This is a genomic window from Pedobacter sp. (genome assembly GCF_965249885.1).
Classification (GTDB): Bacteria; Bacteroidota; Bacteroidia; order Sphingobacteriales; family Sphingobacteriaceae; genus Pedobacter.
In genome coordinates this window covers 3,114,258-3,171,928 of sequence record NZ_OZ252254.1, presented here as the reverse complement: position 1 = coordinate 3,171,928, position 57,671 = coordinate 3,114,258, and the positions used below count along the sequence as shown (strand labels likewise).

The following is a 57,671-nucleotide window of genomic DNA, read 5'->3' as shown; positions in this document are numbered from 1 at the left end:
TGCTGCCATTAATGTTAAAAATATCCGTCCTAATTACGTACAAACCTACTTTACACAGCTGTCCACTATCGTTCAACCCATCCCACATGATACTCCCTTGTGTTGACATGGTAATATTTCTCGCCAATTTACGTACCAATACGCCTTTATCTGTATAGATATTGATGGTGGCTAAATTACCACTGCCTTTAAAGCGATAGTCGATTTGCAATTGATCCTCAAAGCCATCATTATCTGGAGAGAAAGTTTTGTTAGCTAACGTAACTGCACTTTTAACACTTTCATCTTCACTTTGAGAGTTTTTATAGGTTGGCGTAGCAAAACCAGCTGAGGCAGCGGCCGACTGTAAATTGCCAGCATCGTTGGCGGGCTTTGCAAAAGAAACTCTTTCTAAAGAAACACCTTTCACCACTTTAAGTAATGCGTTATGCAGCTTTTCATTATAGGAAAGCGAGTCAATTGCGATATCGCCACTCCAAATGGCAGCCTTGCCACTTGAATTAGTGAAAGTTGGCATACTAGCAATTTGTATAATTTGGTTAGGATGGGGAGCGTTGTAATTTTGCTTCACTGCATCTGCGCTGGCAGTTATCACCCAATAAGTTTTAGGACGAATGAATGCCGAAGTAGAAGAAATGGTTCTTTTACTTGGGCCTGTACTACCAGAAGCAGCCGGATTAGAAATAGTAAGCTCCTTTAAATCCAATATTTTATTGGTAGCGTTGTATACTTCAACAAAATCTCCTCCGGTAACACGTTCATTAAACAGGATTTCACTAATTAAAATATCACCAGGCTTAATCGGATCGGTGATTAAAATGGTAGCTGTATTTGCAGCTGGATCAATTGGTACGCCATTACAGTTGGAAATTCCTGTAACAGTGAGCAAGCTTTCTATATTAGCAGCGATAGCCTGTGAGAAGGTTAATATCACGCTTTGATTTGCCGTACCATTTAAAGCCACTGAAGCGGGCCGCCCAATGCCGTTGTTGATATTATAATTATTTACGTTAGTTAACAAACTTTCGGCAATCGCCTTGTTAAAGTCTACTTGTATTTGTGTAGGCGACAAAATCGTAGCCGTAAGCAACTTAGGAGCAACGTTATCTACATATTGCGGGTCGTAAACAGAATTTTGAACTCCCGGAGTACCGTTATTGGCGCCAGTACTTGCTGTCCAGTTAAACGCACCACCGCACGGACTTGTTGGGTTGATGAGCTCTAAAGCATATCCTGTTCTTTTACCGTTATCTCTATACCATGCATCTGTATAAGAGACAAAATCAATTACTGTAGCTCCATCTGGTAAAAATAAGTTTAAGTCATCTTTATCATTATTTAAAGCTGGCCAAGGAGATATGCCCAAAGTTTTGCCATAAGGCTTGTAAAGATCAACATCGGCTATGGCGCAAACAATTCGATAGCTTTTCGGTGCCAACGTATCTGCTGCAAAAGTCGCTATCGAAGTTGAACCATCTTTATATTTCCAACCGGTGATGATGATGTAATTATCGGTGGTATTGTAAAGTTCAAAATACTCTTTACTTAACACAGCTGAACTGCTTGGCGCCGCCATAATTTCATTGAAAACAACATCGCCACGTTTAGCGATGTAAGATTTTACATGTATGAAAGTTCTGGTTCTAGCGGTGGTAATGCTATTTCCTTTAATATCCGCAACATTGTTCACGGTAACCGTGTATTGCCCAGAAGGCACATCGTTGGCATAAGTAAGCCTCACACTACTTCCAGTTAAAACTTCAACTAAGGTTGGACTGCCAATGCCGCTAATTGTGTAATTGCTATTTACTACTGCCGAAACCGCATCAATAGGTTCGTTAAATGTAAGCTCAAATGTTTTATCACTCAACGATTTGATGGCACTAATATTTGGCGGCGTGTTATCAACGTAACTTTCTATCTTAAAATCATCAAACTTAAACATGTTATACCTTGATGCGGTACTGTAACGGCAATACACCCCAAAATACGAGGTTGACGTATAAGTGTTGTCTACTACGGAGCCATCATGAGTAAAATTGGTGCCGCCAGTAAAATCGGTATAAATATCCCATCGGCCAGCCGCATTACGTTCAACACGCACTCTAACCGTTACCGAACCTGCGCTTGGTCGGGTTTTATCAGCTAAGGCTAAAATAGTGGTTGATGTACTTCCATTTTGTCTGACCAAGCTGAAATTCTCCGCACTTGTACTAGAACCTAGCTGTAAATAATAAGCTTGAATGCCAGCAGTGGCAGATAAATCCTGATTGTTAGAAACTAAATATATCCTTGGATAATTGGTGGTACTTGGGTCAAAAGCCAAATTGAGATAAAATTCCCAAGCAACATTACCAGCCAGGGCATTAGGCGTTGATAAGTACAAAGTACTAGTAGCTTGTGGACCGTTGGACGTTAGTGCAAGATCAGGCGTAATTTGAAATGATGTTGTTGTGCCTCCCCACGTTGGATTATTTGTAAAATCCCCATCAGCAAAATTATCATTTAACTGAGCAAAAGTAAGTTTAGTGCACAATAAGGTTAAAAAGAGTAAAGTTTTTCTCATATTTGGGGAATCAACAATTTTAAATCAATAAATATACACAAAAATTAAACAAGAAAAATGAAAGTTGCAGTTGTAGGTGCTACCGGCCTAGTAGGCACCGTAATGTTAAAAGTATTGGAAGAAAGAAATTTCCCTTTAACCGAATTGATCCCAGTGGCTTCTGAAAAGAGCGTTGGTAAGTTAATTAAGTTTAAGGGTAAGGAGTATCCAATTGTTAGCATGGACACTGCTATTGAAATGCGCCCCGAAATCGCGTTATTTTCAGCTGGTGGCGGCACTTCTTTAGAAAATGCACCACGTTTTGCAGCTGTTGGAACTACCGTAATTGATAACTCATCAGCTTGGAGAATGGACCCTGATAAAAAATTAGTGGTACCAGAAGTAAACGCTGTTGAACTAACTGCAGAAGATAAAATCATTGCGAATCCAAACTGTTCGACCATACAAATGGTAGTGGCGCTTAAACCGCTACACGACAAATATAAAATCAAACGTGTTGTTGTTTCTACTTACCAATCAGTAACTGGAACCGGAGTAAAAGCAGTTGATCAATTAATGAACGAGCGTAAAGGCATTGATGGTCCTAAAGCTTACCCCTACGAAATTGACTTGAACGTGTTGCCTCACATTGATGTTTTCCAAGACAATGGCTACACCAAAGAGGAAATGAAAATGATCAAAGAAACGAACAAAATCATGAGCGATGATAGCATTAAAGTTACCGCTACTACAGTTCGTATCCCAGTAATGGGTGGTCACTCTGAATCAGTAAACATCGAGTTTGAAAATGATTTTGATTTAGCTGAAGTTCGCAGCATTTTAGAGCAAGCGCCGGGAATTATTGTAGTAGATGATGTAGCAAATCTGAAATATCCAATGCCTAAAGATGCTCATGAAAAAGATGAGGTTTTTGTAGGACGTATCCGCAGAGATGAGTCATTAGACAATGCATTGAATATGTGGATAGTAGCAGATAACCTCCGCAAAGGTGCTGCCACCAACGCAGTACAAATTGCCGAATACTTAATGGAAAATAAGTTAGTTTAACTACTAATAATCTTAGAAAGTGATGTGAAAAACATCACTTTTTTTATGACTAAATTTTTCAAAGCTTTTAAAAAATATCCGTTTAGATAATGAAGAAACCTATTTTACTTGCCTTTTTCACCATGCTATTGTGCACTAAATTTATTTCCGCTCAGGATAGTTTGGTTACCGCAATGGCAAAACGCAGTCAGACGAGTTTAACAGTTTCTAACGGCGAATTGAAAGGCTTAGGTTGGGATAAAATTATTGAAAAAGCAAAGAAAAGTAATAACATATTGATTGGCGAAGAGCATTTCACCAACGAGATTCCATTCTTTGTTTCCAAATTAGCAGGACAGATTAAGTTTGACAATTTCTTCTGTGAGATTGACCCATATACGGCACACATTTTCGAGCAAAAGATAAAAACACTTTCGGCAGACGCATTAAATAAATATGCCGCTGATTATGGAAACACTTTTTCTTTCTACGCCTTTAAACCAGAATTTGATCTACTTAAACAGCTTGTCAACGGGAAAACTACCATTCGAGGTACAGATCAAATCTTATTAGTTGCTGATCGACTGATTTGTAACGAGCTCATGCAAACCACCAAAAACAATAAGGCAAGAGAAATATACAAAACTATCAGAGATCAATCTAAAGCACATTTTTCTGCTTTTCTAAAAGATCAGAAAAATCCATTTTATTTGCTAACTCCAGATTTTGACACTCAAATTAATGAACTCGCTAAATTAAAATTAAGTACTGAAGAAAACAAAATCATAGCGGCTTTAAAGCTCAGTGCCAAAATTTACAAATCTCAAAACCACCATCTACGTATACAGTTGATGAAAAATCAGTTAATGGCAGATTATGGCAATTGGGCAAAGCAGAAAAATCTCTATAAATACGGCGCTAACCACGTTGCCAAAGGCGAAAGCTTGTTAGAAATCTATGATATTGGCAATTTAGTTAACAATATTGAAGATAGCCAATTCAGTAGTTCATTGCATATCATTGTGCTTGGAAAGTCAGGATGGCAAGCTTCGCCATTTGAAGGGTATCCCGCATCTAAAATTGATGAAAATGAAGGTTCATTAAAATCATTAAAACCGTTCCTCCAATTGGTAAACGGAACAGAATGGCAATGCTTCGATATGGCACCAATTAGAAGAGCTATTGAAAACGGAAAAATAAAAGTAACAGATGTCAAGTTATCGCGTTTAATCAAAGGATTTGACTTCTTGGTAGTTATTCCTGAGGTTACTGCTAGTCAATTTCCGAAAATGTAAGTTTTATAAATTTTTGCCAGAAGAGACTTTTTAAGAATCCATAATATGTTAATCAAAAGAGCACTATACCTACTTCTATTTGCGCTACCTCAAATTTTAAATGCCCAAACAACCGCTCAAAAGCTGGAACGAGCTTATCAGGTTCTTAAAAAAGATGAGCAAGCAAAGTACGCCATTACCTCGCTTTGTGTATTAGATGCCAATACTGGAAAAGTCATTTTTGCCGACAATGAAAATATCGGCTTAGCTACAGCTTCCACGTTAAAAACCATTACATCAGCTACTGCTTTTTATACTTTAGGAAAAGATTTCCGCTACGAAACCAAGCTTTCCTACACAGGTAAAATTACTGCTGACGGTGTTTTGCAAGGCGATATCATCATTACCGGCTCGGGAGATCCAAGCTTGGCCTCGTGGCGTTACGAACAAACAAAAGAGAACAATATTTTAAGTCAATGGGTGGCCGCAATTAAAGCTGCTGGCATTAAAAAAATTGATGGCAGTGTAATTAGTGATGATAGTACGTTTGGCACTTCGACCATCCCGACAGGCTGGATTTGGCAAGACATTGGCAATTACTATGGAGCCGGTGCTGGATCAATTTGCTGGAGAGAAAACCAGTTTGATGTACAACTTAGGGCCGGAAACAGCACAGGAAGTGAAGTAGAAATTGTGAAAACTGTACCGAACATGCCTTATATCCAATTGGTTAATGAACTAAAAACTGGTGCTAGTGGAACCGGCGATAACGCTTATGCATTTCTAGCTCCTTACAGCAATGTAGGTTATCTGAGAGGGACTTGGGGAATGGGCATTAAGAAAAAAGGCATTTCGTTGGCTTTGCCAGATGCCGCTTTTGATGCTGCTTATCGTTTACAGGACACTTTAAAACGACTTAACATTGAATGTGCCAAACAGCCAAGCCCCGCTCGTTTACTTGCGCTGAGTAAGCAAAGTATTTCGCAGCAACAGCAGCCTTTACTTAGCGTTTTCTCGCCCACCTTAAGCGAATTGGTATACTGGTTTAATAAAAAAAGTATTAACCTATACGGCGAGCAACTGCTCAAAACCATGGCTTATAAACAAGGTAAAGAAGGCAGCACTGCAAATGGCGCCAAAACGGTCATTAACTTTTGGACGGGAAAAGGGGTTGATAAAAATGCCTTAAATATGATTGATGGTAGTGGTCTTTCGCCTGGAAATAGGGTGACTACCATGACCATGGCTTCGGTGTTATTTCAAGCGCAAAAGGAAGCTTGGTTTTCAGATTACATCAAGTCTTTTCCAGATTATAATGGCATGACTATCAAAAGTGGAAACATTAATGATATTACTGCTTACGCCGGGTATTACACCGATAAAAATAGAAATAAGTATGTTTTGGTAATCAACATTAACAACTATAGTGGCTCTGGAATCAGCAGAAAATTATTTCAGGTTTTGGATGCTTTGAAGTAGATATTTTACCACCTCAGACACCTAAGCAGAACTTAGTTTTGAGGGATTTAGGTTACCTAAGGAGCCTTAGTGGTTTATGAAAGCATCACGGATAGTTTACCACTTGAAACACGTGAGTGCAATTTAGTTGACCTTAGGTATCTACGCTGTCTCAGGTGCTTCATTAAAATATCACAATTGCAAAATATTTCTAATGTCTCTAAGTTTATCAATGTTTCTTCAACTGAAAGTTTTTAATATTTTTTAATAATCATTGCCTAAGCCACCCTTAATTGGTAAATTGCCATTTCACACAAAAAATATATAATGAAGTTATTTCTTTCGTCACTACTATTTGCTAGCTGCCTAACCGCTGCCGCACAAAGCACCGTTGTTGCTACAGATGGCATGGTATTTAACCAAACTGCTAATCATGCACATAGCGAAATGGCCATTATCCCCGAGCCGGTTACCGTAATCAAGCAAGAAGGTCATTTTATTCTCCCTCAAAATATTTTAATTCAAGCAACCAAACCAGCAGATTTAAAGCAGACAATTTCTTTTTTACAGGAGCGCTTGAGCGTACCCACTGGCTTTTTTGTGAGTTCAACAGCCACCACGTCGGCAAATGCCAATATCAAATTAGTTATTAACGATAGAAATGATGCTGTAATTGGTACAGAGGGTTACCATTTACAAGTTACGCCTCAGCAAATTGTAATTACGGCCAATAAACCAGCTGGTATTTTTTATGGCGTACAAACGCTGATGCAGTTATTGCCAAAAGAAATAGAAAGCAAGGAAGAGGTGAAGGAAGAAGTGAAATGGCAAGTACCTTGTGTAAGTATTACCGATTATCCGAGGTTAACTTGGAGAGGTTTAATGTTTGATGTAGCAAGGCATTTTTTCACCAAAGAAGAAGTAAAGCAATACATTGATGCCATGGTGCGCTATAAATACAATATTTTGCATTTGCACCTAACGGATGATGAGGGCTGGAGAATAGAAATCAAAGGCTATCCGAAATTAACAGAAGTTGGCGCTTGGAATGTTAAACGTGTGGGCAATTTTGGAACGTTTATTCCGCCTGCTGCCGACGAGCCACGCAACTACGGAGGGTTTTACACGCAAGCGGATTTGAAAGAATTAGTAGCTTATGCACAGGAACGTTTTGTTAACATTTTACCAGAGGTTGATGTACCAGGACATAGTTTAGCGGCAGTGGCTTCTTATCCGGAGCTTTCTTGCACACCTGAAGCCGTAAATTACAAAGTACGCAGTGGCGAACGCATTATGGATTGGAGCCGAGGCGCCCCTCCCCTAGCAATGGTAGACAATACCCTTTGTCCAGCTAACGAAAAGGTTTACGAATTTTTAGATACCGTGGTTGCTCAAGTAGCTAGTATTTTTCCGTTTGAATACATGCACATGGGGGGTGATGAAGCACCTCATAATTTCTGGGAGAAAACCCCACAAATTGCCGAACTCATGAAGCGTGAAAATTTAAAAACGATGGCGCAGGTACAAGGTTATTTTGAACGCCGCTTGGAGAAAATTGTAGCTAAGCATGGTAAACGTTTTATGGCGTGGGATGAAGTGTTAGAAGGTGGCGTTTCGCAAAGTACAGCGGTAATGAGTTGGCGAGATATGAAGTATGGTGTGCAAGCTGCAAAAAATAAACACGAGGTAGTAATGAGCCCTACGCAATATGCTTATTTGGATTACATGCAAGCCGATGAAATTACAGAACCTAAAGTGTACAAAGGTTTACGCTTGAGCAAAACTTATGAATTTGATCCTGTTCCTGACGGTGTGGATCCGAAATATATTAAAGGTGGTCAAGGTAATTTATGGACGGAACAAGTGTACAACATTCGTCAGGCCGAATACCAAACTTGGCCACGCGGATTTGCTATTGCTGAAAGTGTTTGGAGTCCAAAGGAAAAGAAAAACTGGAAAAACTTTTTTGCCCGCACCGAACAACATTTTGAACGCCTAAATATTGCTGAAACCAAATATGCACCAAGTGTTTATGATCCTATTTTTGCGGTAAAACGTACCGCTGATGGCAAGTTGTTGGTTACTTTAACTACCGAAGTGGACGGACTAGATATTTATTACAGTTTCGATAATTCCTTTCCAGATCATTTTTACCCGAAGTACAGCGAACCTTTGGTTGTTCCAATTGATGCCAACATGTTAAGGGTAATTACCTACCGCGATAAAAAGCCTATTGGCAGGATGATGAACATGCCGATAGAAGAACTGAACAAAAGAGCGCCGAAGAAGTAACAACCTAAGTTTAACTACGAAATACAATAACTATTTGCAGCAAAGCTCCTGAAATAAACTCAGGTTGTCAGCAATAAAAAACTCCGTAAGTTTTAAAACTTACGGAGTTTAACTAGCTCTGAAACTTAGTGCTACTATAAAGTATCTTTCTTCTTCTTGTTAAATAATCCCTTCAATTTATTACCAATTTCTTCCGTAGCTTTTTCAACAGCCTTTTTCTTGAGTGTATCTACCTTCTCTTTAGCTTTTGCTTCAAGTTCTGCCTTTTTCTCTTCCACTACTTGGGTAACGGCTGCTTTCGCTGCGTTACTGGCTGAGCCTTCCCCAGCGCCATATTTTAGTTTGATACTTGGCTTTAAGAACGTTCCCATCAAATCTGCATTAATTTTAATGGTTTCGCCAACTGAAACATTTGTACCAAGCTTACCATTCAAGTTCGCTAAGGCTGAGTTCGCTAGGTCGTTTGCTTTGGAACCCAACATTGCCCTTGGCACATTTAGTACCAAGTCGTAATCCATAGTTTGGTCAATACCGTTAGAACCTTGAACATTCATGGTAATTCCTTTCACTTTGATGTTGAACGGAGCTACTTTTAAACGGCCGTCTTCCACGCTGAACTTAGTTTTCAAGTCGTTCACTTCTACTTTCTTTAACTCGGCAACTCCCAAAGTATTAGCCAATTTATTTACCGGTTCAAAACCATCTACCACAGCTTGTATGATATTAGCTAAGCCCTCCGCATTCAATGACGAGTAAATTGGCATCATTTTATCATCCAAATCAGAGTTGAATTTCAAATTAGTAGAAAAGCTTCCTTTTGCATATTGCGCAATTGGAGTCAGTAATTTAACAGTATTGAATGCATTAAACGCTTGCTGAATATCCACCTTCTCCATTCCAAAATCAATAGCCACTTTTGGTCGTTTCGGATTAATTGTAGCATACGAACCATTCATTTTAATGGTTCCGCCCACCATATCTAAGCCCAAATTCTTAAAATAAACTGTTCTGTCTTTCACTTGCAAAGCACCTCTAGCATTGCTAATATCGTACTTATCGTATTTCACTTTGTTAGCTTTTAAAGCCATATTGAAATTGATATTGGCAGGAACTTCAACAACTGCCAAAGGAACTTCTTCTTTCGATTTACTTTCCTCCAAAGCCTTCGGACCCATCAGCTCATTAACATCGATGTAGTTAGAAGTCAAATTGAAATTACCTTCCAACAACTGATTTTTCTTGAACACGTAGTTCAAATAATTATTCACAGAACCATTTGCTTGAAAATCACTTCTGCCCAACTTGGCTGTTAAGTTGCTCAAAGTGATATTTTTAGGACTAAAGGTCATTTTTGCAGCAGGTATACTCACCGGCATCGGCACATTCTTTCCTGTGTATAGGAAGTTGCTAGCCTGCATCTGTCCCGAAGCTTTAAAATCTTGATATTGACCTTTATCAACTGACGACTTTCTTCCAGCCGCTGCTACATCAGCCTGAAGGTTTCCAGAAATAGTCATGCCTTCCAATGGGAAAATGGTAGTCAATTGTTTTAGATCTAAATTTCCTTTTAACGCCATGTCTATAAAAGGATCGCTCATAGGATTTTTAACCGACAAACGCCCATCCAACGGTGCTTGGCCAAACTCCAAATGAAACGCAGGAATATTCACCACGGTATGATCCAAAACCCCATCGGGATTAACTACATTGGCTTTTACTTGAATGTTATTGATGGCAGAAGGAAGTGAAGGATACTTGATTTTCCCATCCTTAATTGCTAAGTTCAAATTGAAAGTAGGAATCGAATTTTCGTTGTAAGTGCCCTTAACGACACCATCCACACCAAACTTTCCAGTAGCTTGCATATCCTTAAAATTTGCAGCATAAATAGCTGGAATTAAGGATAAAAAGTTCTTCAAATCCGATTGTTGCGCATCAAATTTCAAGTCCATTACCATATCCTTATCATTTGGCATTGCTAAATAACCCACGGCCGAAAGCACCAATTCATTCAATTTGATTTTATTTTCGCCAAAAGTGAATTTCATTTGCTTCATATCCATTTCCAACGGAAGATCTGCATCTAGCACTACGCCGTTTAAGTACGGAATGCCGCCATATTTTACCGTTAACTTCTCTATGTCAGATACAGTAGCCAACGTAAATACATCTTGTGTGAAGTTTCCTTTTCCGCTGTGATTTAAATTTTCGGCCTTCAAGTAAAAGTTTAGCGAAGCATCATCGTATGTGATATTGCCTTTCTCTATATCATATTTTTCCAACGCAGCTTTAAAACTTGAGCTCGCCGTATCAGCAGGTTTTGCAGTGCTGTCAGGCTTCATGATATCCCAATTCGCTTTTCCACTTTTAAGTACTTTAGCTAAAATGGTAGGCTCTTGCAGGCTTACTGCATTAATTTCGTAGGTTTCGCCCTTAATTACGCTCATTAAGTTAAGGTCTAATTGTAGCTGTTTGATATTTGCTAGGGTGTCGTTCGCGAAACTATCAATACCAACTACCGACAAATCATTAAGCCTAATTCCCATTTTGGGAAAAGAACGGATCAAGGTCAGGTCAAAAGCTTTGAAATCTACTTTAGCATTAACTTTTTGGTTAATAACCGATTTTACTTTGGCTACAATTTGATCTTTAAATAAGTAAGGGATCGCCGCTGCTGCTACCAGTAATACGGCAAAAACAATTGCGATGGTTAGAAGAATTTTTTTCATGGTGTGTAATTTATTTGGCAAAAGTATTAATTATTGTTGGTTTATGATTTAGTAAACCAGTTGATACATTGTTTAAAGATGAGAACGAATTATACCGCTCAAAATGATTTTATTGGCTATTTTTACGGTTTATAATATTAAATATGCGGAAAATTTTCTTCATTGCATTTATTGCCTTAGCATTAAACACTAGTGCGCAAACTCAAAAAGAGCAGTATTTTAAATTGACCAGAACTGGTTTTAATGAGAATAATGCCTTTGCTACTACTGCATTTGTGGAACAATTTTTTCGCTTACCTGGAAACAAAGGTTTTGATGCCAGTATCTATCGCGTTGAAGAAATCCTAAAGAAAGCTGGCTTCGTATTACAAAAAAACGATGAATTTGAGGCACCCCTAACCTATCGCATCGAAAAAAGAGCGATGAAACGTGAAGCGTGGGAACCAGTAGATGCCAACATCAGTATTGTAGGAGAAAATACACCGCTACAATCATTCAAAACCAACAGGAATATGATTCCAATCAACTGCGTATCTACCCCTGCTGAAGGCGTATCCGCAGAAGTGGTGTTTGTAAATAAAGCCACTAAGGAAGATTTGGAAGGAAAAGATTTGAAAGGAAAAATCATCTTCGGTGATATCGCAACACAACGTCTGATTAGTTTAGCGAGCAAATCGGGGGCTGTTGGTGCCTTGGGTTTTGCATTACCAGAATTTAATCAGCCAACAAAACATACTACCTCCATTCAATTTAGTCCGATGCAACCCAATGCAGGGGTTTGGGCTTTATTCCTATCCTACGCTTCCAAAGAGCGCCTAAAAGCAGCTTGTTTAAAAGGAAAAGTGGAGTTGAAAGTAAACATCACAACTAAAACTTATCCGAGTGAAGAGCTTACCATCATTGCTAATGTAAAAGGATCAGTGAAGCCAAACGAACGTTTTGTGTATAGCGCACACGTACAAGAGCCTGGCGCTAACGATAACGCCACAGGTGTAGGCACATTAGCAGAAATGGCCAGACTAACTGCCAAATTAGTGAAAGAGGACAAACTAAAACCACAGCGTAGCCTTACGTTTTTATGGGGCGATGAAATTACATCTACCCGTAGATATATTACGGAAGATGCCGATCGTGCTAAGGGAATTTTATGGGGCATGAGTTTGGATATGGTTGGTGAGGATACAGAAAAAACCGGTGGAACTTTCTTGCTGGAAAAAATGCCTGATCCATCAGCAATTTGGACCCGCGGTAATGATAAACATTCCGAGTGGGGAGCTGGAGAAGTGAAGGAAAAAGATTTATTCCCGCATTATTTTAACGATTTTGTATTTGACATCTGTAAAGAGCAGGGCAAGTTTGCCAACTGGACGGTAAAATTCAATCCATTTGAAGGTGGAAGTGACCACACACCGTTTTTACAAAACAAAATTCCAGGATTATTAATGTGGCATTTTACCGATGTTTTTTATCATACCGACAATGATCGACTGGACAAGGTATCTGCAAAAACCATGAAAAATGTTGGCGTAAGTGCACTAACTGTTGCTTACACCTTAATAACTGCAGATGAAAACACAGCTTCTGCTACCGTGAGCCAGGTAAAGGAAGATGCTTTGCAACGCTTAAAAACAGAATTTGAATTGAGTAAGGCAGCCATTGCTAACGGAAAATCTACAGACGAAGAAAAGCACATTATTGAAGTGTGGGGCAAGTGGTACGTTGATGCCTTGGCCACCATAGGAAATATGGCCGTAAAACCGCAAACTACACGTGTAGGATCAAGCATTAAAGTGGCTACTTTGGCAGTTGAAAAACAAACGCAAGATTACATCAATGCGCTTGGCAAGTAGGAAATTGTCTATCCTAAGTCAACATCAGTCAAAAGCTCAACTTCAGTTATTAAGTTAATTTACTTTTGTAAAAAATTAGATCATGTCAATTACCAACGAAATAGAAATGCTAGGAATGCAAAAAGTGAGTGATGCAGTGGCACACACGCTTAGGGAGATGAGAAACTTTGCAAAAGTTGGCATGAGCACTAAGGAATTAGATGATTTTGGTGGGGAGATTCTAAAACAACTTGGGGCTAAATCGGCTCCGTTTTTAACTTATGGCTTCCCTGGATACAGTTGTATTAGTGTAAATAACGAGTTTTGTCATGGTATCCCTTCTACTACACGTATTTTAAAAGAAGGTGATTTAATCAATATTGATGTTTCTGCTGAACTGGATGGTTTTTGGTCAGACAATGGTGGCTCTTTTATTTTGGGAGAAGATATTCAAGGGCATCAAAAGTTAATTGATGCCTCGAAAGAAATTTTACAAAAAGCCATCAGCAATATCAAAGGCGGTGTTAAAGTTGCAGATATTGGCCTCTTGATAGAAACAGAAGCGAAAAAACGAGGCTACAAAGTGATCAAAAATCTCACTGGTCACGGCGTTGGCCGCAGCTTACACGAAGAACCACATGAGATCGCTAATTATCGTGACCGTTTTAATTTCACCAGATTTAAGAAAAACTCAGTGGTAGCTATCGAAACTTTCATCTCTACTACATCAAATTATGCAGATACGTTAGAAGACGGTTGGACCATGGTTGGTGATAAAGGTGGTTTTATGGCACAGCATGAGCATACAATTGTGGTTACCGGCGGCCAGCCGGTTATTTTAACCGAAAGCAATGGTATTTGGGATTAGTTTTTAAGATATTTCCGTAAAGCAAACCAACCATCCACCCCCTTTCCTATGAAAACCTCTCGTCGCATTTGGAAGGGAATAGCAGCGATATATAATCTACCCCCCTTGAAAACCCCTCTCGCCACTTTTGGGAGAGAATAGCATGATGTTATAACCGATGACAACCACTGCCATTCCCATGAAAACCTCTCGCCCCGTTGGGGAGAGATGCCGAAGGCAGAGAGGGGCAAACTTCTATTAGCCTATTTTAATGGTCATTAAGTTGCATTAAGTCACCTAAACCCTCTCTGTCCTGCGGACATCTCTCCCTGATAGGGAGAGAATAGCAATGATGAATGGATAGATATGTCTAAAATATCTCCGTAAGGGAATTTTAGGGGCATTGCAAAACCAGCGCCCCATAATAAAACAGTAACACAACCAATCCACAACTCATCCCCATAACAACCTCTCGCCCCTTTTGGGGAGAGAATAGCATGATGTTATAACCGATGACAACCAATGCCATTCCCATGAAAACCTCTAGCCCCTTTGAGGAGAGATGCCGAAGGCAGAGAGGGGCAAACTTCTATTAGCCTTTTTTATGGTCATTAAGTTGCGTTAAGTCAACTAAACCCTCTCTGTCCTGTGGACATCTCTCCCTGTTAGGGAGAGAATAGCAACGATGAATGGAAGATATGTTTGGAATATCTCTGCAAGGAAATTCGGGGACATTGCAAAACATGTAGCCTATACAATAAAAGCAAACCAACCAATCCACAACAACCACAACCCCTTCCCATGAAAACCTCTCGCCCCTTTGGGGAGAGATGCCGAAGGCAGAGAGGGGGAACTTTTATCATCCTTTTGTAAACGCACAAAAAAATATTTGCAATTTAATCAATCGATTGATTAAATTTGTCCCATCAAAAAAACAAGATGGAAAAAACCGATAAAAAGACTGACATCCTCGTAGCTGCTGAAAAGCTTTTCTGCGAATATGGCTTCGAGGGTACATCTACACGCCAAATTGCAGCTGAATCTGGCGCTAACATGGCCATGATCAATTACTATTTCGGTAGTAAAATGGGCGTATTTAAAGAAATTTTGGAAGAAAGAGTGATGAGCTTTAAATCTCAGCTCAACCAAATTAAAGAGGAAAATATTCCTGCCAAAGAGAAACTAATAAAGGTAATTGAAAAATATGCTACCCGTATTTTAAGCAATGCCAACTTTCATAAAATGATGTATCGCGAACTATCGCTTTCATTACGTCCCGAGGTATTCGATCAAATTAAAGGTGCCATGGGACAAAACCTCATTGTGATAGAAAACATCATTAAAGAAGGCATCGAATCTGGAGATTTCAGGGAAGTAGATATCAGAATGACAATTGTTAGTGTGATGGGCACCATTTCTATGGTTACCACCTCTCCTAACAAAATTGCTCCAGATAGCACTTACGACCTGAACAAAGAAAAAGACAGGAAGATAATTACCGAAAGATTAGTTGCCCACCTGAAAGACATGATCCTAACGCATTTAACACCCAAAAAATGATACCAATAAATCCAACCAGTTATCAAAGGGATTTGAAAAAACTAACATTAATAAAGCTATTGTTGTTGGTTTTTCTTTTAGCCCCAGCGCTGCTGAAGGCGCAAAATGTAAAACAATTGAGCTTACAGGAAGCCATTGATTTAGGCATTGCCAACAGCAAAAATTTAAAACTCTCTCAACAAAAAATAGACGAAGCCGTTGCCCAATTAGCAGTAGTTAAAGACAATGCCTTACCTAGTGCATCAGCAAGTTTCATGTATAACCATGCTGAAATACCTACCAATACATTAAAAATTGGCGAAGGCAATCCTATTCGTGTGCCTAACAGGGCCGATGCATTTGTAGGAACAGCTGCCGTACAAGAGTTAGTTTACGGTGGTGGCAAGCTGAAATATGCACAAGAATCTACCAAGCTTTTAAAAGAAATTGCGCTTTTGGATGCCGACAAAAATAAAGAGGAAGTGAGTTATGCCGTTGTAAACAGCTATTTCTCTCTGTACAAATTGTTGCAAAGCAAAAAAGTAGTGGCACAAAATTTAAGCGCTATCGCGAAGCAGCTTAAACAAGCACAACGCTTTTATGAGCAAGGCTTGGTAACTAAAAATGATGTATTGAGGTTCCAATTGCAACAGGCCAACATATCCCTAACGGATATGGAAATTGAGAACAATAGGAAAATTATCAACTACAACCTTGATATCCTTTTAGGACTACCAGAAAACACTGCTATTGAATTGAAAGGTGCTGAAGACGCTTTGCCAAAATTATCATCATTTGATGCTTATTTGAACGCAGCGCTAACCAACCGACAAGAATTGCAACAGCTTAATTTGAGACATCAAACGGCGGATTACAATATCAAATCGATTAAGGCTAACACCAGACCAACAGTTGGCGTTGGAGCTAATTTATATTATGTAAACCCAAGTGGTAACTTTATTCCTAGCAACCAACAATTTGTAATGCCAATTACTTTGGGCGCTACTATTTCTTGGAACATCGGTTCGTTGTGGACCAATAAAAACAAGGTGGCGGAGGCTAAAGTACAACAATTGGAAATAGATACGCAGAAAGACATCTTCACCGACAATGTAAAAACCGAACTGAATAAAAATTATCAGACCTACCAACTAGCTATCCAAAAAATCGATGTATTGGAAACTTCAATAGCACAGGCTACTGAAAATGATAGATTGTTGGAGTCTAAATACCAAAACAACATCGCTTCTGCTATTGATAGAATTGACGCAGAAACCTTGCTATATCAAGCTAAAATTAATTTGGAGTTAGCTAAAGCTGATGCCAAACTAGCTTATTATACTTTATTAAAATCAACAGGAAAAATATCTCAAAATAACTAAGCATACCATGACACAGCCCAAAAAAAAGAAAAACAAAGTTATTCCGATTATTTTAGGAGTACTTTTAGTAATAGGAGCCATTTTTGGTTTCACACAATATAACTATTACAGCAAACACGTAGATACTGATGACGCTCAAATTGACGGCGATATCAGTCCCGTTATTGCAAGGGTTAGCGGCTACGTAAAGGACATCAACTTTGAAGAAAATGCTAAGGTTAACCAAGGTGAGGTACTAGTAACCTTAGATGACAGTGATTATAAAATTAAGCTAGAGCAAGCGCAGGCAGGTCAAGCAGGTGCAAATGCGAATGTAGGTGTAACACAAGCGCAAATAGCCGCGACTTCTGCTAACACAGCTACCGCAAAAGCTAATATTGAGGCTGCCAAAGTGAAATTAGATTTAGCGAAAAAAGATTACGAACGCTACGAAAACTTGGTGAAAGATGGTTCAATTACTAGACAAGCATTTGACCAGGCCAAAGCACAAAAAGAAACAGCGCAAGCAACTTACGACGTCGCCGTAGACCAATATAATGCTGCTGTAAAACAAGTGGGCACTACGCAATCGCAGCTAAATGTGAGTAGCAATGGCGTAACACAACGCCAAGCCGATGTAGATTTTGCGAAACTTCAGTTATCATACACTCAAATTAAGGCACCTACTACCGGTATTGTTGGCAAAAAGAGCCTACAAAAAGGTCAGTTGGTTCAGGCGGGTCAAACTTTATTCTCTATCGTAAATGAAAACAGCATTTACATTACAGCTAATTTTAAAGAAACTCAATTGGAGAAAATTAAAGCTGGACAAAAAGTGAAAATTGATGTAGATGCTTACCCAGATCAAGATATCGAGGGTGAAGTTTATACCTTCTCTCCTATCACAGGAGCAAAAGGATCATTACTTCCTCCAGATAACGCTACCGGTAATTTTGTGAAAGTAGTGCAACGTGTGCCAGTGAAAATAAAAATCGCTAGTAAAGACAAAGCAATATTAGAGAAATTACGACCAGGCATGAGCGTGAAAGTTTCTGTAGAAATATAAGGCCTACCTACCTTCCCAAATGGAAGTGACTTAAAGGTATAAACATTTACAATACGCTTCTCCGTCCTCACTTGTAGGGGTTGGAGAAGCTTCAAAATCAAAAAAATGGCCGAAGTAGGTTTAAAAAAATGGATCATTACGTTTACGGTAATCACAGCATCATTACTAGAGCTGATTGATACGACAATTGTAAACGTGGCGCTCCCACAAATACAGGGCAATCTTGGTGCTACGCTAGAAGATGTAGCATGGTTGTCTACCGGTTACGCTGTAGCCAACGTAATTATCTTACCCATGTCGGGCTGGTTAGGCAGCAGATTTGGTCGTAAAAATTACTTCTTATTTTCAATCATCTTATTTACAGTAGCGTCCTTTTTATGTGGTAACGCAACCTCGCTTTGGGAGCTAGTAGGTTTCCGTATTTTGCAGGGCTTGGCAGGCGGTGGTTTAATTTCAACTGCACAGGCAATTCTAATTGAAACTTGGCCACGTGAGGATGTGGGCATAGCTACTGCCTTATTCGGATTAGGTGCCGTTGTAGGCCCAACAGTGGGACCTACCATTGGTGGCTATATCCTAGAAATCACTAACTGGCCCTGGATTTTCTACGTGAATATTCCAGTAGGGATTTTAGCTGCCTATTGTACTTACACGTTTGTCAAGGAAACGCCTAAGGATGGCAAAGGTGCGCCAATTGATTGGTGGGGAATTGTTTTATTGGCCGTTGCCGTGGGCAGTTTACAAACAGTACTTGAAAAAGGCGAAAGCGAAGATTGGTTTTCTACCCCTTACATTACCGCATTAGCCGTAGCATCAGTTTTAGGTATTTTGTTGTTCATCTGGCGAGAACTAAGTACCGACCACCCCATCGTTAACTTTAAAATCATGAGACACAGAAGTTTCTCCATTGGTATGGTTACTTCATTTGTACTAGGTTTTGGTTTATACGGTTCGGTATTTGTGTTCCCTATCTTTTGCCAAAATTTACTCGGATTTTCTCCATTACAAACTGGCGAGCTTTTTATCGCGGGCGGTTTGTGTACCATTACCATGATGCCTTTCATCGGTATCATGCTGAAAAAAGGAGTTCCGGCGCAATTTATGGCAACCGGTGGGATGATTTTGTTCTTCGTTTTTTGTCACATGTTAAGTAAATCTACCTTATCATCAGGTACTGATCAGTTTTTCTGGCCTTTAGTGATTAGAGGTTTTGGTATGGCTTTGCTATTTGTACCACTTACTACTTTAGCCATACAAGACTTAAAAGGTGCTGAAATTGGTCAAGGTTCGGGACTTAACAACATGATGCGCCAATTAGGTGGCTCATTTGGTATTGCGGCTTTAACTACTTTAATCCACGTTAGACAAGGTTTTCACCGCAGTAACCTACTAGTTAATGTAAATGAACAAAATCCTGCCTTTACGGAAAGACTAAATGGCTTAATGCATACGTTTATGGCTAAAGGAGCATCTTTTATTGATGCCAAGTTAATGGCCATGAAAGCTATTGAAGGTGCAGTTGTAAAACAATCGTTGCTGCTTACTTACAGCGATGCTTATTGGGTGGCAGGAGCAGTTATGCTTTGCTCTATCCCTCTGTTATACTTGCAAAAATTCAAGAAAAACGTAAATGTACCGGTTGATGCTCATTAAGAAAATACTCCACACACAATAACGATAAGGCCGGCGGTTTAAACACTGCTGGCCTTTTTTGCGCTAATTATTCCTTAAAATTCGTTTATCTTCTAAGCACAGATTAATCAATTCATTATCTTCGCACTAAACAAAAAACATCGATGAATTTTCACACTCGCAAATGGATTAAACCGGAAGACTTGAACCCAAATGGTAGTCTTTTTGGAGGTAGTTTATTAAAATGGATTGACGAAGAAGCGGCAATTTACGCCATGTGCCAACTGGAAGCGCCAAAGGTAGTAACAAAGTTGATTTCCGAGATTAACTTTGTTTCATCAGGTAAACTAGGTGATATCGTGGAGATGGGAATGACGGCTTCGGAATTTGGTAGAACCTCCATTACTTTAAAATGTGAGGTAAGGAATAAAATCACTAAAAAAGCAATATTAACCATCGACAGAATGGTTTTCGTAAACGTGAATGATAACGGAGAACCAATTCCTCACGGTAAAACCAGAATGAGAAAGATTGATGAAAAACTGGAGAACTTGGGCTAGTTAAGCCTGTGTTTGCTTTATTTCTTCCAATAAATCTTTAGGGTCTAAATCAAATGAATTGATAGTAACCTTTGCTTGGGTGTAAAACTGGTTACGCTCCTCCAACTTACTGATAATGAAAGCAAGCAATTGCTCGTCATCCATTCCTTTTAACAATGGTCGTTTTTCGCGGTTGTGCAAACGCGACACCAACTGAGGCGGCGTCATTTCCAGATAAACCGTTACCCCGTTTTCATTCATCCACTGCATATTGTCGAAATAACATGGCAAACCACCGCCTGTAGCTACTACGCAAGTTTCAGGATAATCAAATGATTTCAGCACTTCATTCTCTAATTTACGGAAAGCAGGTTCTCCATTAGCAGTAAAATAATCGGCAATACTCATACCCTGTTGTTCCACAATTACAGCATCAATATCAATTACCGGACAAGCCAATAAGTTTGCTAACTGCTTTGCTTTGGTGCTTTTGCCGCAGCCCATAAATCCCACGAGAAAAATTTTCATTTAGCTGGTTGTTTAGTTATTTGGTTAATCGTTTGAATTGATTAATCGGTTAACTGTTATTGTTATGATGTTTATTTGTTCCTAGCTACCTTATTAAGGACAGCGTTCCTTAACGAGTTCAACTTATTCGCAATTTCATCCAATTTGAGACGAAAATACACATATTCTTCTGTAATAAATCTAAATCAAATGCAGCTATCAAATGGTTGACGGTTTCGATTGCACTTGAATACGACATCGTAATAAAATGCATCTTATCTTTAAGAACAATTCTGGCAGATCCCTCAGTCAGGCAGTCGCCAATATTTGCTGCAGAACGTTTAAGCTAATTTAACCCTAGGGTCTATCCAAGCGTACAATAAATCTACTAAGATATTTACCACCACAAAAACAAAAGCGATAAATAAAATAGATCCCATCACTACCGGAAAATCCGACATTTCCAACGCATGGACTGTTGTACGTCCCAAACCATTATAGCCAAAAATATATTCTACAAAAAATGAACCTGCCAGCAGAGAGGCAAACCAACCTGAAATAGCTGTAATTACTGGATTAAGCGCATTTTTCAGGGCATGTTTATAAATAATCGTTTTACGAGATAGCCCTTTAGCTTTAGCTGTGCGAATGTAATCTTGAGATAGTACATCCAACATTGCACTGCGGGTGAGCTGCACAATAATAGCCAACGGGCGCAAACCCAGCGTGATCATTGGCAGCCATAGATTCCGAAGCGTAATGATTTCGCCTTTAAATGGATCGTAACTATACAAACTACCGCTCATGTTCAAACCAGTATAATCCGCCAATACAAATCCAAATAACCAGGCGATAATAATACCGGCAAAAAATGCAGGAGCAGAAATCCCTAAAATGGCAAACATATTGGCAGCCTTATCAATCCAAGTGCCTTTGTAAACTGAGGAAAGGACTCCCAAAAACACGCCAATAATTGTGGCAAAAATCATCGCTGTTAAAGCCAAAACAAAAGTGTTAGGCACCGTTTCGGCTAGCACAGTAGTCACATCTCTTTTAGTTTGGTAAGACCTACGCAGATAAGGCATCTTTAGCACCCAAACGTCATCACCAGTGGCAAAAAGCTTGTTATAATGGTATTTGTCTTCATTCTCTTTGGTATTTTGATGAACGCTAATTGGCGATAAATCATTTACATACAAGAAAAACTGCACTGGCTTAGACTTATCCAAACCAAACTCCTTACGCACAGCTTCTAGCGATTGCACATCTGAGCGTTGTCCCATCGTCATACGGGCAGGATCACCAGGAAGGATATTAAATAACACAAAAACCACAGCAACTACACCTGCCATTACCGCCAGTCCGTACAATAGTTTTTTAAGTGCGTAGATAGCCATTATTTACCGAAATATTTTGCTGTAAGTTCATCAAATGAGGGCAAGCTGTGGTAATGCCATTTATTTACGATGGTACCATTTTTAAGCAATAACACACCCGGATTAGCTCTCACCATACTTTTTAAAGGTACAGCATCCGCATAAAAAACCTCCATAAAAAGTTTCATTCGTTTACTGAATTTCTCTGCATCCTGCGCCGAGTTTGAAGTAAGCAACACGGTACGGATGTTGAATTGCTCGGTAGCGTTTAGCGCCAAAGCATTCATTTTTGCTATAGCATCTTCATTAGTTTCATTTAAATTATAAGCTACGATCACCAAATTATAATAAGGATTTTCCACAATTTCTTTGGTGTAATCAGTACCTGAAGCATCTGTAATCAATAAATCTTTGATCTTAACTTCGTATCCTTTTTTTATTAGCTTACGCGATGGGGATCCGGTAACTTCCCAATTCTCGTCTTTCCAAACTTCTTTCGACATGTACTCTTTGTCGCTCATGGTTTTGGTTTCTCCCGTTTTCTTATTCTTCAAATCGTACATGATAAGATACTCATCTACCGGTGCTCCCTCTGGTATCTTCATATTTTCAGGAATATTTGAACCCACTTTATAAGGAAGAAAATCGATAATGGGCAAATAGTTGTAGGTAAACGTTCCAAATAGTAGAGATGCCGTAAAAACAGCGGCAAACAAAGCGCTCTGAACACCCGGCTTTTCAGTTACAGGCTTAATAAGATCTTTATTGATATAGATGAAAATGATGAGTATCAGCAACACAATGTCTTTACTGAACGATTGCCAAGGCGTAAGAGGAATGGCATCACCGAAACAACCGCAAGAAGTTACCACTTTAAAAGCCGCAGAAACAAAAGTTAAAAACGTAAAGAAAATAATAGTGGCTAGCAATCCTTTAACTACAAAATTGCGGAAAATCCCGAGTAGCAATAAGGCTCCGAAAACAATTTCTAACACACAAAGCAGCACAGCAATGCCCGTAGCCCAACCATTTAAAAAACTGAGGTGAAAAACTTCGAAATACTCTTGAAGTTTATACCCAAAACCAAGCGGGTCATTTGCTTTGATCAGTCCTGAAAAAATAAACAGGATGCCAACAAACCATTTTGAAAATTGAAAAAGCGCTTTTCTCATATTGTTAATTATAATAAAGTCTCTCCGACCAATGAATTGCTTGCGGCAACTCTACGTCAGAAAATTCAATGTGTATCACTCTTCTTTTTTGTCCGTTTGTAGTTCGGCTTGAGCTATGTAATATCAAAGGTTTCATTAGCATTACACCACCTTTTTCAACTTCGCATACCACCTCCTGCTCCTTATCCCAATCTATACTTTCTGGCCTATAAATCCCTTTAAGATGTGAATACGGTATTACTCTTAGAGCGCCATTATCGCTTGAGGTGTCATCGAGATGAATTCTTACGGTAAAATTTCTTTCAAGTAAAGCTAATGGTGGCTGCACCGAAAACTGCTTGTGCTTAACAGTCCATGGTCCAAAATCGTCAAGTTCAACTTTTTTATCTACCGAAATAGTTAAGTCTTGATGGTAGGCTACATACCAATTCGACTTTTCAGGCTTATCAAAATAAATACTTTTAATTACGAAGGCCTTTCCATTTCCTATCTCATCAACTAACTTCTTTAAATTAGCATTAAAAATAAGCTCTATTATTTCCGGGATTTCTTTTAAAAACTGCCTAATCGCAAATAAATCGTCAGATTTCCGGAATGTAGGCCTGTCGGTATTCGCTCTATTAATCAAGCTTAGTATTTGATTCAATTCCCGTTCATCATAAATACCATTTACTGAAGAAAAACCGCTTTCATTTAGCTCAGCAATTTTTACTGCAAAACTCTGTTTTTCAGTATGTATAGGACAGTTACCTTTCAATTTTTACTTTTGACTTTTTACTTTAAACTTCCTACCCAACTCCCAATTTTATCAAGGCAAATACCGCATAGTTCAACATATCTTGATAATTCGCTTTGATTCCTTCCGAAGCCAAAGTTTGCCCATCATTATCTTCAATTTGCTTCACTCTTAAAATTTTCATTAAAATCAGATCGGTTAATGAGCTTATGCGCATGTCACGCCAAGCCTCACCGTAGTCATGGTTTTTTGCCGACATTAAATCCTTTGTTTCCTGCACACGTTCATCATAATAAGCTTCTGTAACATCTACAGGCAATTCGTTGGGTTCGTTCTCATCTAACTCCAACTGTAAAATAGCCATCACACAATAATTAATAATTCCGGTATATTCCGAGGTAACATCCTCCCCTACTTTCGAAACTTTTTTCTCCTCTAAAGTTCTAATGCGCTGCGCTTTAATGAAAATTTGATCGGTGATAGATGAGGGACGTAAAATACGCCAAGCCGTACCGTAATCTTTTGTTTTCTTTATAAAAAGCGATTTGCAAACCGCTATGACCTGATCGTATTCTAAAGATGTATTTGCTGCCAAAACAATTAAAATATTTAATGTTTAGCCAATAATAGGCTATTTTTGTTTGATATAAACTGATGGCTAAAGATACATTTTTAAACCGAAAACATACGCTAAACTGCAAAGGCAAATTGATTGATCTCAGTGAGCCTGCAGTAATGGCTATACTTAATATCACCCCTGACTCGTTCTACGGTGCTAGTCGTGCCCAAAGCATTGAACAGGCATTACACAAGACAGAAATCTTCTTAAAACAAGGCGCTAAATTTATTGATGTTGGCGCCTATTCTTCTCGCCCTAGCGCTACCGATGTTAATGAAAACGAAGAAATAGAACGATTAATTCCTGTAGTTAGCGCCATTAGCAACACCTTTCCTGAAGCAATAATTTCAGTAGACACATTTAGGGCAAAAGTAGCAGAGGAAGGCATCAAAGCGGGTGCGCATATCGTTAACGACATTGCAGCTGGAAATTTAGATGAAAAAATGTTCGAAACGGTAGCTAAGCTGCAGGTTCCATACATCATGATGCACATGCAAGGCACGCCGCAAACCATGCAACAAAATCCAACTTATGAAAATGTGAGCAAAGAGGTTTTCGCCTACTTTAGCGAAAAAATAAACACCTTACAAAACTTAGGGGTGAAGGATATTGTGTTGGATCCCGGATTTGGTTTCGCAAAAACTTTGGAACACAACTACCAACTTTTAAAAGATTTGCAACTGCTCAGTTTTTTTGAACTGCCTATACTGGTTGGCGTTTCTAGAAAATCGATGATCACAAAGGCGCTCGATATCAAAACTGAAGATGCTTTAAATGGAACCACTGTACTTAATACTGCCGCCTTACTCAAAGGAGCGAATATTTTACGTGTCCACGATGTAAAGGAAGCGGTTGAATGTGTAAAGCTGGTTAGTCGGTTGGTTGGTTAGTTTTTTGGTTGTTTGGTTGTTTGGTTTTTTAGTTTTTTAGTTTGGTTAATTGGTTAACTGATTATTGATTTATTGGTTATTATTTATTTCACCCACCCCCTACTAACAACAATAACTTATCCCTAACTCCTAATCCCTAATCCCTGATACCTAACAACTAAAAAAATTACTATCTTGTACAGCAATGAAGATTGACTTTCTAAACATTACTTGGATAAATGCCATTGACATCGCTTTAGTAGCGATACTCATCTACTACATTTATAGCTTAATTCGTAATACACTTGCCGTAAATTTAGTGCTAGGCATGGTCATCATCGTGTTGGTGTACTATATTGTTAAAGGCTTGCACATGGAGCTTTTGGAAGCGATCATCAACAAATTCATGAGCATTGGCATATTGGCTTTGGTGATTATTTTCCAACCCGAAATCAGAAGGTTTTTATTACATCTGGGGAAATCCACCTTCCTACAAAAGAATAAAGCTTGGTGGGGCTATCTGTTCGGGAACAAAAGTGCAGAGCAAGACAATCTTTTACGTATTAAACCAATTATTGATGCCTGTAAAAGCATGAAAAAATCTCGTACTGGCGCCCTAATGGTTTTTGTTAAGTACTACGATGATGAATTTTTCACGAACAGCTGCGAAGTCATAGACAGTAAAATTTCAAAGCGATTACTGGAAAGTATCTTTCAAAAACACAGCCCTTTACACGATGGCGCAGTAGTGATCTCAGAAAATAAAATAAAAAGTGCCAGCTGTATCTTACCACTTACTGATAACAATAAACTTCCGGCTCAATTTGGTTTACGACACCGAGCTGGCATTGGCGTATCAGAAGCTACAGATGCCGTTGCAGTAATCATCTCTGAAGAAACTGGGGAAATTGCTTACGCCAAACAAGGTCGCGTACGTATGAACGTTTCTTTCGGCGAGTTGGAAAAGTTGTTGAACAAGGATTTTTAAGGACCTAAGTCCAATAAGGTTGTAAAGCTGGAATGAACTTTTCATCCCGAATTTACTTCGAAATCGTAATGTTTCAAAGTAAAAGGAATCTTATATCGGTTTAAGTTCTCATTTTTATGCGAAAACTTAAGATGAAAAAGAACTGCATAAACTTTGGCTTCAGAAACTTTTTCTTTCTAATCTGTGCCAAATTTCTATTTTTGGGCTGAGTTAAAATTTAACATAAAATATCCATGTATCCAAAGTACAAATAATGGCAACATGGCTATTCCAATGGCAATTAAAAATATCATTAACCACATATGAATAATTGGTTCAATAAAAATGGCATCCATTTAGCCATTCTAGCAGCTTTTGTTGTTATCTGTTTTGTTTATTTCAGTCCTGTTTTGCAAGGTAAAGCACCTGCACAAAGTGATGTGATACAGTCGAAAGCCATGCAAAAAGAGATCATGGAGTACAAGGAGAAGGATGGAAAAGGACCTCTTTGGACAAACCAAATGTTTGGCGGTATGCCAGCTTACCAAATTTGGGTGGAGTACGCCTACAACGGCGCCACTTACGGAATTGCTTTAATAACTAAAGCCTTACCCAATCCTGTAGGTACTGTATTATTGTTATTAGTTGGCGCATATTTCCTATTTATTACGCTAAAAGTTAACCCTTGGTTGGCCGCCGCAGGAGCCATTGCCTTTGCATTTACCACCTATAACTTTGTATTAATTGCAACAGGACATAGCAACAAAGCATTAGCTATTGGCTTTTTTGCACCAATTATTGCCAGTATTTTAATGACCTTGAGAGGTCGTTATCTGCTTGGAGCAAGCTTAACTGCACTTTTCCTAGCTTTAGAAATTAGAGCTAACCACGTTCAAATGACCTACTACTTGTTCCTTGCTTTGTTAATTTTAGTTGGGATAGAGTTGTATCAAGCGTATAAAAACAAAACCTTACCTGGCTTCGGAAAGTCAATTGGTTATTTAGCAGGTGCCGTATTGTTGGCAGTAACTATTAATGCTAGTTTGTTATGGACTACCTCTGAATATGCAGGCGAAACTAACCGCGGCAAATCAAACTTAACTGCTGATAACAGCAATAAAGAAAAAGCTGGAATGAGCAAAGATTATGCTTACGCTTGGAGTCAGGGCGTTGGCGAATCATTCACTTTTTTAATTCCAAATTTATATGGTGGTGCTACCGGAATAGATGAATTGGTAAAACCAGAAAGCCATTTATATAAAGCAGTATCCGAGAATTTCTCAGGTGGTGACCCTGCACAAACTACGCAGGTAATTCAGCAATTGGCAGGTAGCTTTAACATGCAAGAATATTGGGGCGAGAAACCAGGCACATCTGGTGGATATTATTTCGGAGCCATTGTTTGTTTCTTGTACATATTCGGCTTATTTATCGTTAAAAGCCGTTTAAAATGGTGGACTTTAGCGGTTACCGTTCTATTCATGTTGCTTTCGTTCGGTAAAAACTTCCCATTAATATCTGATTTATTTTACGATTACTTCCCTCTTTACAACAAGTTCAGGGCGGTTGAATCTATTTTAGCTGTAGTTGGGTTGATGGTTCCTCTGTTGGCGTTCTTGGCTTTAAAGGAAGCTCAGGAGAGCAAGCTAGAGCAAAAAGAATTGGTAAAAAAACTGACCATTTCTGCAGCCATTACTGGTGGCTTTGCGCTAATTGTTGCCATAATACCAACGCTGTTTTTCAGCTTTAAAACGAGCAATCATGCTGAAATAGTTCAGGCATTAACGCAAGCTTTACAAAATAATGCATCTGCTGCTCAAAAATTAACCAATGCCTTAATAGAAGATCGTGCTGCTATTGCCCGTGCAGATGCTTTCAGAGCATTCCTATTTATCGTGATTGGTTATGCAATTGTTTGGGCATTCATCACTAAAAAGTTAAATGCGCAACTGGCATTTGGCTTATTAGCGTTTGCCGTATTGCTTGACATGTGGCAGGTAGACCGTAAATATTTAAACAACAAAAACTTCGAAAGTAAATCTGCCTTAACTAATTATTTCCAACCTAGAGATGTAGATAATTTCATTGCTGGTGACAAGGATTATTTTAGGGTTTACGATCAATCAATCAACACATTTAGTGATGCAAGCACTTCTAACTTCCACAAAACTGTAGGTGGTTACCACGCAGCAAAATTGAAAAGATTTGATGAGCTGATCCAACATCAGTTTAGTAAAGCAGTAAATCAAGATGTACTAGATATGCTAAACACCAGATATTTCATTACTCAAGATCCTCAAAGTGGCTCGTACAAAATGAGCAGAAATGCGACAGCTTTGGGCAATGCTTGGATCGTGAAAGGTGTACAATTTGTTAAAAATTCAGATGAAGAGATGAGCGCAATCAGTAGTTTTGACCCTAAAAATGAAGCTATTGTTGACGAACGTTATAAATCTTTAATCAACGATAAAAATTTAGGTGCTGATCCTACGGCATTTATTAAGCTAGAGAAATATCATCCTGACCATATGGAATATAGCTATAGCGCACCACGTGATGTAGTTGCTGTATTCTCAGAAGTTTACTACGATAAAGGTTGGAACATGTACATTGATGGTGAGCAAAAACCTTATTTCCGTGCCGATTATATTTTACGTGCGGCCCAGCTTCCTGCTGGTAACCACAAAATAGAATTTAAGTTTGAGCCTAAATCTTATTACACAGGAGAGAAAATATCATTAGCTGGAACCGTATTATTATTGCTTTGCTTAGGTTTTGCTGGTTATAGCGAAACCAAAAAGAAAAAAGTAGCTTAAAATTTTGTGCCTAGCACTATCGGGATGTAGCGCAGTCCGGTAGCGTACTAGCATGGGGTGCTAGTGGTCGCTGGTTCGAATCCAGTCATCCCGACAAACAAAAGCCTTTAGTGTTAGCTAAAGGCTTTTGACGTTAATAACCTTTTGAACCCACTAAATTCTTAAGTAAATTGTACATTTAAGTAAATCATACTTTATGCAAATTAACCAAATTAGAAAAGACACTTTAGGTTGCCATGACAAGACTTTCTTAAACAGTGCTGGGGCATCTTTAATGCCAAAAAGCGTTGTCCAAAAACAAATGGAATACCTCAAATTAGAGGAAGAGTTTGGAGGATATCATGTAGCAAGTCAACAAGCTGCTGCTTTAAACGAGTTTTACATTGAGACCGCAAAGCTAATTAATTGTAAGCCACAAAATATAGCCTTTGCTACCAACGCCACCGATGCTTATGCAAAGGCATTATCCAGCATTCCGTTTAAACCCGGCGATAGCATTATTACTACTGATGACGATTACATTTCCAATCAGATTGCTTTCTTATCACTACAAAAAAGGTTAAATCTGAAAATTCATCGCATTAAAAAGTTAGCTAATCAAGACCTAGATTTAGACCATTTCCTACAACTAATTAAAAAGCATCAGCCTAAATTAGTGGCAGTAACACATATTCCTTCGAATTCAGGTTTAATCCAAAATGTGGAAGAAATTGGTAAAATCTGTAAGCAAAATGGAATTCTGTATTTAGTTGACGCTTGCCAGTCTGTTGGCCAATTGCTTGTTGACACCCAAAAAATTTCCTGCGACTTCCTAACGGCTACTGGCAGAAAATTTTTAAGAGGGCCACGAGGCACAGGATTTCTTTATGTTTCTGACAATGCCTTATCTAAAGGCTTAGCTCCATTGTTACTAGATATGAGTGGTGCCCGTTGGACAACACCAAACACCTATGAGTTGGGCGATGATGCGAAGCGCTTTGAAATCTGGGAAAGATCATGTGCGTCCGTTGTCGGTTTAACTGAAGCGATACGCTACGCAAATAGCATTGGAATGGGCAATATAGAAGCATACAACAGAAATCTGAGCTCCCAATTGCGGAACATGCTTCAGCAAAATAGTAATTTAGAAATACTCGATAAAGGCCATAATCTAGCAAGCATCGTCACTTTTCACCATCGCAATGTATCATTACAGGCATTGCAAGAAATGCTATCCAAAAATAACATTTACTATTCTGTAAGTTTTAAAGCGGGTGCATTAATAGATTTTGGCGAAAAAAATGTAGACTGGGCAATTAGGTTTTCACCGCACTATTTCAACACGCTTACGGAAATGGAAGTTGTCACTGACTTGTTGTCAGGAATTACTATTTAATTTAATCAAGATAAACACGATTTTATAAATTACTATTACACTTTCTAATCTTATTTTAATACTTCAATCATGTTTTTGTAAAATCAATTTTTTGTTAAAGCATATTGGCCTTAAGATTGTTAGCAATCATCAAACAGCATTTATCTTTGCAAACCATGATTGCGTTGTTTAAAAACAAGATTTCCATTTACCTCTTTAGCGCCTTGCTGTTTTTCAGCTTTGCGGTAAAAACTAGCGTTTGTTTAGGCAAACAATGGTCAGTTGTTTTTATAGATACCGACGATGAACATCCAAACGAAGAAGAAAATCAAGGTAAAAAAGATAATAAATCATTGAGGATGGTACGCAAGGCTTGGTACTTTCAATGGCCAGAGAACCATACTTATTTTACTAAGGAGCCAGCAACTTGGGAGGCACACAACAGCGTTTATTTACTTGCTATCATTTCCGAGCCGCTCATTCCCATTATTACGCAACCACCTGAGTTTGTAACATAATTAACGTTACAACAATATATCATTCCCATTATATCTACTTTATTTATAATCTTTTATGAAAAAGAAATATGCCGAATCGGCTTTAAAGCCTTGGCAGCGCCTAGTTGCGATATTGCATTTTGAGCGATCATCGATCAACTACATTTTATTTTACGCCATACTCATTGGTTTGCTAGGCTTATCGCTACCCCTTGGTACTACAGCCATATTTAACTTATTGAGTAACGGTTCTATGTACAGCTCCACCTATATTTTAATTGCGGTGGTACTTTTAGGTATTTTAATTGGTGGCTTACTTCTAATTGGTCAGCTCACTTTAGTGGAACTGGTAGAGCAAAAAATATTTGCACGCACATCCTTAGAGTTTGCTTATCGTTTACCACGCATTAAAAAATCTGAACTTGAGGGCGAACATCCACCCGAATTGGTCAATCGTTTTTTCGGTATACTTACCATTCAAAAAGGTTTAACTAAGCTGGTGGTTGAAATAGTTGCAGCGGCTGTATTAATTGTATTCAGCGCCATTTTGCTTTCTTTTTACCATCCGGTGTACATGGCTTTTGGTATTTTTATTATGATAGCCTTACCTTTTGTAGTAGCACTTTACTACAAGGAAGCTGTTAAAACAAGCTTAAAGGAATCTAGCCATAAATATCAAGTAGTCGCCTATTTGGAAGAAGTAGCAGGAAATCTGGACAGCTATCGTGGAAATGAGGCGAAGATGAAGGAAGCGATGGATATCACAGATGAAATTACTTCCAATTACCTTAAATCACGTACCAACCACTTTCGAATTTTACGCAAGTTTTTCGCCAGTTCCATCATCATCCGTACCATACTAATGGGCGCTTTGCTATTAATGGGTTCCTATTTTGTAATTGAAAGACAAATGACCTTCGGACAATTTGTTGCTGCTGAAGTAATTGTAGTGCAAATTAGTTATGCTGTAGAGAAAATTATGACCAGCATGAATACCATTTTTGACATGGTAACGGCTGCGGAGAAATTGGCTGTAGTAACGGATTTAGATTTAAACGAGGGAGAGGAGGCTAATCATGGCTAACTATACACCAGTAGATCATAAAAAAAATTGGGAGAACTTGGCAGAAAAGTCGCAAGCTTCCCTACTGCGAATAGATAAAATTTTATTGTTGCAACGCATCATACTTTTCATGTGTGTGCTGTTCGTCATCATCTTGTTTTTACCTTGGCGACAAACCATCCCAGGACGTGGTACTGTTACGGCGCTAACGCCCGAAGATAGACCGCAAACTATACAAAACCAAATTGGTGGACGTATCGAACGTTGGTACGTAAGTGAAGGCCAAGAGGTGAAAAAGGGAGATACCATTTTAACGATTTCTGAGATCAGTCAGTCGTATTTTGACCCTAATTTACCTGTTAGATTGCAGGAGCAATTGTCAGCCAAACAGGGCAGCGAAGAAGCTGCAAGACAAAAAATGCGTGCTACGCAAGCACAAATTGAAGCATTGAACCGAGGGGTAAAACTGCAGTTGGTTGCTGCCGAAAATAAAGTCAAACAAAGTATCAATCAGGTGAAGACAGATAGTGCCGACTTGGTAGCCGTAAAACAATTGTACGCCATCAGTTTGGCTAGGCTAGAGCGCTATGAGAAAGGTTTCAAAGATGGCTTGTTCTCTTTAACAGATATCGAAAGTAGAAGGTTAAGCGTACAAAACGACAACGCTAAGGTAATCTCCCAAGAAAATAAGTTAAATACATCCAGACAGGCTTTATTGAACGCCCGTATTGATTTGGACAATACCAGAGTGAAGTACCAAGAAAGCGTAGCAAAAGCACAATCGGATATGGGAACGGCCCTATCAGGACAGGCAACAGCACAAGGCGATATTGCCAAACTGCGCAATGAGATTGCCAATATCGATTTCAGGCGTGGTTTGTATGTGGTTAGAGCGCCTCAAAATGGTTACATCATCAAAACCTTAAAAGCCGGACTTGGCGAAACCATTAAAGATGGCGAATCAGTAGCTACACTTCAGCCTAAAAATCCACAGGTAGCTGCGGAAATTTATGTTAACGCCATGGATGTGCCATTAATTGAAGGCAACAACGGTGTCCGATTGCAATTTGAAGGTTGGCCGTCGGTACAGTTTTCAGGATGGCCATCAGTTGCGGTAGGTACTTTTGCCGGAAGCGTATTTTCTATCGATAAAATGGCAAGCCCCAACGGAACTTACCGCGTATTGGTGCGCCAAACATTACCCGTACCAAAAGCTGATGAACCTTGGCCAGTACAATTAAGGCAAGGTTCGGGTGTATATGGAAGGGTGATTTTAAACTCAGTGCCGGTTTGGTACGAGATATGGCGACAGCTGAATGGCTTCCCTCCTAGTCTAGAAAAAGAACCAAAAGGTGATGCAACACAGGCGAAATAGCGGAAGAGTTATGAGGTTATCATGGATAATGACGATGCTGTTGTGTTTCCAAATTGGTTATGCACAGCCAAAAGTAGATACGGCCAATGTTTTTTTACTAAAAGATTTACAGGAAATCGTTTTCCGTAACCACCCTGTGGTAAAACAAGCGGCGCTACTTAGCGAAACTGCTCGTGCCAACGTAATGCAATCACTAGGTTTTTTCGATCCTTCTTTAAAAGCGGGTTTCGACAGAAAAATGTTTGGAGAAAATGAATATTATAACCGCTGGACTAGTGAGCTAAAAGTGCCACTATGGTTAGCCGGCGCCGATTTAAAAGTAGGTTACGATAGAAACGTAGGTGAATTTACCAACCCCGAAACGCAAACTTCAACAGCTGGATTGGGCGCTGTTGGCATCAGTATTCCTTTAGGTCAGGGCTTGTTGATTGATTCAAGAAGAAATACCCTGAGGCAAGCAAAAGTAATGGTAAATTATGCGGAGGCAGAAAGAGTAAAACAAATTAACACCGTTTGGTACAATATTGCGAAAGATTATTGGAATTGGTATTTTACTTATCATCAATTTCAGTTGGTGAACGAAGGTTTAGATTTGGCCCAAAAAAGATTCAAGGCAATCAGTCAGCAGACTTCTTTGGGAGATAAGGCAAGTATTGATTCTGTAGAAGCTGCTATTACGGTACAAGATCGCCAAATACAATTCGAAAAAACCAAAATTGACCTGTTAAATGCCCGGTTAACACTATCTAACCATTTATGGGGAGATAATGCACAACCTTTGGAGCTACCCGCTACAGCAAAGCCGCCTCAGCGAATTGAAGTAGTAGAGCAGCCAAATCAGTTGGTACTTGATTCCCTACTTAATTTCGCAGAACAACAACACCCTGAAATCGTGAAATTGCGTACCAAAGGCAGTCAACTGGAGATAGAAAGACAGTATAGAAGTGAAATGCTAAAACCTAAACTGAACATTGGCGGTTCTTTGCTTACCAATAGGCGCTGGTTCAATAGCGATGTACCTTCTTACTACGATTTTAACTGGGGCAATTACAAAGTAGGTTTCGAATTTGCATTTCCATTATTTTTAAGGAAAGAACGAGGAAAGCTAAAAGAAGTGAAGCTAAAACAATTGGAAGTAGCTTATGATTTGCAGCAATCTAACCGAGAAATTAAAAATGCGGTAACGGCAAGTTATAATAGTTTAGCAGCCTACACCCAGCAGTTGGCTACGCAGGTGAAAAGCATTGCAAATCAAGAAATATTGCTCAAAGGAGAAACTTCTAAATTCAGCTTGGGGGAAAGTACCTTGTTTTTAATCAACGCTAGGGAAACCAAACTGATCGATATGAAAATTAAAAGGGAGGAAATGGTTTCATCTTACCAAAAAACTTTGGCAGAATTGTATTATAAAGCGGGAAGCAGATTATAAAAAAAGGACAATGCGTATGGCATTGTCCTTTTTTGCTTTTAATAGTTACTAGCAATATTGCTCAAAAGCACCAACTAGGTTTTCAGCAATCATTTGTGCCGGACGACCTTCGATTTGGTGACGCTCAATCATGTGTACCAATTTACCATCTTTGAACAAAGCCATAGCTGGCGAAGATGGTGGGAAAGGCATCATAAATGCTCTTGCTCTGTCAACAGCATCTTTTTCCATGCCTGCAAACACAGTTACCAATTTATCTGGATGTTTAGCGTTAGCAGCCGCTAGTTTTGCAGCTGGACGAGCATTGGCAGCAGCGCAACCGCAAACAGAATTAACTACCACAAAAACGGTTCCTTCGCTTTTGATTGCTTGATCAACCTCTTCGGCTGTTGTCAATTCTTCAAAACCAGCGTTGGTTAACTCGGCACGCATTGGCGCAACTAAATATTCTGGATACATATCTATTTTTTAAAAATCAAGGCACAAAAATAATGAATTTGTATAGTTTTTCAACTTTCCATCGTTCTAATAAGCAGTTTTAACAATACAATGATATTATCGCTATGCGTTATATATTACTGAAAATCATATATTTGTTTACCAACCAAACTAAAAATATAACCTATGTCTATGAAGAAGGATAAGACAACTATCGTCTTCCTTGATAAAAACCAACATTACGCCAAGCCGTTTCAGGTCAAAACATTTTATGTTAAGCATTGGAAAAAGTTTGTAACCGCACTTTTTTTAACACTTTGCGGCTTAATAGGTATCATTATGCATTTGGTAAAAGCTAAGGCTGAAATGCAATTATCTAACCAAAAGCTTGCGTTATTGCTTGAAAAACACCAGAACGAGGTGATCCAAATGGACACATCAGCTATTAAAAAGCACTACTTGGCTATTGATGAAAAACTGAAAACCATTAATAAATATCTGAAAGCTAGAGGCTTAAAACCTATGCCCGCAAACCAAGGTGGCACTGAAGATAATGAGTTAGGAAGCACCGAAGAAATAGGTACATTTTATGATGAATATTTGAACCGGATGATTAGACTAGTTGGCTTTACACCAATGGGTTACCCTCATAAAGGTCGCATCAGTTCCACTTACGGGCACAGAGAAAATCCTTTTACTGGTGAGAATATAGAAAGCCACAAAGGCCTGGATATCAAAGGAAATTATGGCGAAATTGTAAAAACTACCGCGAATGGTACCGTAAAATTTGCGAGCAGAAGAGGTGGTTACGGCAACTGTGTCATCATTAACCATGGCAATGGCTTTGAAACCTATTACGGACATTTGTCAAAAATTGTGGTGAGAGAAGGACAGAAAGTTAATGCCGGTCAAATTATTGGCAATATTGGCTCTACAGGGCGTTCAACCGGCCCACATTTACATTATGAAGTACATAGAAACGGAAAAATTGTCAACCCAAAAACTTACTTAAGCCTAGAATAACATGTTTAAAAAAAAGGAAACTAAATCTTTAAATCTCAACCAGCAAGAAATATCTACATTAATTGGTTATGGCTATGAAATTACTGGCGAAATCAATGGTACTTCCATTATCCGAATCGATGGAAAAGTAACCGGTAATGTAACAACGGAAGGCGGACTGATTTTAGGCGACAAAGGCATAATTACTGGCAATATCAAAACCAAATCGGCCATTATTTACGGCACGGTAACGGGTAATGTACAGGCAATGCAGCTAGAAATAAAAAAAACTGGCGTGGTAAATGGTGATATCAAAACGGAGACACTCGAGATTGAGTTAGGAGCGCAGTACAATGGCAAATTAGAGATGAAACAACTGATCAAAGCCGAGGATAAAGCATTAAAAGCAGTGTAAGTGAAAGAAGCCCCGAAAAAATCGAGGCTTCCAACAATATCTATGGGCTTAAATTAGCGATTTTGCATTTCCATAATTAAGTCCTTCATCGCCTCTTGATTTCTTAAAACATCAAATCCAAAGGTGACAATGATGATAACGCATGCAATTAGCGTGATAGCACTTAATACCAAACCAATAATGGCGCAAATCCTACCTGCTCTTAAGTTTTTGTAAGAACTTTCTGTATACATGCCTACGTTAGCTAGGTACAATCTTGTATCTTTATTTCCTAACACTATGGCAATGATTCCTAAAATCAAACTTATTATGCCATAGAAACAACAGCATGTTACTATGGATAAAATACCCATCACCAATACTGCAGTAGCATTAGGCAATGGCAATTGCATACCTTCGTAGCCAAAGTTCCCTCCTTTTGGCGGAAACGCATTACCTTCAAAAGGTTGCTTAGCAAACGGCTGTCCTTGATCTGGATTTTGTGGCACTTGGCCTTCTTGTTCTTCTGACATTTTAAATAATTTGTAGGTGATAAACTTTATAAATATAATTAATTATGATAATTGAGGAAACAAAAATGTACATTAGTTTGAGTACAAATGCACCATTTTTAAAGTCGAACTTTAGGTGAAGCAACATATAGACCAACAAAGCAATAAACGGCAAGGTAGCGGGATAAAACTTTAATGACTGCCCCAGGTTACCTTTAAGCAAAGCGATAAATGAACGCTGAAACCCACAGCCAGGACAATCCAACCCCGTCAAACTTTTAAACGGGCAGGTGAGCAGGTGCTTTTCCAACCAATGGATCATTCCACTGGCTTCCGTGAATATCAATAAAAACATTACGGTAAATATTCCTCTCATGAGGGCTAAAATATAAAATACTTGTCAATCGTGATGATATAAACGTCAATTTATTGGCGAAGAGCGATGATTTTGAAACTGTATCAAAAATCAATAGCTTTAGCATTAAAATTTTACACGTATGAAAAAAATCTTTTTAATCGCATTATCATTAATCACTTTACAAACTTGGGCACAAAAACCTGAAGACACTGAAGTTTATCAGCCCGTGCCACCAAAAGTGAATACAGCAAAACCATTTTCTGATGCACCTTCCGACGCCATCATCCTTTTCGATGGGAAAAATTTAGATCAGTGGGTATCTGTAAAGGACAAAACCAAACCCGCACAATGGACAGTTGCCAATGGCGCATTTACTGTTAAAAAAGGCACTGGAAATATCGAAACCAAAAAATCTTTTTTAAATTACCAACTGCATTTGGAGTGGAAAATTCCAGCAAACATTACGGGAAAAGGTCAAGCTAGAGGTAATAGCGGCTTGTTTTTGGCTTCAACCGGCGGCGGAGATGATGGCTACGAACTTCAAATTCTAGACAATTATAATAACGACACTTATGTTAACGGACAAGCGGGCAGTATCTACAAACAGTTTGTGCCATTGGCTAACGCCAATAAAAAACCTGGAGAGTGGCAAACTTACGATGTAATTTGGACTGCTCCTACTTTCAATACTGATGGATCTGTTAAAACTCCAGCAAGGGTAACCGTTTTATTTAATGGTGTTTTAGTACAAAACAATGCAGTGCTTACTGGCCCAACGCAGTACATTGGTGCCCCATCTTATAAAAAAGCTCATGGTGCTTGCCCTATTAAACTACAGGATCACGGTGACCCAAGTGAACCCATCAGCTTTAGGAATATTTGGATAAGAGAGCTATAAAGCTAAACCTGTGATTGGCTAATAGGAACTGTTAGCTTATTTTACCGACACATCCTTTAGAAAATCAACGATGGTTTGATTAAGTTGACGAGATTGCTCGAAAGGAACATAGTGCGTGGCATTAGGAATGATTTCAAGTTTCGCACCACTAATTTGTTCTGCGATAAATCGTGTATGCTCAGGCTTAATCACATCATCGCTACCAGCAATAACCAACACCGGATTTTGGATCAGTTTTAATTGCGCCGCTTTGATATTAGGGTGTTCCAGCATTAACCTAATTAGTCTACTATTTTTCTGGCTATCCGTTTCCAGTTGCTTTTTAAACACAGCAATCAAACTATCCTTTACTCCAGAAGGATTGAGATTTGCACCAATGGTTACTACTTTTTTCACCATCTCTGGATACATCAGATTAAAGCTCAAAGCGGTATTTCCACCATCGCTCCAACCTATAATGTTTACCTTTTTAAGTCCAAGTTCAGCAGTAACTCGGTATAAGTCTTTAGCAAATTCATCGTAACTGTATGGATCAGTAGAAAGGTCAGTACTCCTTCCCTGCCCCCTTGTATCTATTGCAATCACCTTGAAATGTTTGGCTAAACTCGGAATCTGCAGATAAAAATCAGCGATGCTACCATTATTACCATGAAGCAAAAGTAGCGGCTCGCCCTCACCATACTCCTCAGTATAAATCTTTGCATTTCCTACATCGATGAATTTACCCTTTTTATTCCGTCCATAGCCACTTTTTGCTGCAGCTTCCCTATGCTGATAAAAATCGACTAACATTTTCATTTCAGGTGTATTTTCAGTTTCTTTTTCCGTAGGAGTTTTCGGCTTTTTACCATCCTTACTATACTTTAATTCTAGGTTAGCGATAAAAGTTCCCGCGTAGCTCTCCCAAGTTCCCTGGCTTTGGTAACGGAATAGCAAATCTTTCGACAAGGTCTTTTTAGCAGAGATACCGAATATAAAATTGTTGGCACTATCAACCTGATGTGCTACTAATTGTAACGTTACTGCTACTTTAGTCAGTCCATTAAAGCTCAACAGATAAGGTGAAAGATCAATGTGTTGCCAGCCTGTAGTAGTAGCCCGATACGTAATGTTTTGACGGAGTAAACTAGTATCTGGCAGATTATTTTTTACGGCATACAAATTTAACTTTAAGGTGATAGCAGTAAATTTAGAACTGGGTATAATATAGAAATTATAGGCCTTCAGCACGCTTTGATCGTAAATTTCAAAGATATTACCCTGTTCTACGCTCGGGACATTCTGATCGAACATTTTTGAAAAAGTAATCATAGGACGAGATTGCTGTCCCACTGTTTTATCCTTAAGCTTAGTGCCTTTTATAACCAATTCGGGGATCTCAAAAATCTTCTCTTTAAGCGTTATAGCCTCACCGTCTTTAAGCATACTTATTTCTTTGGGAGATAGTTGCTTATCTACAAACCCTACCGCACTGAAAATTAAATTATGGCCACTCACACTGTCGGGAATAGAAAGTTTGAAACGACCATTTTCGTCGGCTACGGTAGCTACGTTTTTATTTCTAATTCCGATAGAGCAATAGGAAACGGGACGCTGTTGAGTATCTTTAACTACGCCACTTATGAGTTTTTGAGCGTTTACGTTAAAAACAGAGATTAACAAATTAGTAGTAAAAATTAGGCATTTAAGTTGAAGAATCGCATTTTTCATACTTGCAAGACGACACCGTTTCAAAAAAGGTTGCAAGAGCTTTTTTATCATAGACGATTTTTGATGGCGTTAACTTTAATGGTAATTCTTAAGACAGTTATTCGCACAGCCGCCGTTACTACCGAAATGACATACAAAAGCATATTTCTATTTTTATGTCTAGTAAATAAGAGGGCCGATTCATAGATAAACTCAATAAATCACCTAATTCATTAGCGATCTATACATCAACATATTAGCAAAAACCATCATAAATTTGTAAAGCAAAATATATTAAATTGTTATTGATAAAGGCATCACGTAACTTTGCAGTATAAATTTAAAACAAAAACAATATGTCATCAGTAGAGACAACTTACGTACCTTACAAAGTTAAGGACATTTCACTGGCGGAATGGGGCCGCAAAGAGATCGAATTAGCAGAGGCTGAAATGCCGGGCTTAATGTCATTAAGAAAAGAATTTGGTCCAACAAAACCCCTAAAAGGAGCTAGAATTGCAGGATGTTTGCACATGACTATCCAAACTGCAGTTTTAATCGAAACATTGGTAGAGCTTGGTGCTGAGGTTACTTGGTCATCATGCAACATCTTTTCTACTCAAGATCACGCTGCTGCTGCTATTGCTGCTGCTGGCATTCAGGTTTATGCTTGGAAAGGCTTAAACGAAGAAGAATTTGATTGGTGCATTGAGCAAACTTTACATTTTGGCCCTGACCAACAACCATTGAACATGATTTTAGACGATGGCGGCGATTTAACTAACATGGTATTTGATAAATATCCTGAGTTAATTGCTGGAATCAGAGGTTTATCTGAAGAAACCACCACAGGTGTACACCGTTTGTATGAGCGTATGAAAAACGGCACATTGCACTTACCTGCAATTAACGTTAACGACTCGGTTACTAAATCTAAATTTGATAATAAATACGGTTGCCGCGAATCATTAGTAGATGCGATCCGTCGTGCTACAGACGTAATGATGGCTGGTAAAGTAGCTGTTGTTGCTGGTTATGGTGATGTGGGTAAAGGTTCTGCTGCTTCATTAAGTTCACAAGGTGTACGTGTAATTGTAACTGAAATCGATCCAATTTGTGCTTTACAAGCTGCAATGGAAGGTTACGAAGTGAAAAAATTCGCTAATGCGGTTAAGGAAGCTGATATCGTAGTAACTACTACAGGTAACTGCGACATCGTTCGTGGCGAGCACTTTAAAAGCATGAAAGACAAAGCTATCGTTTGTAACATCGGTCACTTCGACAATGAAATTGATATGGCTTGGTTGAACCAAAATTATGGTCACACTAAAGTGGAGATTAAACCACAAGTTGATAAATATACGATCGATGGTAAAGATGTTATCGTTTTAGCGGAAGGTCGTTTAGTTAACTTAGGTTGTGCAACTGGTCACCCAAGTTTTGTAATGAGTAACTCGTTTACTAACCAAACTTTGGCACAATTAGAGCTTTGGACTAACGCTGCTGCTTACGAAAACAAGGTTTACGTTTTACCTAAACACTTGGACGAAAAAGTGGCTCGTTTACACTTAGAAAAAATTGGTGTTGAGTTGGATGTTTTGGATCCTCACCAAGCAGAATACATTGGTGTAGCTGTTGAAGGTCCGTTTAAACCAGAAGCCTACAGATACTAATTTAAGCTGAAAGCGAACAATTTAAGGCCCTAAAGGCATTTAGATTTTTTTTATAAATGAAAGGATGTACAAATTGTGCATCCTTTTTTTATTTTCTCACATTAACAACCGCTCAATTTCATCTTTTTAAAAATGATTATTTATTGACAAAATAATCATATCTTACAACCAAATTCTCTTAAGAAGAGAACAGCAACAAACTAAAACCACTATGCATTTCTTTGAGAGAGTTCTGCAGCCACCTACCTACGGCTGGAAAAACCAAGATGGAGATTTAATTAAACCAAGTCCTTCTCAGTTATTTAAAGAGTTTTTTACACGCCTTAACATTTTTCGCGATAGAAGAAATTGGTTGCCTTTTTTCAGTTGGCTCAAAATACTTTGCTTAATCCCGTTTTTCTTTATTTTTCTGACATACTATTTGGAATGGTGGACAGTATTGGCTGCATTCATTTACAGTATGATTGTGATGGGTACACACGGTACCATTTGGCACCATCGTTATTGCACACATGGCGCTTATACGTTTAGAAATAAATTTTGGCGATTTATTACGCAAAACCTTACCATTAATGTTATTCCAGAAGAAATTTATGTGGTTTCGCACCATGTTCATCATTCCCTTTCAGATAAGCCAGGCGATCCTTATAATGCGCAAGGTGGTTTTCTTTACTGTTTTCTGGCGGATGTAAATCATCAGCCTATCGCTAAAGATTTAAGCGAAGCAGAGTTTAAACGCGTACAACAATTGATGGAACACACCGGTGTTGCTTCCAACACGTATGCACAATATTTAAAATGGGGCTCTTATGTTAATCCGTGGAACGCAGTCGCATCATGGTTGTTCAACTGGGCATTTTGGTACACTGCTTTTTATCTAATTGGTGGCCATGCTTTGGCCTGTACGCTATTTGGCGCTGCCGGTTTTTGGGGTGTTGGCGTACGTACTTTTAATTACGAAGGCCATGGCAAAGGAGAAGATAAAAAGAAAGCTGGGACAGATTATAACTGGAAAGACAATTCGATTAACCAACTTTGGCCAGGCTTTGTAGCTGGCGAATGGCATAACAATCATCACCTATATCCTAAAAGTGCCCGCAGTGGATTTAAACCGCATCAAATTGATTTGGCTTGGTATTATATTAAAATGATGCACGTGTTTGGAGCGATAAAATCTTATAAATGCTTTAAAAAGCAATTTTACGCTTATCATTATTTACCGATGAAGGTCAAGCCTTAGTAACTTACAAAATACCTGTAGTTGCTATAGAGAATAAGGAACAACGTCATATAAAATCGGATTGCATTTAGGCATTCTAATCTTTTACGCATCTAAACCCTAAATTATTGGATGCGCTGTTGACCTCTCCTTTTCCCCTTGAGCCAGCTCTGTAACGGTTGCAATACTCATCGCTACATAAAAAAGAGCCGCCCCGCTGTACTCGCTTTACCAAACCCGGTTCCTGTGGATCGTAACTGTCAGCTGGTCCCTGCGGACTTTGTTGCGGACTGTTTTGGTAGTAATCTGGCCTATAAAAGTCATTGCACCATTCCCAAACATTGCCTTCCATATCATATAAGCCAAACGCATTTGCGGCGTAAGATTTCACCTTCGCTACACCAATATAACCATCCTCCTTACTATCAGCATTTGGAAACTGGCCTTGAAATATGTTCGCTTGCCATTTGCCATCGGGCTTTAGTTCATTGCCCCAATAAAAAGGCTGCTGTTCCTTCCCTCCTCTTGCTGCGTACTCCCATTCAGCCTCGGTTGGTAATCGTTTACCCGCCCATTTGGCATAAGCTAAGGCATCCGTATAACTCACTTGCACCACCGGCTCGTCATCAATGGCTGTGCGTTGATCACCAAAGGGATGTCTCCAATAAGCCCCTTTCACATATTTCCACCACATTAATGGGTTGGTTAAATCTACAGCATAATTTGGCGGACTAAAAACTGCTGAACCTGGCACCAAATCTTCTACGGGAACATTAGGGAAATCCTTTGGATCTAAGGCTTTCTCTGCCACAGTTTGATAACCAGTAGCTTTTACAAAGGCAGCAAATTCCGAATTAGTTACTTCGTGTTCGTCCATCCAAAAGCCCTTCAAACTCACCTTATGCAATGGTTGCGCATCGCCAAAGCTTTCATCAGACGAACCCATGGTAAACTCCCCTGCGGGTATCCAAACCATACCATCCTTCGTTTTAATTTGATGGTTGGATGTTGTTTGTTGTTGACTAGGATTGGAACATGATAACCAGCAAAAAGCACCTAAGCAAATCCCGAAAATTGACAGGCTTTTCATCAGCGATTATTTCTTTTTGGCTTTGCTCAATAGCCACGCCGCAATGTCATCGGCGGCTTTATCATTTTCAAACTTTACTGGCAACCTACCGTTAGTATATTCATTGTACAACCAAGGATCGCCCACCGCTAACACCATTCCTTTACCATATTTGACACTCACCATGGCCACTTTACCATCGTTTGTTTTTAAAACAGGTTGTACATTTTTATCGATTATATTGATTGAGCAGGCATTTTTAATGAAAATATGACTAGCGGATTTGAACACAGGATTTCCTTTGGTAGAAAGGCCTCCGTCATCAAAGTGCGCATCGTCTTTTACAAATAAAATCAAATCCATGTTGAACGTAAAGCCAAATTTAGACGGCAACACATTGAAATGCGTCAAATCAGCATTTTCCTTATCATTAGTCATTAACAATAATACACCGCCATTTTTTACCCATTGGGCAATAGCCGTAGCATCTTTGTCATTCATGTAATTAGGTGTTGGATTATCACCCACATGATCAGGATCTACGATGATAAAAACATCAGTATTTTTTAAGTTCTCCGCAGTTGGAGCTTCTGTAAGCACGGTCAAATTTTTCGCTCCGTTTTTTTTGAATGCAGCTCCGAAAATGGAAAAACCTGTAGACTCGGTATCATTCCACAAATAGTGAAAGTCTGTCATTTTACCATCGGCAGCCTTCTTCGTCTCGTGGTTGTAGTAGTTATCAACCGTAACCGTTTGTGCATTCAGCTGACACAGTGATGCTGTTAAAATTGTAGATAGCGCTAGAAAAATACGTGTCGTTTTTATTTTCATCTGGAACTTAAGTGATATTAGTTTATGAGCTATGATTTCAAAACATAAATTTAGTAAATATGCCGGTATTAGCTAGGAATTCTTTAGATAGAAAAGCTTATCGACAGTTAGTCTGTTGATGTGGTCTTTATTGAATTGTTATCAAAACTACATACCTATATATTACGCTAAGCCCGCTTTAAACCAGCTTGTTATCGATAGATTTCCGCAAGCTTGGCTTCAAGATCATTTCCCCTTAGATTACTTGCTATAATTTTCCCGTTTGGATCGATCAAATAGCTTACCGGAATCGCTGCTACCTTATACGCTTTAATTAAAGGGTCATTTTTTTCTTTGCGAGTATGAATAAATAGGTTTGTTCCATCTTCCTGGATAGCCGCTTTCCATTTTTTTTCATCAATAGCATTATCAATAGATACCTGAATAATTTTAAAACCTTTGTCCCGATATTTTTGATATGCTCTTTTTAAGAAAGGAGATTCATCCCTACAAGGTTTGCACCAACTCGCCCAAAAATCTAGCATTACGTAGTTTCCTTTATATGCTGACAACTTTTGAACCCCTCCCTCAATGGTATTAAAAGTAAAATCTATGGATGCTATACCATTATTCAAAATTTCTCCAGTTGGCGGGACGTATTTTTTAGTGAGTCTAAACCATTTCAACTTGTTCTTCACTATTTCAGAACTTGAAAACTTCCTTTCCAACTCGTCGAGTAATTCATCAAAATTATCATCGCTGAATCCAAATTTAAGCCAATTTAAACCAGAATAAACTGTTGCTACGCTTTCTGTCTTTCTTAACATTGCTACGGTATAGTCCTTGATTAAACTTGCTAGGGAATCAATCTCCTTTCGAGCGCCAACAGTCATGGAATTTTTAAACTGTTTTTCCAGTTTTGATTTGGCTCTTGCCCAATCTGCTGGAAAATAAAATAGCGTATTCCAATCAACACTAGAAGGGGAATTCTCAAATCGAAATTTGTCGAGATAAGCTTTTTCATCATTGAACGCTTGTTTTAAATCAATATATATTTCTGGAGTACGATTATTGTCGAGAACTGGATACAGAACAAACATTCTTTTATTCTTATCACGTATAATTAATTGAGCCTGAAGTTCCTCTTTAACACTCGCACCGTTCAATGTGACAGTTGTGTCATTACTGTTTATTACAACAGAATCCACTATTCTCGTTTTTTCATTAACAATCTGTAAAAGATTGACCTTACTTCCCGCGGCGTTGGTAATACTCAATCGCACTTTCGGATGTGTGTTCTTAACTTCAGTCTGCGCCTGTGCCAAAAACACTTTCAGGAACATCAAAACCATTAATGACAGCTTATTTTTCACTTCCATTATCTAAATTTCAACAAAATAAATTCCAAATTAATTATTCTTTCTAACGGTATAAACAAATGCCCGGAGATGCTCCGCAATCATTTACTTAAGATTAGCTACAAGATACAACACATCTTTCACTAAGTATACCTAATAACCAATGAATTAGATCAAAATAAAAAAGGACAAAACAACACTAAAGTTGATTTGTCCTAAAAAGTGGAGGTGACGGCACTATTTCACGAAAGATTTCTGGGAGATTTAGAAAGGCTTGCTTCGCTAATTGATTAAAAATCAGCACATTTAAACTTTATAGTTTTTATACAGGATGGTTCGACCTTCGTGAGGTTTCGGACCATTTTGTTATTGTCGTCACCCTATTTAGATACTGCCTTATTTTAGTTCAATGACTTGCCTTTCCCCGATTGGAGGGTGTTTGGTGACTACGAATTTGTCACAGCACCAACACAATGGTATCGGTTGCTCAACCCAAAAAACTGTCTATCGCCTCTTTAATTTTGTCTCGATAGAGTTCCCTAAACTGAATACCGAACTGACCATCTTTTATTGCTGTGGAGAGTGCAGGAGGCGCATCTGGGTTTTCGTCCCAAAAGAGCACACCCAAGTCTGACAGATGTGTCCTTCCATTGAAAATATGCACACAGGAAATAACCTCAGCAGCTACGCATTCTCTGCTTCCGCCTTCACAAGGCATTCTGTCACCGAATTCAGCAAAGTTGTACGTTTCCAAACCTTCAGATTCAAAATGGGTTACTAATACCTTACCGTTGACATATTGCTGATGAACAATAGAAATTGGAACTGGGTTAGGATTACTTTTAGCCATATCGATCACATAAAAAACGTAGGCTAGGTTATTCAACCTTTTGAATTTTCCATCCTGGAAATACACAAGATCAAAGCCCCCACCCCAACCATCCAGCAATGTTTGGGCAGTCACCCGTTCGTTGAGCATGAACTTCATGCAGGTATTCAAGACCCGTTGTCTATAAAATAAAGGGGTGAATTCTTTCTCTGTCAAATAAGGATATGTCTGCAAAAAATTGGTTCCCCAATCTTTCGCTCCACTCCCTGCGGACACCAACATTACTTCACCACTTTCGGCGATCGACCATTCACCTAGGCGCAGTACCACAAAACGGTCTTCCCCCATCACGGGCAGGACAAAGATGGCGGCACATCGGGTGGCCGACTGCAGCGAATGAAATAATTCCGCAAGCGACGCAAGGGTAACCTTTCGGTGCAAAAAGAAATCCCTGATTTCAACCACGAGCGCTTCGATAATGGGTACATCTCCTGCAAAGCCCACACATAGTATATCCTGAACAATAATTGTTTTGATGTTGAACTCGACTACCGGAGTCGGGGTGACGGTCAATCGATTGGTGGAGGGAAGTACGATCGTGGACAACTTACCTTGATCGGAGATAGCTCTGTCTCCCACTATCATCGGATAGCCATTATCTATGATTAGAGATATCAAGCTCATGCCAGGCAGCGTACGTTATTGAAAAAAAATTCAAAGTTTGCATCTTCGATAAAGGAATAGGTATGGTTCATGGATGACGTTGACAAAGTGCTATATTTAATTGGACGGACGAAAGGAAATAATCATTCTACGGGCTATGGCTATCCATTAATCGATCTTTTCTGATTCTTGCGTCAAGCGCTCACAAATAGAACTGCAAAATCCGCCGACCGGGGTCTATTTGTCCACCTTAATCTCACAACCTGGAAAAAATTAATAAATGATAACGGACTGTCTATCTAGGGCAACACATTTTCCGTCCTTGACTACATAGCATTCCACATAATGGTTCCCTTTAAATTTCGTGTATTCCATTCGAGAACTGTCCCCTTGAAAAATCTGGCCACGGATATGATTCTCAGCTTGGGCAAACTCTCCCCTGTTCAAGACTTTCCAATAAATCGTGTAAGGAGACTGGATATCGGTAGCGGTAAGGTTGAAATTGATCCAACGGCCTCTTTCTACTTTGTTCCCCTTTGAAGCCAGCTCAAATGCCCTATAGCCACCAGCTTTTGGCTGCACCGTCCCTTTTACCTTGATTTTGTAATTGGGATTTAGCTGAAGGGGTATGCCGAGATGGACGTCAATTTTTTGCTCTGTGTTATTGTATGCGACCAGCCCCCGATTTTCAGTAGCTGTCTTGGTTTCAGGCTTCTTAAACCCTTCTCCAAAAATCTCTTGCCATTTCCCCAAGCTTTTCTCCAGATTTTCCTCTTCGTAGGCTTCGATCACTTTATCCGCATAGAAGATCATCTTGGACCTGAACCCCTCCCAACCACTTTGGTCCCATCTATCACTAAAATTCTCTCCAGTCTGTCCGGGATCACTAATGGTGGGAAGAACAATATTTGCTTTAACGTAGGCCTTCAATTTCTTCATCACCGTGTACAGGGTAGTTGGCACATCATTGTAGCAATCCTTGTTTTCCAGTAGTGCGGCATCATTGACCTGATCCCCGACCAGGGTATTTAAAATGATAGATTTGATGGAGAACGTCTGTTTATAATCGCGAAGATATTTCAGCAACCTGATCACCTTTACAAAATGGTGCTTGGTGATTCTATTCCTTTCATCCAGCCACTCGTTATATTTTTCCGGATCCGTCAATTCAAAAGTATTATCATGCCTATTGGTCACATACCTTTTGTCGTGGCGATCCAAGAAAGGAACCACATCGATATGAAAATCGTTTGCGTAGGTGACAGTTACACATCGCGTCTTTCTACTAACCATTTCTTTGTAGGTCTTACTTTCCCTGAATTCTTCATAGACCTTCTGTACATAATCCTTCGCTTCCCAGTCCTGCACTTCATCGATATATAGGAGGATATCGGCATCAAATTCGTCATTGACCTGCACAGGTTTGATAATCGTCTTATGGGCATAAGATCCTTGGGGAATGACGTCCCTATAGATTTCCTTAAATGTTTGGGTTTCCTTTAGAAAGTTGGTGATCGCTTCGGTACGATCATCCAATAGGGTGATACGTGCAGGATTGAGGTTAACCTCGTTTTCCAGGAACTCTTTAAAATAGCTGATTAATTTCATTTCATTTGGCGTTAATGGTTAAGGCATGTCTATAACTATCCCTACAGCGATCATATATGGCCAGTTCGGGGTGTGCATCACGCATGATGCCTCGACCGCAGGCAATTGCTGCCGTAATGGGAATGGCAGGCAGGAGATGGATCGTACGACATGCACTGTGATTGACCTCCAATCTGCTTAAGAACTCATGATAGGTGTTACAGAACTGATCATAGCTCTGTTTATTCCTGAATATATTTCTATGGGGCACGGTATCTATGGGCCTAATTACGTAAATGTTCCGTCCCTGGACCATCTCACTGGGGAGCGAAGCAAGGTCGATCGTGCCACTAATACATAAAAGCAGCAATACCTCACAGGAAGGATCTTCCTGCAGGTTGAGAACTTCAAACATTTCTATTTTTTCCGTACTGGACCAAAGCCACGTTTCCTCCTGGTCCCTATGCTTTTGATAGAACGAAGTGGGCACTTTATCACCAAGTTCATAGCCCAGGTAGGCCAGCAAGGGAATCCGGCTAAAGGCGAATACGGATAGGTGACGGACGTTTCCCATCGATATCCCATCGCGCAGGCGCAACAAACTTTTATCGATGATGCCCTTACCGGCAAGCCAATAGCTTTCCCATTGTTCTTCGGGGTCGGCAAGGCTGGTCAAATCGATCTCTATTCCCTGCCTGTCGTAGCTATCCAGGAACATGGCGAATTTATTCTCGCTATTGAAAACCACATTCCGGACATTCTCATTGCTCACTTCTACAGGTACGCCCCTAATGCCGCCAAGCATTCTGACGACGACGCTCTGCGCATCCATCTGTAGGCCAGTGAGATGAAGAATTCTTTTTTCATGATCAGCTTTATGTTTCATCAACCTCTGCAGGGAGAATTCCTCGATCAGCTCTTTGGTATCAACAATCTTATGGTGTTCGGCGCATAGCAAAATCAGGTTGTCCGCAGTATTTCTGATGTCCATCGGTACATCTGACAATCCCCTTGGAGAAGCTTCATCTTTCTTCCAGCCGGCGATGTGCGCCATTTCCCCAATGGAGACGTTATACTCCAGGTCCAGCAAATATTTGTTACAGATGGCGCAGCGGCCACCAGATTGCACCCACAGCCGAATCTTTTCCTTGAGGACTACATCCGGTCGGGTCTCCACCTGATAGCCATCTATTGAAATCTTTACATTTTTCTTCTTAGCCACTATCTCATCTCTTTAGATTAATCCTTCATCTTTTTGAACTGGAAGAATGCATCGATCGCATTTCTTACCCATTTCACTATCGTTTTCCGCCATCCCAGAATTCCGAACACCCCTACACCGGACACACCGATCAAGAACAATATTGGCCTCACAAGATTGGGAAATTTCTCCTCCACGCCGTTCAGCTTTACCAAGCCATAGAAAACGGCGACGATCAATAGCAAGAGTATCAGCCAAGTGAAGCCTTTGGCCAAGAGGTTTGCCCGACGGTCGAATGCGGGAAGGAAAATCGTTAGATCGTGTCGTTGTTGAGAGGTCAAAAAACTCTTCTTAACGACGGCTACCTCAATAGCTTTCAGGGAAAGCAAATCCAGAAAATCATCATTATAAAATGGAAAAGACTTCATCCAGAGCGCACTAAAGGTCTTATTCACCTGTTCATCCTGGAAATGTTCATCCTTTGCAAGGAATTGATAGACCATTGATATCTGATGATAATCGTTCTTTGCACTAAAATTCCCCGCCAAGATGTTCCGTAAGGTCTCCCTGATATCTTTGTCCATCTGAGTTGCCCTGGACAAGGACAAGTGGATCACTGAGGAGATCCAAGTACTATCCAAGCTAAATTTGGTAACTGCACAGACGATAGCAAAGAGCACATAATTATCATAAATCCAATGGCTATCTGCGGTCGGCTGTCTCTTTGCAAAAACGGCAAGAAATTTTTCTGCCTGCACCTTGTCATTTTGCCTCACTGCGATCAGTAAGTTCAGAGCCAGGTTGGTGGCATTGGCGGTATCCTGCGCATAGTTGCCAATCTGTGGAGAGGTCAACTCACTGATCAAAGGCTGCAATGGCGACTGAGCAAGTCTCTGGATTAAGTCATTTTGTTCTATAGAAACCATTTTTTATTCCTTAAAGGTTTAACGAATAAGGGATCCCATCCTGGAACAGCACTAAGCTTGTTCAGCTGATCGGTAATAAAAGTGGCATACATCAATGATACAGGCAGCTGGGAAGGCTTAAATGTCCGGAAAGAAATGTTTGTCAGGCGATAAACCTGCTGTACAATGTAGGTAGGGTCGGTAAATGTCGATTTGGGGTGGATCCTAATCACTAATGGCCCGGTAAAGCCCTGCTTGCCAGATTTTACGTCCAACGGACCTTTCAATTGAAGTAGACACACACCGGGCTCCAACATCAGGTTGGTTCCACGCTCTGGCGTTAGTTTTCCCTTTACAGTAGAAATAAACCTGGAAGCTACACCTTGCTGGTCGAGATCGAATATGAGATAGGGATGGTTTTCTCCAAAAGAAACAAAAGAGAACTTAATATCAAATTGCGGATACAGTTCGATCAACTGAGCAACTACCTCCACCTCCAAGTTCTTCATAGGCTTGAACACATGGAAGATGATCCGTACAATCGCCCCGTCATCCCATCCCTGCTCTTTGGATATGGTATTAATAGAACCCTTCAGACTTGATAATAATTCATCGAAATAATCCTGATAGGCTACCTCCTTTGATCGAGAGCTGAAGATGTATTTACCATCAGCATTGAAAAAGGTCGTAATGCCGACCAGCTTATGCTGTTGGGCACCGGCATATAGATTATTCCTGACCAGTGAGCTCCCTACGCCAACAATAAGCTCGTGGGCGATATTGGGACTTGATGGCAGCACCCAGGGGGTGCCACCCAATTTAGCATACATCTGTAGCGCGCATGAATCGAGTACGAACTTGGGCTCGCGCGCATTAATCTCTTTGATATACTGCGCGGTTATGCCATGCTGAAGCAGATAGGCCTTACTTATCCAGTAAAGGTCCTCCTGAGGGGATAGCCTTTTAAATTCTTCCCTGGTTTCTATAATGGCGATATCAAATCCTCCTTCATTTTGCTCCACAGCCTTTTTGATGGCGTTCATAAATACATCGGCCCTGTAGCTTTCCACTTCCACGATCTGAAAGTTCATATCATGCAGCCTATACATGGCCACAAAACCTTTGGCAAATGTTGGCGCTTCACTAAATCCTTCTTTTAACCTACCTAGAAACTGAGAAAAGGCACCAACGGAATTTTTATGGCATACCACTAGCACTCTTGGCTGGCTGACCTCAAAAAATTTCCCGAAGTCATAGGGGCCATATTCCATCAATCCTTTGGAGGGTGAAGCATTGGTCTTGCTTAGTGATACATCGAAAAGATATTTGGGACTTTCCAGCTTCAGGGTAGGAAAGGCCGTGGAGCCCTGGCTTCCCAGCGTAAAGCAGAAACCATCACCGTTTTTGAATTCCAATTGGGAAAGATGTTTGGCCAATTGGAAAATCTCCTTATGAAGAATGGTCGGGTCATTCCTCATAAATTCCTTTTGTTTCACTCTGGAAAGAATGTTTTCCGCCCTGGCGCTATCCAAAACGAATTCAAGGTAAAGACGGATGTTCTCATGGGTCTTGTTAAGGAACAGCTCATCCAGGGGAAAACTTAGGTCGCCATTGTTCGTTTCTACTATTGCCTTCGTACCATCCACCTGCTTGACCCTGCCCAGTGCCTGGAATGTTGGCGCCACTACTTCCTGGCTACTCTGGTAACGAATCAGGTTGGCCACTTCCAAGGTGGCAATATCAAAGCCATTTTCCTGCAGTTTCTGACAGTTTTGACGGAGCATCCATTTATAGGAGCTCCCAATTACAAGCATAAACTTTTTTCTTCCCTGGATTGTGGCGCGCTTGATATCGATCTCGTTCAGCTTTTTGTAGGTAATCGTCTTTTTCAATGGATCAGGCAGCTCATCCAGAATCAAATTGTGTTCATCTTTGGAAGACGGAAATGTAAATGGATTGAAAGATGGTTTTACCTGGGGGAATTTATCTTTGAACGCCCTAAAGAATATATGTCTGATCAGCGAACCGACCACGTAAGGTTCTTCATCTACGTTGAGTGTTACCAGTTCGCCCAACATCGGCAGTTCGGTCGAACCTGGGGAAATATAGATATGATCATCCTTCTTGAAAAAAGAATACTGTGAATTATACTGATCTCTGAGCTCGTTCAGCTTATCGGCCGAATATGGGAGCCTTTGCACCTGGAATTCCTCAAATGGGATCTCCAATGGAAAAATGTTACTAGTTAGCCTCATGAGGTATATTTAAATAATTGTCCTTCTCCCACTGAAACCATAAAGAGTTCCGCTGACCTATGCTAACCAGTAGATCTTTCCAAAGATCCATCTATCGATGCTATGTCTATTACCCGTTAAAGTGTTCGATGAGGAATTGGTGATATTGTTGATTTTTTATCTTCTGTTTATAAAAATCCTTCACGGCCATGATCGGCACGTTAAAAAAACTTGCCATGTCCACAACCATCTCCTGATCTTCTTCTATGATCAAGGTGCATCCACTGCTGAGGCACAGATGAACCAGGATCAGCACTCCATCTCCGGCATGGGGAAAAGCCCCACTATAGGTCTGTATAAATTCATAGAGATCATCGGGGTGATCGTCAAATCTCACAAGTCCCTTTTGAGCAAGTCCCCTTACCTCAAATTGTTTTGGTCCAGAGTAATAGGACAGGCGGAGTTCGGAAATCACTATGGGACCTTCCTGTACGACAATAGCTTCCAACAACTGCAATTTGCTGAGCATGATAAAGTGCTGTATGTTATAGAAGACGAACATCCTAGAATTCAAAAGATTTATTGAGGTATCGGTCTTCTATCATGTCAATTGGCGTTCCGGTAAGCTCCATGGCTTTTTCTTTGGTAATCCTGCGCTCTACGATCGCGCGGGCTATCAAACTTTCAAAGCGCTTGGGCTTTTCCTGGCTTTTGGTGTAGGCTCCAAAATTTTTTGTCTGCTGCCAGGATTCATAAATATCCAGCCATTTACGTTTGGTCTCGTCGGTGATCATTCCAATATTCTTGGCGCGAAAGATGATTGCCTGGATGGAAATCCCATAGGTTTCCTTCAATTCCACCAGTTCCTGAAACGATATCGAAGTCCGTCCCTTTCCGACAAACGATATTAGTGCATCTTCTGGCAACAGCATTGCGGAAGCAAAATAATGGCACATCTGCTCTTGGATATCCTTACTTAACGATTCCATGAATATCAATACCAGATGGGCAAGTTCGTGCAGGATGGTAAACCTCTTACGGGTCACTTCCCTATCCTGATGCTCGTTATATATGATTACCGGAAAGCTTTTCCCATCATCCTCAATCAATCCACACACCCCGGGAGAGTGTGTCGGCCTGTTTACGGTTAAAATAATAAAACCATTCGCTTCCAGAATACCGGTAACATCATCAATCGGTGCTTCACCTATCTTAAGTTTCTTCCTGAATTTTTTGGCAGCCTTTTCTACATCGGCAAAAGTGCTGATGACCATATCAGTCAAGGGATTTTCAAATTCAACCCTTTCCTGCAAAATAAAAAGCAGGTCAATATACTTCTGGGCCTCGTCCCTGACAATATCCAGGATTGCATCCTTCTCTTTCTGTTCATCCAACAGCCGATGTCCGTCCCTAAAATCAATCAGGCTGATTTTCTTTCTTTTCACCGGAAAAAAATGCCAAACCCCAACCCCCAGCGCATCTGCAATTTTTTTCAGTACCATGTTGCTCGGGGTAATGGTATCATCTTCATATTGCTGAATTGCAGGCTTGGATACCCCTGCCAGATCCGCAAGCACCTGAATTGAGTAACCCCTTTTCAACCTTAATTCCTTAATTTTTGACCCAAACTGCATAATCGCCCTTTCGTATAGTCAAAACTAAAAAATTAAATTATACTATACAATTTTTTTTTTAGATTCTTTTAGTGTCGCCCCAGCAGCGGACAACCCGGCAGCCTGTACACCACCAGACAAGGAAGAACAGTTTCCGAGTCAATTGCATGGAAGTAAATAGTTTAAACAGAAGATATGGCTAGATGAACTTTTACAAAAAACTTTCGCCCAAGTATTTAGTGGTCAGACGATCTTGAGTACATTCAAAAGTTTCAGTGAGCAGAACATTATAATCTTGAATGGCAAAAGATCCCGGGTTAACGATAAACAGTCGAACTTTCTGTACGAGAAAGTGCTGCGTTCTGGCATTTTACCTCTGCATTCCAAAGGCGGAGAATAGCATGCGTGCGCTAAATACCACTCGGGGTATCAGGATGGCCAAGGAAATGGGATATCCCAATAAAGCCCCTTTGGGATATGTAAAAATGGAAGGGACGAACGGCAAGAAATATATCAAGCCTGGATTATATCCAAAAACTATCAGCTGGAATGGAAAGTTTGGAACGGAAAAGACTGGGGCTATTACCGAACTCTACAGCACCAGCACTTTTCTTATTCAACCAATCGGTTATACGTTTATATATTATTTTAATTATATTTATCACATATTCTAAAGCTCATGACTGCTATTGTTGGTGTATTAAATTCACAAGGAATTGCTATTGCGGCCGACAGTGCTGTGACCGTATCAGGAAACAACATCAAGAAGGTTTATAACCGGAGCAATAAGATTTTTACGCTTTCCAAGTTCCACCCCGTTGGCATAGCGATCTATAACAGTGCAGACTATTTGGGCATGCCTCTGGAGACCTTGATCAAGATGTACAGGAAGAAATTGCAGGATAACTCCTTTGATACCCTTGAGGAATATAAGAATGATTTTATTGAGTTTTTGAGAAGTCAGATCGGCAACATAACACCTGCAATGCGAGAAAGTTCTTTTTTTGGATTTTGCTCGGAGGCTCATTGGGAAATAATAAATAACACCATCGAAACTTTAGAGGGAAGACCAGAAGCGTTTGAAGAATTGGAAGAGGATGAAGCCTATGCTATTTACCATCAGGTTGTTGGCGAGGAAATAGATAAGTACTCGGCCGAACTTGCTAAATATAAGCAAGCTAATTATACCAATATGGACTATGACACGTATTGCAAGTTTTATGAAAATCAATTATTGTCTATTGTCAATTTTATTGAGACAGAGATAGACAAGGAATTTGAGGGATTTACCATACTTGCAGATCATGCAGAGGCCATAAGAAAGATGCTCTTCTCCCTTATAAACATCGAATATATTTTCGAAAAACATTGCGGCTTAGTCTTTATCGGCTTTGGAGAAATGGAAATGTACCCTTCTAGTCATCTAGTTTTAGCGGGAACGCTGATCGGCGATGACATGAGAATTATAAAAGGTCCCCCCGTTAAGATCAATCCTGGAGTACCGCACGAGAACGCGAACATTATTCCCTATGCGCAGGGCGATGTAACTACCACAGTGCTAACGGGAGTTGACCCAAATTACAAGAGCGAAGTGAAACAGGCGATAAAAAGTAGCTTTGGGTCGGCCTCTTCTCAGATTGAGGGCTTGATTAACGATACCAAGCTTTCAAAACAGATTGGAAATGCTTTGGAAACAATATCTAATGAACTGATTGATCGTTTAGAAGCATATCAGTGGGAAAAGATAACAAGACCGCTCCTCGAGATTCTAGCACATATGGGAAAAGAAGATATGTCTGATCTGGCCGAGTCCCTTGTTAACATAACGTCCTTAAAGCGTAAGTTTACATCATCAGACTCAGCTGATGAAAGTGTTGGAGGTCCTGTTGATGTCGCAATTATTACAAAGGGGGATGGTTTTATTTGGATGAAAAGAAAGCACTACTTCGATATCGAGAACAATCAGGCTTTCAGGGATAAGTATTTTAAAATATAGTTTATGGTCAATTCAAAGAAGTATACCGATCGGAAAAGGGCATTAGCACAGCTAGAGCCTGAAGAAGCACGTTCAACAGCGAACCCCCATTTGAATGTCGAAAATGCTCTCAACGTTCATCGTCCATATATCTCAATTTCCCAACAGATGGAAGCTGTGGTGGAGCGGGAATTTCAAAAGATAAAGTCTGAAATAAAGCCTTAAAGACCACCAAACCTTAGACTTACGAGTGAATGCTGAGTTGTAACAATTTGATACAGCGGAAAAAGAAAAAAGCTAAATATT

49 protein-coding genes and 1 tRNA gene (1 of these 50 only partly in view) are annotated in these 57,671 nt (G+C 39.6%); 28 read left to right on the top strand and 22 right to left on the bottom strand.

Annotation, left to right across the window (positions count from 1 at the left end; genetic code table 11):
• Positions 1-2,566, bottom strand: partial view of a lamin tail domain-containing protein gene (locus ACY2A0_RS13505; protein ID WP_461790007.1) — the 5' portion only. 47 nt of this gene lie to the left of the window's left edge; only the first 2,566 of its 2,613 coding nucleotides appear in the window; it begins with the start codon at positions 2,564-2,566; its stop codon lies off the left edge, out of view.
• Between the two features lie 57 nt (positions 2,567-2,623).
• On the opposite strand from ACY2A0_RS13505, the gene ACY2A0_RS13500 reads away from it, so the two are divergent.
• From ACY2A0_RS13500 to ACY2A0_RS13485, 4 genes are all read left to right on the top strand, one after another.
• Complete coding sequence (locus tag ACY2A0_RS13500) at positions 2,624-3,613, top strand: aspartate-semialdehyde dehydrogenase (protein ID WP_427532586.1); 990 nt, start codon at positions 2,624-2,626, stop codon at positions 3,611-3,613.
• An 89-nt stretch (positions 3,614-3,702) separates the two neighbouring features.
• Positions 3,703-4,887, top strand: a complete 1,185-nt coding sequence (locus tag ACY2A0_RS13495; protein WP_461790006.1) for a hypothetical protein — start codon at positions 3,703-3,705, stop codon at positions 4,885-4,887.
• Between the two features lie 45 nt (positions 4,888-4,932).
• Positions 4,933-6,345, top strand: a complete 1,413-nt coding sequence (gene dacB / locus ACY2A0_RS13490) for a D-alanyl-D-alanine carboxypeptidase/D-alanyl-D-alanine endopeptidase (protein WP_461790005.1) — start codon at positions 4,933-4,935, stop codon at positions 6,343-6,345.
• A gap of 306 nt (positions 6,346-6,651) precedes the next feature.
• A complete protein-coding gene (locus ACY2A0_RS13485) occupies positions 6,652-8,616 on the top strand; it encodes a beta-N-acetylhexosaminidase (RefSeq protein WP_461790004.1) in 1,965 nt (654 codons plus the stop codon).
• Positions 8,617-8,750: 134 nt separating this feature from the next.
• Here the strand turns inward: ACY2A0_RS13485 and ACY2A0_RS13480 are convergent, their stop codons facing one another.
• A complete protein-coding gene (locus ACY2A0_RS13480) occupies positions 8,751-11,345 on the bottom strand; it encodes an AsmA-like C-terminal region-containing protein (RefSeq protein WP_461790003.1) in 2,595 nt (864 codons plus the stop codon).
• 143 nt (positions 11,346-11,488) lie between these two features.
• On the opposite strand from ACY2A0_RS13480, the gene ACY2A0_RS13475 reads away from it, so the two are divergent.
• The 7 genes from ACY2A0_RS13475 to ACY2A0_RS13445 all read left to right on the top strand — a co-directional run bounded on the left by ACY2A0_RS13475 (position 11,489) and on the right by ACY2A0_RS13445 (position 20,179).
• Entirely contained in the window at positions 11,489-13,195 is a 1,707-nt protein-coding gene (locus tag ACY2A0_RS13475) for a M28 family peptidase (protein ID WP_461790002.1), read from the top strand.
• 82 nt (positions 13,196-13,277) lie between these two features.
• Positions 13,278-14,042, top strand: coding sequence for a type I methionyl aminopeptidase (map, locus tag ACY2A0_RS13470; RefSeq protein ID WP_461790001.1), 765 nt, complete (start codon positions 13,278-13,280; stop codon positions 14,040-14,042).
• A 918-nt stretch (positions 14,043-14,960) separates the two neighbouring features.
• Positions 14,961-15,581, top strand: coding sequence for a TetR/AcrR family transcriptional regulator (locus ACY2A0_RS13465; RefSeq protein ID WP_461790000.1), 621 nt, complete (start codon positions 14,961-14,963; stop codon positions 15,579-15,581).
• The gene (locus ACY2A0_RS13460; protein ID WP_461789999.1) at positions 15,578-16,942 is read left to right on the top strand and encodes a TolC family protein; all 1,365 of its coding nucleotides are present in this window, start codon (positions 15,578-15,580) and stop codon (positions 16,940-16,942) included. Before ACY2A0_RS13465 ends, ACY2A0_RS13460 begins: the two co-directional genes overlap by 4 nt.
• 7 nt (positions 16,943-16,949) lie before the next feature.
• A complete protein-coding gene (locus ACY2A0_RS13455) occupies positions 16,950-17,987 on the top strand; it encodes an HlyD family secretion protein (RefSeq protein WP_461789998.1) in 1,038 nt (345 codons plus the stop codon).
• Positions 17,988-18,092: 105 nt separating this feature from the next.
• Entirely contained in the window at positions 18,093-19,640 is a 1,548-nt protein-coding gene (locus ACY2A0_RS13450; RefSeq protein WP_461789997.1) for a DHA2 family efflux MFS transporter permease subunit, read from the top strand.
• A 143-nt stretch (positions 19,641-19,783) separates the two neighbouring features.
• Positions 19,784-20,179, top strand: a complete 396-nt coding sequence (locus tag ACY2A0_RS13445) for an acyl-CoA thioesterase (RefSeq protein ID WP_113637706.1) — start codon at positions 19,784-19,786, stop codon at positions 20,177-20,179.
• Here ACY2A0_RS13445 and ACY2A0_RS13440 read toward each other — a convergent pair whose 3' ends face one another.
• From ACY2A0_RS13440 to ACY2A0_RS13415, 6 genes are all read right to left on the bottom strand, one after another.
• On the bottom strand, positions 20,180-20,686 hold the full coding sequence (locus tag ACY2A0_RS13440; RefSeq protein WP_461789996.1) for a shikimate kinase: 507 nt from the start codon (positions 20,684-20,686) through the stop codon (positions 20,180-20,182).
• A gap of 118 nt (positions 20,687-20,804) precedes the next feature.
• A complete protein-coding gene (locus ACY2A0_RS13435; protein WP_461791062.1) occupies positions 20,805-20,957 on the bottom strand; it encodes a hypothetical protein in 153 nt (50 codons plus the stop codon).
• A 49-nt stretch (positions 20,958-21,006) separates the two neighbouring features.
• Complete coding sequence (locus ACY2A0_RS13430) at positions 21,007-22,062, bottom strand: ABC transporter permease (RefSeq protein ID WP_461789995.1); 1,056 nt, start codon at positions 22,060-22,062, stop codon at positions 21,007-21,009.
• Positions 22,062-23,213, bottom strand: a complete 1,152-nt coding sequence (locus tag ACY2A0_RS13425; protein ID WP_461789994.1) for a BT_3928 family protein — start codon at positions 23,211-23,213, stop codon at positions 22,062-22,064. Before ACY2A0_RS13425 ends, ACY2A0_RS13430 begins: the two co-directional genes overlap by 1 nt.
• A gap of 4 nt (positions 23,214-23,217) precedes the next feature.
• Positions 23,218-23,970, bottom strand: coding sequence for a phytanoyl-CoA dioxygenase family protein (locus ACY2A0_RS13420; RefSeq protein ID WP_461789993.1), 753 nt, complete (start codon positions 23,968-23,970; stop codon positions 23,218-23,220).
• 31 nt (positions 23,971-24,001) lie between these two features.
• A complete protein-coding gene (locus ACY2A0_RS13415) occupies positions 24,002-24,544 on the bottom strand; it encodes a DUF1599 domain-containing protein (protein ID WP_461791574.1) in 543 nt (180 codons plus the stop codon).
• A 59-nt stretch (positions 24,545-24,603) separates the two neighbouring features.
• On the opposite strand from ACY2A0_RS13415, the gene folP reads away from it, so the two are divergent.
• From folP to ACY2A0_RS13370, 9 genes are all read left to right on the top strand, one after another.
• Entirely contained in the window at positions 24,604-25,458 is an 855-nt protein-coding gene (gene folP, locus ACY2A0_RS13410; RefSeq protein WP_461789991.1) for a dihydropteroate synthase, read from the top strand.
• A 184-nt stretch (positions 25,459-25,642) separates the two neighbouring features.
• Positions 25,643-26,425 carry a diadenylate cyclase CdaA gene (gene cdaA, locus ACY2A0_RS13405; protein ID WP_461789990.1) on the top strand — a complete coding sequence of 261 codons (783 nt, stop codon included), beginning with the start codon at positions 25,643-25,645 and terminating at the stop codon, positions 26,423-26,425.
• Between the two features lie 302 nt (positions 26,426-26,727).
• Positions 26,728-29,220: a YfhO family protein gene (locus ACY2A0_RS13400; protein WP_461789989.1), complete on the top strand. Its 2,493-nt coding sequence runs from the start codon at positions 26,728-26,730 to the stop codon at positions 29,218-29,220.
• A 20-nt stretch (positions 29,221-29,240) separates the two neighbouring features.
• Positions 29,241-29,314: transfer RNA gene (locus tag ACY2A0_RS13395), tRNA-Pro, on the top strand.
• Positions 29,315-29,416: 102 nt separating this feature from the next.
• Positions 29,417-30,595 (top strand): aminotransferase class V-fold PLP-dependent enzyme, encoded by a 1,179-nt coding sequence (locus ACY2A0_RS13390; protein ID WP_461789988.1) that lies wholly within the window; start codon positions 29,417-29,419, stop codon positions 30,593-30,595.
• Between the two features lie 155 nt (positions 30,596-30,750).
• Positions 30,751-31,092 carry a hypothetical protein gene (locus ACY2A0_RS13385; protein WP_461789987.1) on the top strand — a complete coding sequence of 114 codons (342 nt, stop codon included), beginning with the start codon at positions 30,751-30,753 and terminating at the stop codon, positions 31,090-31,092.
• A gap of 55 nt (positions 31,093-31,147) precedes the next feature.
• Entirely contained in the window at positions 31,148-32,155 is a 1,008-nt protein-coding gene (locus ACY2A0_RS13380; protein ID WP_461789986.1) for an ABC transporter transmembrane domain-containing protein, read from the top strand.
• On the top strand, positions 32,148-33,509 hold the full coding sequence (locus tag ACY2A0_RS13375) for an HlyD family secretion protein (RefSeq protein ID WP_461789985.1): 1,362 nt from the start codon (positions 32,148-32,150) through the stop codon (positions 33,507-33,509). The genes ACY2A0_RS13380 and ACY2A0_RS13375 overlap by 8 nt, the downstream gene beginning before the upstream one ends.
• A gap of 10 nt (positions 33,510-33,519) precedes the next feature.
• On the top strand, positions 33,520-34,938 hold the full coding sequence (locus tag ACY2A0_RS13370) for a TolC family protein (protein WP_461789984.1): 1,419 nt from the start codon (positions 33,520-33,522) through the stop codon (positions 34,936-34,938).
• Positions 34,939-34,986: 48 nt separating this feature from the next.
• Here ACY2A0_RS13370 and ACY2A0_RS13365 read toward each other — a convergent pair whose 3' ends face one another.
• A complete protein-coding gene (locus ACY2A0_RS13365) occupies positions 34,987-35,397 on the bottom strand; it encodes a BrxA/BrxB family bacilliredoxin (RefSeq protein WP_461789983.1) in 411 nt (136 codons plus the stop codon).
• Positions 35,398-35,562: 165 nt separating this feature from the next.
• Between ACY2A0_RS13365 and ACY2A0_RS13360 the strand changes: the two genes are divergently transcribed.
• Both ACY2A0_RS13360 and ACY2A0_RS13355 read left to right on the top strand, forming a co-directional pair.
• Positions 35,563-36,399 carry a M23 family metallopeptidase gene (locus tag ACY2A0_RS13360; RefSeq protein WP_461789982.1) on the top strand — a complete coding sequence of 279 codons (837 nt, stop codon included), beginning with the start codon at positions 35,563-35,565 and terminating at the stop codon, positions 36,397-36,399.
• A 1-nt stretch (position 36,400) separates the two neighbouring features.
• The gene (locus ACY2A0_RS13355) at positions 36,401-36,793 is read left to right on the top strand and encodes a bactofilin family protein (protein WP_461789981.1); all 393 of its coding nucleotides are present in this window, start codon (positions 36,401-36,403) and stop codon (positions 36,791-36,793) included.
• 53 nt (positions 36,794-36,846) lie between these two features.
• On the opposite strand, the gene ACY2A0_RS13350 is transcribed toward ACY2A0_RS13355, so the two are convergent.
• Together ACY2A0_RS13350 and ACY2A0_RS13345 are read right to left on the bottom strand one after the other, a co-directional pair.
• The gene (locus ACY2A0_RS13350) at positions 36,847-37,305 is read right to left on the bottom strand and encodes a CCC motif membrane protein (RefSeq protein ID WP_461789980.1); all 459 of its coding nucleotides are present in this window, start codon (positions 37,303-37,305) and stop codon (positions 36,847-36,849) included.
• A 1-nt stretch (position 37,306) separates the two neighbouring features.
• Positions 37,307-37,660 (bottom strand): DUF2752 domain-containing protein, encoded by a 354-nt coding sequence (locus tag ACY2A0_RS13345; protein ID WP_461789979.1) that lies wholly within the window; start codon positions 37,658-37,660, stop codon positions 37,307-37,309.
• 121 nt (positions 37,661-37,781) lie between these two features.
• On the opposite strand from ACY2A0_RS13345, the gene ACY2A0_RS13340 reads away from it, so the two are divergent.
• Positions 37,782-38,540 carry a 3-keto-disaccharide hydrolase gene (locus ACY2A0_RS13340; protein WP_461789978.1) on the top strand — a complete coding sequence of 253 codons (759 nt, stop codon included), beginning with the start codon at positions 37,782-37,784 and terminating at the stop codon, positions 38,538-38,540.
• Positions 38,541-38,576: 36 nt separating this feature from the next.
• On the opposite strand, the gene ACY2A0_RS13335 is transcribed toward ACY2A0_RS13340, so the two are convergent.
• The gene (locus ACY2A0_RS13335; RefSeq protein WP_461789977.1) at positions 38,577-40,250 is read right to left on the bottom strand and encodes an alpha/beta fold hydrolase; all 1,674 of its coding nucleotides are present in this window, start codon (positions 40,248-40,250) and stop codon (positions 38,577-38,579) included.
• A 335-nt stretch (positions 40,251-40,585) separates the two neighbouring features.
• Between ACY2A0_RS13335 and ahcY the strand changes: the two genes are divergently transcribed.
• Positions 40,586-41,902, top strand: a complete 1,317-nt coding sequence (gene ahcY / locus ACY2A0_RS13330) for an adenosylhomocysteinase (protein WP_461789976.1) — start codon at positions 40,586-40,588, stop codon at positions 41,900-41,902.
• Positions 41,903-42,113: 211 nt separating this feature from the next.
• Positions 42,114-43,142 (top strand): fatty acid desaturase family protein, encoded by a 1,029-nt coding sequence (locus ACY2A0_RS13325; RefSeq protein ID WP_461789975.1) that lies wholly within the window; start codon positions 42,114-42,116, stop codon positions 43,140-43,142.
• A gap of 76 nt (positions 43,143-43,218) precedes the next feature.
• On the opposite strand, the gene ACY2A0_RS13320 is transcribed toward ACY2A0_RS13325, so the two are convergent.
• From ACY2A0_RS13320 to ACY2A0_RS13275, 10 genes are all read right to left on the bottom strand, one after another.
• Positions 43,219-44,211: a formylglycine-generating enzyme family protein gene (locus ACY2A0_RS13320; RefSeq protein ID WP_461789974.1), complete on the bottom strand. Its 993-nt coding sequence runs from the start codon at positions 44,209-44,211 to the stop codon at positions 43,219-43,221.
• A gap of 6 nt (positions 44,212-44,217) precedes the next feature.
• A complete protein-coding gene (locus ACY2A0_RS13315; RefSeq protein WP_461789973.1) occupies positions 44,218-45,021 on the bottom strand; it encodes a DUF4350 domain-containing protein in 804 nt (267 codons plus the stop codon).
• 191 nt (positions 45,022-45,212) lie between these two features.
• Positions 45,213-46,379 carry a peroxiredoxin family protein gene (locus tag ACY2A0_RS13310; RefSeq protein ID WP_461789972.1) on the bottom strand — a complete coding sequence of 389 codons (1,167 nt, stop codon included), beginning with the start codon at positions 46,377-46,379 and terminating at the stop codon, positions 45,213-45,215.
• Between the two features lie 466 nt (positions 46,380-46,845).
• Complete coding sequence (locus tag ACY2A0_RS13305) at positions 46,846-47,871, bottom strand: hypothetical protein (RefSeq protein WP_461791573.1); 1,026 nt, start codon at positions 47,869-47,871, stop codon at positions 46,846-46,848.
• A gap of 252 nt (positions 47,872-48,123) precedes the next feature.
• Entirely contained in the window at positions 48,124-49,458 is a 1,335-nt protein-coding gene (locus ACY2A0_RS13300; protein WP_461791572.1) for an SMODS domain-containing nucleotidyltransferase, read from the bottom strand.
• A 1-nt stretch (position 49,459) separates the two neighbouring features.
• Positions 49,460-50,659 carry an SAVED domain-containing protein gene (locus ACY2A0_RS13295; protein ID WP_461791571.1) on the bottom strand — a complete coding sequence of 400 codons (1,200 nt, stop codon included), beginning with the start codon at positions 50,657-50,659 and terminating at the stop codon, positions 49,460-49,462.
• A 17-nt stretch (positions 50,660-50,676) separates the two neighbouring features.
• Positions 50,677-51,564: a hypothetical protein gene (locus tag ACY2A0_RS13290; RefSeq protein ID WP_461791570.1), complete on the bottom strand. Its 888-nt coding sequence runs from the start codon at positions 51,562-51,564 to the stop codon at positions 50,677-50,679.
• On the bottom strand, positions 51,552-53,771 hold the full coding sequence (locus ACY2A0_RS13285) for a Piwi domain-containing protein (protein ID WP_461791569.1): 2,220 nt from the start codon (positions 53,769-53,771) through the stop codon (positions 51,552-51,554). The genes ACY2A0_RS13290 and ACY2A0_RS13285 overlap by 13 nt, the downstream gene beginning before the upstream one ends.
• 136 nt (positions 53,772-53,907) lie before the next feature.
• Entirely contained in the window at positions 53,908-54,306 is a 399-nt protein-coding gene (locus ACY2A0_RS13280; protein WP_461791568.1) for a hypothetical protein, read from the bottom strand.
• Positions 54,307-54,340: 34 nt separating this feature from the next.
• On the bottom strand, positions 54,341-55,411 hold the full coding sequence (locus tag ACY2A0_RS13275) for a helix-turn-helix domain-containing protein (RefSeq protein ID WP_461791567.1): 1,071 nt from the start codon (positions 55,409-55,411) through the stop codon (positions 54,341-54,343).
• Between the two features lie 380 nt (positions 55,412-55,791).
• Between ACY2A0_RS13275 and ACY2A0_RS13270 the strand changes: the two genes are divergently transcribed.
• The 3 genes from ACY2A0_RS13270 to ACY2A0_RS13260 are packed head-to-tail and all read left to right on the top strand — an operon-like array spanning position 55,792 to position 57,590.
• On the top strand, positions 55,792-56,064 hold the full coding sequence (locus tag ACY2A0_RS13270; RefSeq protein WP_461791566.1) for a hypothetical protein: 273 nt from the start codon (positions 55,792-55,794) through the stop codon (positions 56,062-56,064).
• 5 nt (positions 56,065-56,069) lie between these two features.
• Positions 56,070-57,386 carry a hypothetical protein gene (locus ACY2A0_RS13265; protein WP_461791565.1) on the top strand — a complete coding sequence of 439 codons (1,317 nt, stop codon included), beginning with the start codon at positions 56,070-56,072 and terminating at the stop codon, positions 57,384-57,386.
• Positions 57,387-57,389: 3 nt separating this feature from the next.
• The gene (locus ACY2A0_RS13260; protein ID WP_461791564.1) at positions 57,390-57,590 is read left to right on the top strand and encodes a hypothetical protein; all 201 of its coding nucleotides are present in this window, start codon (positions 57,390-57,392) and stop codon (positions 57,588-57,590) included.
• Positions 57,591-57,671 lie beyond the last annotated feature (81 nt).

What these genes read in the sequence shown, in the direction of transcription:
- ACY2A0_RS13325 (WP_461789975.1), top strand. Translation starts at nt 42,114, where the DNA reads ATGCATTTCTTTGAGAGAGTTCTGCAGCCACCTACCTACGGCTGGAAA.
- ACY2A0_RS13480 (WP_461790003.1), bottom strand. Translation starts at nt 11,345, where the DNA reads ATGAAAAAAATTCTTCTAACCATCGCAATTGTTTTTGCCGTATTACTG.
- ACY2A0_RS13455 (WP_461789998.1), top strand. Translation starts at nt 16,950, where the DNA reads ATGACACAGCCCAAAAAAAAGAAAAACAAAGTTATTCCGATTATTTTA.
- ACY2A0_RS13450 (WP_461789997.1), top strand. Translation starts at nt 18,093, where the DNA reads ATGGCCGAAGTAGGTTTAAAAAAATGGATCATTACGTTTACGGTAATC.
- ACY2A0_RS13350 (WP_461789980.1), bottom strand. Translation starts at nt 37,305, where the DNA reads ATGTCAGAAGAACAAGAAGGCCAAGTGCCACAAAATCCAGATCAAGGA.
- ACY2A0_RS13465 (WP_461790000.1), top strand. Translation starts at nt 14,961, where the DNA reads ATGGAAAAAACCGATAAAAAGACTGACATCCTCGTAGCTGCTGAAAAG.
- ACY2A0_RS13495 (WP_461790006.1), top strand. Translation starts at nt 3,703, where the DNA reads ATGAAGAAACCTATTTTACTTGCCTTTTTCACCATGCTATTGTGCACT.
- ACY2A0_RS13375 (WP_461789985.1), top strand. Translation starts at nt 32,148, where the DNA reads ATGGCTAACTATACACCAGTAGATCATAAAAAAAATTGGGAGAACTTG.
- ACY2A0_RS13400 (WP_461789989.1), top strand. Translation starts at nt 26,728, where the DNA reads ATGAATAATTGGTTCAATAAAAATGGCATCCATTTAGCCATTCTAGCA.
- ACY2A0_RS13370 (WP_461789984.1), top strand. Translation starts at nt 33,520, where the DNA reads ATGAGGTTATCATGGATAATGACGATGCTGTTGTGTTTCCAAATTGGT.
- ACY2A0_RS13380 (WP_461789986.1), top strand. Translation starts at nt 31,148, where the DNA reads ATGAAAAAGAAATATGCCGAATCGGCTTTAAAGCCTTGGCAGCGCCTA.
- ACY2A0_RS13385 (WP_461789987.1), top strand. Translation starts at nt 30,751, where the DNA reads ATGATTGCGTTGTTTAAAAACAAGATTTCCATTTACCTCTTTAGCGCC.
- map (WP_461790001.1), top strand. Translation starts at nt 13,278, where the DNA reads ATGTCAATTACCAACGAAATAGAAATGCTAGGAATGCAAAAAGTGAGT.
- ACY2A0_RS13460 (WP_461789999.1), top strand. Translation starts at nt 15,578, where the DNA reads ATGATACCAATAAATCCAACCAGTTATCAAAGGGATTTGAAAAAACTA.
- ACY2A0_RS13365 (WP_461789983.1), bottom strand. Translation starts at nt 35,397, where the DNA reads ATGTATCCAGAATATTTAGTTGCGCCAATGCGTGCCGAGTTAACCAAC.
- ACY2A0_RS13390 (WP_461789988.1), top strand. Translation starts at nt 29,417, where the DNA reads ATGCAAATTAACCAAATTAGAAAAGACACTTTAGGTTGCCATGACAAG.
- ACY2A0_RS13500 (WP_427532586.1), top strand. Translation starts at nt 2,624, where the DNA reads ATGAAAGTTGCAGTTGTAGGTGCTACCGGCCTAGTAGGCACCGTAATG.
- ACY2A0_RS13300 (WP_461791572.1), bottom strand. Translation starts at nt 49,458, where the DNA reads ATGAAATTAATCAGCTATTTTAAAGAGTTCCTGGAAAACGAGGTTAAC.
- folP (WP_461789991.1), top strand. Translation starts at nt 24,604, where the DNA reads ATGGCTAAAGATACATTTTTAAACCGAAAACATACGCTAAACTGCAAA.
- ACY2A0_RS13485 (WP_461790004.1), top strand. Translation starts at nt 6,652, where the DNA reads ATGAAGTTATTTCTTTCGTCACTACTATTTGCTAGCTGCCTAACCGCT.
- ACY2A0_RS13475 (WP_461790002.1), top strand. Translation starts at nt 11,489, where the DNA reads ATGCGGAAAATTTTCTTCATTGCATTTATTGCCTTAGCATTAAACACT.
- ACY2A0_RS13305 (WP_461791573.1), bottom strand. Translation starts at nt 47,871, where the DNA reads ATGAGCTTGATATCTCTAATCATAGATAATGGCTATCCGATGATAGTG.
- ACY2A0_RS13275 (WP_461791567.1), bottom strand. Translation starts at nt 55,411, where the DNA reads ATGCAGTTTGGGTCAAAAATTAAGGAATTAAGGTTGAAAAGGGGTTAC.
- dacB (WP_461790005.1), top strand. Translation starts at nt 4,933, where the DNA reads ATGTTAATCAAAAGAGCACTATACCTACTTCTATTTGCGCTACCTCAA.
- ACY2A0_RS13425 (WP_461789994.1), bottom strand. Translation starts at nt 23,213, where the DNA reads ATGAGAAAAGCGCTTTTTCAATTTTCAAAATGGTTTGTTGGCATCCTG.
- ACY2A0_RS13260 (WP_461791564.1), top strand. Translation starts at nt 57,390, where the DNA reads ATGGTCAATTCAAAGAAGTATACCGATCGGAAAAGGGCATTAGCACAG.
- ACY2A0_RS13265 (WP_461791565.1), top strand. Translation starts at nt 56,070, where the DNA reads ATGACTGCTATTGTTGGTGTATTAAATTCACAAGGAATTGCTATTGCG.
- ACY2A0_RS13445 (WP_113637706.1), top strand. Translation starts at nt 19,784, where the DNA reads ATGAATTTTCACACTCGCAAATGGATTAAACCGGAAGACTTGAACCCA.
- ACY2A0_RS13310 (WP_461789972.1), bottom strand. Translation starts at nt 46,379, where the DNA reads ATGGAAGTGAAAAATAAGCTGTCATTAATGGTTTTGATGTTCCTGAAA.
- ACY2A0_RS13360 (WP_461789982.1), top strand. Translation starts at nt 35,563, where the DNA reads ATGTCTATGAAGAAGGATAAGACAACTATCGTCTTCCTTGATAAAAAC.
- ACY2A0_RS13355 (WP_461789981.1), top strand. Translation starts at nt 36,401, where the DNA reads ATGTTTAAAAAAAAGGAAACTAAATCTTTAAATCTCAACCAGCAAGAA.
- ACY2A0_RS13440 (WP_461789996.1), bottom strand. Translation starts at nt 20,686, where the DNA reads ATGAAAATTTTTCTCGTGGGATTTATGGGCTGCGGCAAAAGCACCAAA.
- ACY2A0_RS13315 (WP_461789973.1), bottom strand. Translation starts at nt 45,021, where the DNA reads ATGAAAATAAAAACGACACGTATTTTTCTAGCGCTATCTACAATTTTA.
- ACY2A0_RS13270 (WP_461791566.1), top strand. Translation starts at nt 55,792, where the DNA reads ATGCGTGCGCTAAATACCACTCGGGGTATCAGGATGGCCAAGGAAATG.
- ACY2A0_RS13290 (WP_461791570.1), bottom strand. Translation starts at nt 51,564, where the DNA reads ATGGTTTCTATAGAACAAAATGACTTAATCCAGAGACTTGCTCAGTCG.
- ACY2A0_RS13335 (WP_461789977.1), bottom strand. Translation starts at nt 40,250, where the DNA reads ATGAAAAATGCGATTCTTCAACTTAAATGCCTAATTTTTACTACTAAT.
- ACY2A0_RS13280 (WP_461791568.1), bottom strand. Translation starts at nt 54,306, where the DNA reads ATGCTCAGCAAATTGCAGTTGTTGGAAGCTATTGTCGTACAGGAAGGT.
- ACY2A0_RS13320 (WP_461789974.1), bottom strand. Translation starts at nt 44,211, where the DNA reads ATGAAAAGCCTGTCAATTTTCGGGATTTGCTTAGGTGCTTTTTGCTGG.
- cdaA (WP_461789990.1), top strand. Translation starts at nt 25,643, where the DNA reads ATGAAGATTGACTTTCTAAACATTACTTGGATAAATGCCATTGACATC.
- ACY2A0_RS13345 (WP_461789979.1), bottom strand. Translation starts at nt 37,660, where the DNA reads ATGAGAGGAATATTTACCGTAATGTTTTTATTGATATTCACGGAAGCC.
- ACY2A0_RS13340 (WP_461789978.1), top strand. Translation starts at nt 37,782, where the DNA reads ATGAAAAAAATCTTTTTAATCGCATTATCATTAATCACTTTACAAACT.
- ahcY (WP_461789976.1), top strand. Translation starts at nt 40,586, where the DNA reads ATGTCATCAGTAGAGACAACTTACGTACCTTACAAAGTTAAGGACATT.
- ACY2A0_RS13430 (WP_461789995.1), bottom strand. Translation starts at nt 22,062, where the DNA reads ATGGCTATCTACGCACTTAAAAAACTATTGTACGGACTGGCGGTAATG.